The organism is Pseudomonas sp. GW821-FHT12A04 (assembly GCF_058807755.1).
Genome location: NZ_JBXAQZ010000011.1, coordinates 228,763 through 275,512, shown reverse-complemented (window position 1 = coordinate 275,512; position 46,750 = coordinate 228,763). Strand labels below are relative to the sequence as shown.

Sequence of the window (46,750 nt, the reverse complement as noted above, 5' to 3'; positions counted from 1 at the left end):
CCATGTGAGAGTAGGTCATCGTCAAGATTAAATTCCGAAACCCCTATCTGCGTATGCAGGTAGGGGTTTTGTTTTTGTCGTAGAAAAAGCACGATCAATCAAGCACAAATTGGCGCAGTTATTTTTGTCCCGGGACACTAGAATAGGTCCAACTTTTTCAGAGTCAGAGCGCTTATGCCGGATTCGGTTGACGCCAAAGAGCTGTCAGAAATACCACTGGAAAATCTGGTTGCCTGCCATGAGTGCGACTTGCTCATGCGTAAACCCGAACTCGCCCATGGCGAAAAAGCCATGTGCCCGCGCTGTGGCTACGAGCTTTATGCCAATCGGTACAACGTCGTACAGCGCAGTCTCGCCCTTGTCATAGCCGCTTTGTTGTTGTTTATTCCGGCGAACTTTTTACCCATCATGCAGCTCAATCTACTCGGGCAGTCTTCGCAAGACACTGTCTGGAGCGGCGTTGTTGCCCTTTTTGACACGGGTATGCAAAGCGTTTCAGTGATTGTATTCCTGTGCAGCATGGGGATCCCGCTGCTCAAGCTACTGTGCCAACTGACCGTATTGTTGAGTATCCGTTTTGATGTCGGACGCAGCTACGGCTTGCTGCTCTATCGCATTTATCACCATATACGCGAATGGGGGATGCTCGAGGTTTACTTCATGGGCGTACTGGTGGCGATCGTAAAACTGGCAGATATGGCAGCCATCACCGTAGGCCTCGGCCTGGTGTGCTTCATTGGTTTGTTGCTGGTTCAAGTCTGGCTGGAGGTCGTAATGTCGCCTCACCAGATCTGGCAAGCGTTATCAGGAGAGGATGCCCATGCGGGCGATTGATGCAGGCATTCTGATTTGCAAGGAATGTCATGAATTGAACAGGCAGGAAGCTGATACCGATGAGCAAGTCTGTACGCGCTGCGGGGCGCTGGTGCACGCCCGCAGCCCGAATAGCCTGGTGCGCACCTGGGCATTGCTGATTACCGCCGCCATTCTTTACATACCGGCCAATTTGTTGCCGATCATGACCGTGAACTCCTTGGGAAAAGGTGCGCCGAGCACGATCATGGCAGGTGTGATCGAACTGATGCACTACGGAATGTTCCCCATTGCGGCCGTGGTGTTTATCGCCAGTATCGTGGTGCCCACGTTCAAACTGGTGGGTATCGCTCTGCTGCTGTTTTCCGTGCAGCGCCGTCAGCCCCTTTCGGCTCGCCAGCGTATCTGGATGTACCGTTTCATTGAATTCATCGGCCGCTGGTCGATGCTCGATATCTTTGTGATTGCCATCCTCGTGGCGGTCGTGAATTTTGGGCGGCTTGCCAGCATCGAAGCCAATCTTGGCGCCATCGCTTTCGCCACGGTGGTGATTCTGACGATGCTTGCCGCGGTAACTTTTGATCCCCGACTGATTTGGGATAACACGGAGTCGGACGACGACCATGACTGATTTGCCTGTAGCGAAAACCCGACCGGCTTCGAACTGGTCTGCCATTTGGGTGTTGCCCCTGATCGCCTTGATCATTGGCGGCTGGCTCGGCTGGCGTGCCTATAACGAGACCGGTATCGAGATTCAGGTGCGTTTTGAGAGCGGCGAGGGCATTCAGGCCAACAAGACCGAAGTTGTCTATAAAGGCATGTCGGTCGGTAAGGTCAAAAGTCTCAAGCTCGATGACGAAGGCAGTTCCAAAGGCGTGATCGCCAGCATCGAAATGAACAAGGACGTAGAGCCATACCTGCGAACCAGCACGCGTTTCTGGCTGGTCAAGCCGAGCGTGACGCTGGCAGGGATTACCGGTCTCGAGACGCTGGTTTCAGGTAACTATGTCGCCATCAGCCCGGGGGAAGGCGAGCCGGTCCGCAAGTTCAAGGCCCTGGCCCAGGAACCGCCGCTCTCCGATGCCCAGCCCGGTCTGCACTTGACTATCAAGGCCGACCGCCTGGGCTCGCTGAACCGTGGCAGTCCGGTGTTTTACAAACAGATCAAAGTGGGCCAGATCAAAAGCTATGTATTGTCCGAGGACCAGAACACTGTCGAGCTCAAGGTCTTCATTGAGCCGACTTACGCCAAACTGGTGCGCAAACACACACGTTTCTGGAATGCCAGCGGCATCAGCATCGACGCCAATCTGTCGGGTGTGAAGGTCCGCAGTGAGTCCCTGGCCAGCATCGTCGCCGGTGGTATTGCGTTCGCCACACCCGAAAACCGCAAGGACAGTCCGCCTACCGATCCGAGCCTGCCGTTCAGACTCTATGAAGACTTTGACGCCGCCGCCGCCGGTATCCGGGTGAAGGTCAAGCTCAGTGATTTCGACGGCTTGCAGGCCGGTCGCACACCGGTGATGTACAAGGGTATTCAGGTGGGCAGCCTGAAAACGCTGAAGGTCGATGCGGATCTGTCTGGCGCAACCGCCGAGTTGACGATGGACCCATTGGCCGAGGATTACCTGGTCGAAGGCACCCAGTTCTGGGTGGTCAAGCCGTCGATTTCCCTGGCGGGGATTACCGGCCTCGAAGCGTTGGTCAAAGGCAACTACATCGCTGTGCGGCCTGGCGACAAGGGTTCGGCGCCACAGCGGGAGTTTGTAGCCCGGGCCAAGGCACCGCCGCTGGATCTGCGTGCACCGGGCCTGCACCTTGTTTTGTTCACGGAAAACCTCGGTTCGCTGGAAGTCGGCAGCCCGGTTCTCTACAAGCAGGTCAAAGTCGGCTCCGTACAGAGCTATCAGTTCTCCCGCAAAAAGAAACAACTGATCATTGGAGTGCACATCGAGAAGGAATATGAAGGCCTGGTCAACGCCTCGACGCGCTTCTGGAACGCCAGTGGCATCACCCTCACGGGCGGACTGACCGGCGGGGTCCAGGTTAAAAGCGAGTCATTGCAAAGCTTGATGGCCGGCGGCATTGCCTTCGAGACCCCGCAGGACAACGCCCCGTTGCAGAAGCGTATTCCACGTTTCCGTCTGTTCGCGAACCATGAAGACGCTACGCAGAAGGGCGAAGTCATCACGCTCAAGCTCGATCGCGCTGATGGCCTGCGTACCGGCACTCCGATTCGTTACAAGGGGCTGGATGTCGGCAAGGTGGAGGATGTTGATCTCAGCGAGGACCTGCAATCGGTGCTGTTGACCGCGCGGATTACCGAAGTGCCAGAGCGCATTGCCCGGGTCGGCAGTCAGTTCTGGGTGGTCAAGCCTGAACTGGGCCTGATCAAGACGTCCAACCTCGAAACCCTGGTGACCGGGCAATACATCGAGGTACAACCGGCGCCGAAGAACCTGGGACCGCAGAAGAACTTTGTCGTTTTGGCAGCCGCGCCCGAAACTGCCAAGCAGGAAGCGGGATTGAGTCTGGTGCTGAGCGCGGCACGTCGCGGTTCGCTGAAGGCCGGGGTGCCGGTGACGTATCGCGAAATCACCGTGGGCAAGGTGACCGGTTATGAACTGGGCCAGACCGCTGATCGCGTGCTGATCCATATCCTGATCGAGCCGAAGTACGCGCCATTGGTACGCAGCGGTACACGATTCTGGAACACCAGCGGTTTCGACTTCGATGTCGGCCTGTTCAAAGGTGCAACGGTGCGTACTGAATCACTGGAGACGATGATTCAGGGCGGTGTCGCCTTTGCCACGCCGGATGGCGAGCGCATGGGTAGCCCGGCGCGACCGGAGCAGACGTTCGCGCTGTTCGACAAGTTCGAAGAGGAGTGGCTGGGCTGGGCGCCGAAGATCTCCCTCGGTAAATAGTCGGAGGGTTATGTGGCGTCAGTGATGACGCCTTCGCGGGCAAGCCCGCTCCCACAGGGGACTGGGTTGTTCCTGAAGATATGCGATCAAATGTAGGAGCGGGCTTGCCCGCGAAGAGGCTCTGAAGTTCACTGCAAAGCTAAATGACACATCTATGAAAAAGGCCGCGATCCATTGGACCGCGGCCTTTTTATTGCCTTCGATTCAAGCCTCAGACCGCATCCAGCTCCGGTTCATCCGCTTGTTCGTTGATCGTCGCCCTTACCTGATCGTGACGACGGATGTACTTCCAGTCCGCCTCATCGATGTAGATACCGGCCGGGCCGCTGCCACCTTCCAGGTCGATGGCGACACTGGCGCAGACCTGCGGCTTCACGCTCGCCAGGATCGGCACGAAGCCCAGTTGCAGGCTGGTTTCCAGCAATGCGGCCTGGTTCTTCTCATCGATGTCCGCCGCCTCGTCGAGGTAGTACGGCAGGCGCACGCGACCTGCCTGGTCACGGTCCATCAAGTGCAGCAACAAGTACATGTTGGTCAGCGCCTTGATGGTCATGGTGGTGCCGTTGGACGCCGCGCCGTCGATGTCGGTGTGGATCACCGGTTGGCCGTTGACCTTGGTGATCTCGAACGCCAGTTCGAACAAGTCCTTGAGGCCGAGCTGGTTGTGGTTGGCCGCCACCAGCCGCGCCAGGTATTCCTTGGCCTCTTCGTTCTTGTTGTCCTGCTCGGCACTTTGGCTCAGATCGAAGACCGACAGGGTTTCGCCTTCTTCGTACTGACCTGCGCTGTGAATGATCTGGTCGATGTGCTTGAGCGCTTCCTTGTTCGGTGCGAGCACGATGCGGAAGCTTTGCAGGTTGGAGACCTGGCGTTTGTTGATCTCGCGGTTGAACAGTGCCAGTTGGTGTTCGAGGCTGTCATAGTCGCTGCGGATGTTGCGCAGGGTCCGGGCGATGTCCGTCACGGCGGCACGGCGAGCCTTGCCCAGGGTCAGGGCTTCGTCGGTACGATGCGCATAGGCGTTGATCAGCAGTTGCAGGCGCCGCTCCATATCGTCTTCGCTGTCGAACTTGGCCACGCCCTTGAGGCGTACCTGGGCGTACAGCGCTTCGATCTGGCCGTCGGCCCGCAGCAGGCCTTGCCAGCTGTCCTGATAGTCGTTGAGCAGTGGCAGCAGGTTGTCCATGGAATCGTCGATCGGGTCCATGAACGGTGTGCCGAACGGCAGGTCCGCGGGCAGCAACTGACGGCGGCGCAGGGCGTCGTCGAGGGTGCGTTGCTTGGCTTCCATGTCGCCGATCTGGCGGCCGACCAGTTGCAGCTTGGCCGACAGTTGCTGGACGCGCTCGGTAAAGGCATCGCTGGAACGCTTCAATTCGTCCTGTGCGGCTTCCATCTGTGCCATCTGTTCCAGCTTGTCGCCTTCCTCGGCGCTCAGGGTTTGCGCGCGACGGAAATCCTCCAGGGCTTTCTGCGCATCCAGCACTTGCTGGTACAGCACTTCAGTCTGGGTCTTGCTCGCGGCGCGGTCGGCCGCCACGGCCTGCTGGGTCTTCAGTTGCTTGAGTTCTTTGTCCAGGCGCTCCTTCTGGTCGCGCAGGGCTGCGCGGTCAGCCAGGGCCTGCAGCGCCGGTGGTTCGATGTGCGAGATGTCGATGGACAGGCCCGGCACTTCGAAGCGTTCGCCTTTGAAACCGTCGAGGATCAGCTCCACGGATTTGACCCACTCGCCGTCGTCGTCGAGGGTGATGCCGTGTTCACCCAGCGGCAGGCTGAACAGTGCGCTGTTGAACAGGCGCATCAGGCGTTCGACGTCTTGCTGCGAGAATTCTTCACGCAGACGGGCGTAGCTGTTGTTGTCGGCGTGATCGAGCTGCTGCTTGACCGACTTCAGGCGTTTTTCCAGGTCGCGCAGGCGCTCGTCCAGGTCTTCGGCGCTGAACTGGCGGGACTGTGCCAGCGCACCGGCCAGTTCATCGTGAGCGTCCTTGGCGGCCAGCAGCTGCTGCTCCAGCACCTTGACGTCATCGACCAGGGCAAAGCGATGCTTGAGCACCGACAATTCGCCGAGCCAGCGCTGGATGCCGGTGATTTCCCGTTCCAGACGCATCAGTTCCTGGGTGCCACCGCGCTGGTCGTTTTGCAGGGCATCCTGCTCGTTGCGGTAGTGCTCGGCCTGAATGGTCAGCTCTTCCTTGCGCGCACTGGCGTAGTCCGACCAGGTGCCGAGCAAGGAGTCGAGCAGCGGTGAGATCCGGTGCAGTTTGCCGCGCAGAATGTCGCGTTGCTTCACGCCGTTGGCCAGGGCTTCGACCAGCGGGCCGGCGGCGACCAGCGAGTTGTAGTCCTGCTCCATGCGTCGTACATCGCGGAACGCTTCTTCACACGCGGCGATGTAGTCGACGCTGCCGGAGCGCAGGCTGTGCTCGAAGGCATCGAGGAACAGCTGCTTGAGCTTGGCCGCGGTGATTTCGCGCATGTGCAGCAGGTTGATGAACAGGGCGCGGAAGGTCTTCAGGCTCTGCTCGCTGGTGGAGCGTAGCGGGATCAGCGTCAGGTCCAGCGGGATCGAAGTGTGACCGCCAACCAGCAGGCGGCGCAGTTCGTCCGGCTTGAGTTCGTAGGCTTTCAGACCTTCGCGCTCAAGGTTGGTGAACAGTTCTTTCTGGCGCAGGCAGGTGTCGTTTTTCTGGTAGTGGGCCAGGTCCAGTTTGCCGGCATAGGCAAAGAACTGGTGACCGAAGCCGCCGCCCGGGCCGCGGCCGACCACACCGATCACGTGGGGGCCGTGGGGCAGGTTCACCTCCACCAGGATGTAGCTGGTGTCCGAGGCGAAGTAGAAGCGCCGGGACTGCTCCAGGCTGTACTTGCCGAAGCTCATGTCCGACATGCGCGCCAGGATCGGGAACTGCAGGGCGTTGATCGAGGCGGATTTACCCAGGTTGTTGGCGCCGTATACCGATAGCGGCTCTTCCAGCGGGAACAGGCCGAGGCTGTAGCCGGCGGTGTTCAAAAGGGCAAAGCGGCGGATGCCGTAACGTTCCTTGCTCATGCGTCGAGCTCCTGTTCTTCGGCGATGGCGCGGGCCAGTGCGTCTTCTTCGCTTTCGTCTTCAAAACCCGCGAGGTCGAGCGGGTCATCGGTCTGCAACAGCTTTTCGTCGCTGTCTTCGTCGATCAGCACCGGTACCGGCAACGGCAGGACGCTGTGCAGGCTGGCGGCCAGATCGCGGTCCTGTTGCACCGACAGGCACACATCGAGGAAGCGGTGCATCGGCGGCAGGAAACGGTAGACGCCGTTCTCTTCGCTGGCGAAACCGAGCTGAGTCATGCGGCGCATGATCTTTTCTTCGAGCTCGTCCTGGGTCTGCACTTCGGCCTGGATGAACAGGTCGCGGTACTTTTCCAGCAGCGACGGCAATTCATCGCGACCGAGGCTGCCGCCGTCGAGCACGGCGATCGGGTCGCGGCCCTGATCGGCCAGGTGTTCGACGAGGATAAAGGTGAACAGCGCCAGACGCTGGGCGGTCTTGTTCACCGCCGCCGCCGCGAGGTCCGGCACGAAGTAGTAGAAGCCACGGGTGTCGCAGACCAGTTCAAAGCCCAGGGCCTTGAACAGCGTGCGGTACTGGTCCTGGAAGTTCGACAACTGTGCGTACAGCTCCGGATCGCGGCGGCTGACGTGATAACCCTTGAACAGCTCGCGAAAGATCGGCGCCAGCTGGGACAGTTCGGATAGATCAAGATGCATAGGGAGTGCTCGCAGAATCCTCGGCGGCGGTGTCGCTGACCGAGAGCAGGGCGAAGGAGCGCAGGCTGACCTGGTGCTCGTGAGTATGGTATTCGCGACGTTCCAGGCGCTCGCGCTTGAAGCGTTTTTCCCGCGACAGGCGCGAGAACCAGTACAACAGTTCGTCGGTGGCACCGTCCGGTTCCTGCTCCAGCAGCCAGGTCATCAGGTCCGGCATCGGCAGGGCGTCTTCGCAGCGTTCGAGCATTTCCCGAACGGTGCGTGGCGCCCGTGGCGCTTCGCCTTTCTGGGTCTTGTGAGCCTTGGGGAAGCGCGCCGGTTTCGGTTCGAAGCGGGCCAGGGCATAAACGTAGGCTTCGACCTGGCTGGCACTGCCGAGGAAGGTGCTCTGTGGGCGAGTGAACATCGGCATCGCCGCTTGCGGCACGGCGTCGATGCCTTTGCGGCGGATCATCGACAGGGCCAATGCGGCGCCACGGGTCACGGCGTTGTGCCGGCGCGCTTCTTCGCGCAGCGGCAGCAGCAGCTCGCGGGCGTGACGCAGGGTCAGCTGGGCGCTGGTCTGCATTTCGAGGATGCGCGCGTGGGTGCGCAGCAACATGTCGTCGTCGACCAGGTGGCCGAGGCGCTGCTGTTCGCTGAGCATCTTCAGCAGGACGGTTTCGACCTTGCGCACGCCTTGTTCGAAGGCGCCGTCGGCGTTCACCAGATCAATCATTGGCTCTACGTATTCGTCCCAGGTCGCCAGCACTTCAGCATAACGCTGGCGCAACGGAATCTGCCGGTCGCTGGTTTTCGCCCGTTCGGCGACGGCCACCAGTGCCTGTTCGTCGTTATCGAGTTTTTTCAGCACGTCACGCACGCGCATGTCGAGCAGGCGCAATTGGCGGGCGAGGTCGTTGCCGTCGCGGATATCGAATGCGTCCTGGATATAACCGGCCAGACGCTCGAGGTGGCGCAGGTAGGCTTCGATCTCCAGGCACAGGCCCAGACGGTGTTCACGGCGCAGATAGGCGAGAAAGTCGTGAATCTGCGCATTGAGCTCGAAACGGTTCGGGCTTTTGGCCACGGGAACCAGGATGTCGAGGCGAATCCACACATCCAGCAGGCTGGTGATGTCCTGCGGCGTACTGTCGAGTTGCTGGGCGGCCAGTTGCGTGCGCAGTTCGTTCAGGCTCAGAGTGCCTTGGTCGAAGTGCTCGCACAGTGGCTCCAGAAGTGCCCAGTGTTCAGCGAGGGCGCGCAAGACGCGCTTGGGTTCGATCATCGGAATGGCCGGCTGGTTGGCGATTAAAAGCCGCGATTGTACTGCATCGGGGGCAATGCGATTCACTCTCGGGACGGACTGTCGCCTTCTTTTCGGTAAGGTGCATCGATCAACTGCGGGCGATCTTCAGCGAACGGCGGTAGAATCAGCGCACTTTAGTTATCCACAAGTGGCCGACCTTTGCTTATCGAGTCCCGTCGTCGCGCTTATCTGGCCGCCATGCAGGTGGTCAACTGGCTGCCGCGCACCGAATTGCCCTTTGCCGCGCCGTCGCGGCCCGAGCTGCTCGAGATTCCCGAGCCGGTTGTGGTCGCGCCTGTCGTGCCCGCTGTTGTGGCCGATACGCCCGTGGCGCCTGTGGCCAAGCCGGCCGAGCGGGTGAAGATCGAGGTGCCACGGCCATCGCTGGCCAGCACCCGCACCGGCGCGAAACCGGTGGAAGAGGCCGAAGAGACGCCAGCCGTGGTCAAGGCACCCATCGTGCCGCCCCCGCGTTTCGCCCTGCAATTATTGCGGGCCGGGCGTTGCCTGCTGCTGGTGGAGTTACCCACAGGTGAATCCTTCCAGACTCGCGATCCTGCCTACCTGCTGCTCAAGGACATGCTGCGCGCCGCCGGTCTGCCGGACAGTCCGCAGATCGTCGGTGAGCCGGTGCGTTGGCCGCTGTTGGTGCGTGGCACGATGGATCAGGGCCCGGAAGCGGCCCGTGACTTCGTGCAAGGTTTTCTCTCGGTGCGCATGGAAGAAACGCCCTGCGCCTGCTTGTGGCTGATCGGCTTGCCTGCGGTGCGATTTGCCGGCGAAGCGGATGCCGAGGCGTTCAATCGCGAATTGCAGATCGAAGGCCTGGGCTCGGCCTGGGCGGTGCCGGGCCTGGAATTATTAATGGAAGAGCCACAGCGTAAGGCTGATGTCTGGCAAGCCATGCGTCGGCTGATGGCGCGCTGGAAAGAATCGAATGAGTGACGCTGTATCGTTTCGCCCGATGACCGAGTCGGACCTGGAAGCTGTACTGAAAATCGAATATGCGGCCTATAGCCATCCCTGGACCCGCGGGATTTTCCTCGATGGCCTGGGCAAGTATCAGATCTGGCTGATGTTCGAAGGTCAGCAACAGGTCGGCCACGGTGTGGTGCAGATCATCCTCGACGAGGCGCACCTGCTCAACATTACGGTCAAGCCGGAAAACCAGGGGCGTGGCCTGGGGCTGACATTGCTTGAGCATTTGATGTCGATCGCCTACAAGGCCGACGCCCGGGAGTGTTTCCTGGAAGTGCGCGACAGCAATACCGCGGCGTTCAAGCTGTATGAGCGATATGGTTTCAACGAGATCGGCCGGCGTCGGGATTACTACCCGGCGGTGGGCGGGCGCGAAGATGCGGTGGTCATGGCCTGCACTTTGGTGGATTGAGCTTCAAAAGCTTCGCGAGCAGGCTCGCTCCCACAGAGATTTGTGTCGTACATAAAACCTGTGGGAGCGAGCCTGCTCGCGATGGCGATCTTTCAGACACTGAAGATCAGCGCTTGCCGTCCATCGGATCGCGCTGAGCCAGTTCAGCCTCATCCAGGCCATTGCCACCGCCGATATCGTCCTCATCGACGATGCTCAGGTCCCAATCCGCACGGCTATCATTGCCCGCCTCATGGGCATCCCGGGCGCCGTCCTCACGGATCAGGGTTTCCGGGCTCAGATCGTCATCGGTAGGTTGATGGTCACCGGTCGCGGCAGCGGTCAGGCCCGCTTCACTTCCGCGCTTGCGCGGCAGCAGTTGCTCGCGCTCCTTTTCCGGCAGTTCGTCACCGATTCTGGTGCTGGGTTCTTCAGCGTCGAAATCCAGCTCACGCACCGAGCCCATGCGGTCTTCGTTGTCATCGACGGGTTCCGGTTGCACCGCATCGTACGGACGTCGTGAATCATTCATGGCAATTCCTCATACTGTAGTCCCTACTACGGTTGACCCCCGTGGCTACCGAGAATTCCACCGGCATGGAGCCCCGTGTTCCGGATCAGGAGAGCATCTGCATTTTCGCGCGTGACCCCGACGGACGGTTGTCAGTCAAAGCTGCGCATCATTCTTGAGGCTTCAAAGCATGAACGAATTACAAGATCTGATTGATAACAACGAGCGTTGGGCCGCTGCGATCAAGGAGGAAGATCCTGACTTCTTCGCCAAGCTGGCTCGCCAACAGACCCCAGAGTTCCTGTGGATCGGTTGTTCCGACGCCCGGGTGCCGGCCAACGAGATCGTCGGCATGCTGCCGGGCGATTTGTTCGTACACCGTAATGTGGCCAACGTCGTGCTGCACACCGACCTCAACTGCCTGTCGGTGATTCAGTACGCGGTCGATGTGCTCAAGGTCAAACACATCCTTGTCACCGGCCATTATGGCTGCGGCGGTGTGCGCGCTTCGATGCAGGATCGCCAGTTCGGCCTGATCGACGGCTGGCTGCGTTCGATTCGCGATCTCTACTACGAGAAGCGCGAAGAGCTGGCCAAACTGGCCACCGAAGAGGAACAGGTCGACCGCCTCTGCGAACTCAACGTGATTCAGCAAGTGGCCAACGTCGCCCATACCAGCATTGTGCAAAATGCCTGGCACCGCGGGCAGAGCCTGTCGGTCCACGGTTGCATCTACGGCATCAAGGACGGTCGCTGGAAAAGCCTGAACACCACCATCAGCGGCTTCGAGCAACTGCCGCCGCAGTACCGCCTGCGTCCGGTCGACCCTCAGTAATACCGTCAATAATGACGTTGCCGACGCCAGCGTTGCAGAAACGCCTGGCCGTCGGCGTTTGGCGACTCGTCGTAGCCGGTAATCCAGCCACGGCACTCGTATGAGCCGCACTGGCAGGCAAATTGGCGTTGCAGTTTGTCTTCGGTGGCGGCGAAGTCCATGGTCAGCCAGTCCCCCTTGCTGATGTCCTTCAGCGCCCATAACCACAACTCGCTCAAGTCCAGAAAGACATTGGGGTCGCAGGAGTGTCGCAACAGTCCGCAGAAGCGCGGGTCGTAGACGTGTATGCCCGGGGCGAGCTGGCGGGTATGCCGGCAGCGGTAGGGCAGCAAATGCCCCGACGCCCGGCAGATACGGGTGATTCGCGGGAATTCGCGCCGTGCGGCAATACCCGTGGCTTCGCCCTTGGCGTTTTCAATGATTTCGAAGTCGGCCAGGGAAGGAAATCCCAGGCGAACGGGCAGCTCCGAAAAGGGGTAAACACCTTGCGGCGGTTGTGGGCGTTTTCGTTGAGGGGCGTGAGCTTTCATAACAATCCCTGTCTGCTGGGTGCTGCTACTTCTTTGCACCGACGGTCCTGTCAGCACAGCAGCACATGGGTTCAGCCCAAGCCTCTCGCAGATACCACGGGCGGTCTACTGTCATAAGTGACAGATTTTTCGCCGTTCATCGGGTTACAACGGCGGAGCAGGTTTCGCCGTGGCGGGTGCCGGGGCCTTGAGCTGCTTGAGCTGGGACACGATCGAAGCTGTCGCGCATTTGCCCACAGCCTGTTGGGGCGACAGGTTGCGGATCGAGGTGTAGAACAGCTCGCAGGTTTTTTCTTTCTGGGCCACTTGCCAGGTTTGCCTGCAGGTATTGAGCTCAACGTCCGGATTGCTGTCCGGTTGGCGGCCCATGGCGGCCTGCCAGCACGCAGCACTCAAATCCTGACCCATGACTTTCAGGCCTGCCGCATCGGCCTTGGCCTGGGCGTCACTGCCGGTGTAGCTTGCCGGATCGGCGGCATACCAAATGTAGCTCGGATGGTTGGAGCCCAGCACGGGGACTTTCACGCCGTTGTCCGGGGTGATCTGGACCAGGCCCAACACGTTCACCGTCTGCCCGTATTGCTCTTTGATCCAGTTACGCACCGGTGCGCCGAAGGCGACCATCGGCAGGGCTGCGCCGCTGGCGTTCAGGCTGACTTCCTTGACCATGGTGGTCTGGTAATCCTTGAAGTAACCGTAGACGCCTTCGAGGTCTTTGCCCGCGTTGGACGGCGCGGCAATCGGGGCGATGTCGATGATTGTCTGGTAGCCCGGCGTCTGCCCGGCCGGGATGCCGTTGGCAGTCAGCAGCGTGGCCCAGCGATCCGTAGTGGCGGACCTCAGGTAATCCTGGGCCTGGGTCAGCGAATAGTCTGGCGGGAAGTGCAGCAGTTCGACGCTTTTGCGATTTTCCAGGGCCATGCCCAACGGCAGGAACAGGTACCAGCTATACGCCCACTTGCCATCGGCATTCAGTTTGCTGGCGCCGTTGTAGGCCAGGTCACCGGCGTCGAGCAGCGCGGCCAGAGGCTTTTCATAGCCGTTGGGTACGCCGCTGATTTCGGCATAAAGCTGATTGTTATCGGTCTTGATCAGAACCTTCGCCCCGGTGTAGCCATCACGCTGCACGCTTTGGGTCAGGTAATGCTCGACGGTCTGTTCAAGTGTCCAGTTGCGAAAGCAGATCACGTTGCAGTTGTTGGGATAGGCGAAGAGACGGGTAACGCGTTCGGTACTGCCCAGTTTCAGGGCGACATCGGCGTGGGCAGCGGCGCTCAGGGTGAGGGCCGCGAGAGTCAGTCCTGCAAGTTTTAGCATGCTCAGATCCTTTTCAGCGTGGTTTCCCGTTGGCGTGGGTGCTACATACTGAAACCGCAGGCGGCGGTTGGTCTAGAGGGGGGAGGTAAAAAGCTGTCAGGCAAAGTGCACTCTCAATGTGGGAGAAACCACAGTGGGAGCGGGTTTGCTCGCGATGGCGTCGGCACATTCAGTATCAATATGTCAGTGACATTGTCATCGCGAGCAAGCTCGCTCCCACAGGGTTCTATGTCATCACCACCATTTGGGTCACGGCATCACCGGCGGCGTATACGTCAGCGTCGTGCCCAGTGCCCACAGCAAAAACAGCACCAGTGGCGTGTGCACCAGCAACTGCACGAACGAGAAACCGATCAGGTCCCGCGCCTTCAACCCCAGTACGCCCAGCAGCGGCAGCATGTAGAACGGGTTGATCAGGTTCGGCAAGGCTTCGGCAGCGTTGTAGATCTGTACGGCCCAGCCCAGGTGATAGTTCAGGTCATTGGCCACCTGCATCACGTACGGCGCTTCGATGATCCACTTGCCGCCGCCGGACGGAATGAAGAAGCCGAGGATCGCCGAGTACACGCCCATCAGCAGGGCATAGGTGTCGTGGGAGGCAATGCTAACGAAAAAGGTCGAGATGTGGTGCGCCAGGGTCTGCGCATCGGCCCCCTTGACCGTAGTCATCAGTGCGGCGATCGAGCCGTACAGCGGGAACTGGATCAACACACCGGTGGTGGTCGGTACTGCACGGGACACGGCATCCAGAAAGCTGCGCGGACGCCAGTGCAGCAGCGCACCCAGCATGATGAACAGGAAGTTGTAGGTGTTCAGCCCGGAAATCGCGCTGATGGCCGGTTTGGTCGAGAACTCATGGAACAGCCATCCGGCTGCCAGCAGCACCAGCAGAATCGTCAGCAGCGGGCTGTGTTCCAGCCATTCGCCGGGGCGGGTGCGTGGTTGCAGCGGTGGCAGGTTGAAGCTTGGGTCGATCCCGCAGGCGTTGGCGTCTCGTGCGGAGTTCGGGCCGGGGGCGGTGGCGTATGCAACGATCAGTGAAACGATGATCAGAGCCAGCAACATCACACCGGACTGCCAAAGAAAGATCGTCTGGGTGAAAGGGATCACCCCGGTGATCGACAGGATCGACGGCGGCAGGCTGGCCGGGTTGGCCTGCAATTGCGCAGCGGACGATGACAGGCCCAGGGCCCAAACCGCGCCGAGGCCCAGGTAGACAGCGGCACCGGCGGCGCGGTAGTCCATCTTCAGATCGGTTCTGCGGGCCAGAGCGCGCACCAGCAAACCGCCGAACACCAGCGACAGACCCCAGTTCAGCAGCGACGCAACCATGGAAATCAGCGCCACCCAGGCCACGGCGGAGCGGCCGTTTTTCGGGATTTTCGCCAGGCGGTCGATCAGCTTCACCGCCGGTGGCGAACTGGCGACCACGTAACCACCGATTACCACGAACGCCATCTGCATGGTGAAAGGGATCAGGCTCCAGAAGCCGTCACCGAACGCCACCGCGGCATCGGTGGGCTTGGCACCCATCGCCATGGTGGCCAGGGCCACGATAATCACCGCCAGGGCAGCAAACACCCAGGAGTCGGGAAACCAGCGTTCGGCAAAACTTGAACAGCGCAGGGCAAAGCGGGCGGAGCGGCTATCTTCGATATCAGCGGCCACGGGGGGGTACCTCGGATTTATTATGTTTGTAGTGGTCTTCGGGGCAGTAACCGCCCGTCTGGACAGGCGCCAACATTAATTCAAGCCGAGGTTTTTTGTGGGGCTGTTTCGTGGCTATGGGACTTTGGTCTAACGGGTTGTCCGCCGGTGCATTTACGTAGACCATGGGCGCCTTGGTTTTTGCCTGTGCCAGAGTTCTTTTCATGACTAACACCGATTCGCGCCCGACGCCGTTCAGCCGCTCGGACTACAAGACCCTGGGGCTCGCCGCTCTCGGCGGGGCGCTGGAAATCTACGACTTCATCATCTTCGTGTTTTTCGCCCTGACCCTCAGCCAGTTGTTCTTCCCGCCGGAAATGCCCGAGTGGCTTCGATTGCTGCAAAGCTTCGGGATCTTCGTCACCGGTTACCTGGCGCGACCGCTGGGGGGCATCCTGATGGCGCACTTCGCCGACCGTCTGGGGCGAAAGAAAGTCTTCAGCCTGAGCATCCTGATGATGGCGTTGCCCTGTCTGCTGATCGGGATCATGCCGACCTATGCGCAAATCGGCTATTTCGCACCCTTGCTGCTGTTGGCCCTGCGCATCCTCCAGGGCGCGGCGGTGGGCGGCGAGGTACCCAGTGCCTGGGTATTCGTCGCCGAGCACGCACCCATTGCCCACCGCGGCTATGCCTTGGGCTTCTTGCAGGCGGGGCTGACCTTCGGCTATTTGATCGGGGCATTGACCGCGACCTTCCTGGCGCAGGCGTTCACTGCGGCGGAAATCCTCGATTACGCCTGGCGTTATCCCTTCCTGTTGGGCGGCGTGTTTGGGGTGATTGGCGTGTGGCTGCGTCGCTGGCTCAGCGAAACCCCAGTGTTCACGGCCATGCAGGCGCAGCGCGAGGCGGCTGGCGAACTGCCGCTGCGTACGGTCTTGCGCGAGCATCGCCTGGCCATTTTGCCGGCGATGATTCTCACTTGTGTGCTGACCTCGGCCGTGGTGGTGTTCGTGGTCATCACCCCGACCATGATGCAGAAAACCTTTGGCATGACCGCCAGCCATACCTTTGCCTTGAGCGCACTGGGCATCGTGTTCTTGAACATCGGCTGCGTGCTCGCCGGGCTGCTGGTCGATCGCATCGGCGCCTGGCGCACGGTGATGCTCTATAGCCTGCTGCTGCCGCTGGGCATCGGCGTGCTGTATGCCTGCCTGATCATGGGCGGCGACTGGATCGGCCTGGCCTACGCGGTGGCCGGGCTGTCCTGCGGGGTAGTTGGCGCGGTGCCATCGGTGATGGTCAGCCTGTTCCCGGCGCGGATTCGCGTTTCGGGGATCTCGTTCACCTACAACATTGCCTATGCCGCATGGGCGAGTGTCACACCGCTGTTGTTGATCGGTCTGATGCCATGGAGCCCATGGATCTGCGTGATGTTCAGTGCGGTGATGGGCGCGGTGGGCATGGGCAGTGCGGCGTACTTCGGTGCGCGGATGCCGAGAATCGCAGGCTGTCCTGCGGCTGGCGCGTATTGATCGGGCATGTCGTAACTATTTTTTGTAGGACAAGCCTGAAGCACGCTTAAGAAAATGTTTCCAAGGCCGATGGTTAGGCTGCATATCGCTTTCTACCCCTGTCCATCGGTGCTTTCCCATGTTCAATAAACGCTTGAAGCAGGAGCTGTCGGCTCTTCGTGAAGAACTCTCCAGCCTCCAGCAAGTGAAGGAAAGTCTGGAAAGCGAAATGCTGGTGCTGACCCTCGACAGCAACGGGCGGGTTCAGTCGGTCAACCAGAACTTCCTTGGCGAAATGCATTACAAGAGCGGCGACCTGATTGGCCGACACATCGACGATCTGGTCCCGGATCAAGTGAAATCCGATGAATTCCAGCTGCGCTTCAAGAACGCGTTGACCCGTGGCGAGCACTTCGCCGGCGCAGTGCGTCTGTTGCGCGGTACCGGCCAGGAAGCGTGGTTGCGTTCGATCCTGCAACCGGTGCGCTCGGCGGACGGGCGGATCAAGTGTTTTTCGATCTTTTCCAGCGACCTGACCCGCACCATCGAGGCCTCCCGCGAACACGAGAACCTGATCGGCGCGCTGGTGCGCTCCACGGCGGTGATCGAATTCGACCTCAACGGCAACGTGCTGACCGCCAACGACCGCTTCCTCAGCGGTATGGGTTACAGCCTGGCGCAGATCAAGGGCAAGCATCACCGCACCTTCTGCCTGCCGGAAGAATACAACAGTGACGCATACCATAACTTCTGGCGTCGCCTGAATGCGGGCGAGTACGTGGCCGACCGTTTCAAACGTGTCGACAGCCATGGTCGTGCGGTCTGGCTTGAGGCGTCCTACAACCCGGTGGCCGATGCCAACAATAATCTCTACAAGGTGGTGAAGTTCGCCACGGTGATTACCGATCAGGTCAATCAGGAGCAAGCCGTCGCCGAGGCGGCCAACATCGCCTACAGCACCTCGCAGCAAACCGACCAAAGCGCTCAGCGCGGCAACGCCGTGGTGACCCAGGCCGTGGACGTGATGCGCAACCTGGCCAGGCATATGCAAACCGCCGGCGATGGCATCGAAGCGCTGAACGAGCAGTCGCTGGTGATCGGTACCATTGTCAAAACCATCAGCGGCATTGCCGAGCAGACCAACCTGCTGGCGCTCAACGCGGCCATCGAAGCGGCCCGTGCGGGCGAGCAGGGGCGGGGGTTCGCCGTGGTGGCTGATGAGGTCCGGCAACTGGCTTCGCGCACCAGCCAGGCCACCGACGAAATCGTCCTCGTGGTGCGGCAGAACCAGGACATGGCGCGCAACGCCGTAGCGCTGATGACCGACGGCAAGCTTCAGGCCGAGCAGGGCCTGGCACTGGCGGCGGAAGCGGGTACGGTGATTGTCGAGATCCAGGACGGCGCGCAGAAAGTGGTCAACGCGGTGGGGCAGTTTGCCAATCAACTCACCAACTGACCTGAGATCAGCTCTTGGTGGGAGCGGGCTTGCTCCGGGCGGCGTTCCGACGAAAGCGGTGTGTCATTCAACCCAGCGGTGACTGAATTGACGCCTTCGCGAGCAAGCCCGCTCCCACAGGGTTACGTGGGCGCTACAATCGGCTCTTTTCCCCCAGGAGCAGACTTCCATGAGCGTTCCCCACCGCCGTCCGGTTCCCTTGTCCAAGGCCTATCGTCTGCTCAATCATGGCCCGACCGTGCTGGTCAGCGCAGCCCACGATGGCCAGCAAAATATCATGGCGGCAGCCTGGGCCATGCCGCTGGATTTCGAACCACCGAAAATTGCCGTGGTGCTGGACAAGTCCACCTGGACTCGCCAGTTGCTGGAAGCCTCGGGCACGTTTGTGTTGAACGTTCCGTGCGCTGCACAGGCCGACATTGTGCAGACCGTCGGTTCGACCTCCGGCCTGGAGTTGACCCAGGGCCAGGGGCGCGACAAGTTTGAGACCTACGATTTACAGACGTTCACCGGCCAGTCGGTTGATGCGCCGATGCTCGAAGGCTGCGTGGCCTGGCTGGAATGTCGCCTGTTGCCGGAGCCGAACAACCACCAGCAGTACGATCTGTTCCTGGCTGAAGTGATTGCCGCCCAGGCTGACGAGCGCGTGTTCAGCGAAGGCCGCTGGCACTTCGAAGGGCAAGACGCCTTGCGCACCTTGCACCACGTGGCGGGCGGGCACTTCTTGACCATTGGTGATCCAGTGGACGGCAAGACCTTGCAGGCGTGAGGCGGCCAGCGCTCAAATCCAGACATCATTCTCGGCCGTGCGCTCGCCACCTTCGCGGCCGGTATTGAGCACGCCCTTGGGTTCGATCAGCAGGAGTTTTACCTCCTGCCCCGCGCTGGGTTTGTGCTCGACGCCTTTGGGCACCACATACATCTCCCCGGCGTTCACCAGCACATGGCCATCGCGAAAGTCGATACGTAACTGGCCTTCCAGAACGATGAAGGTTTCGTCGGTATCGAAGTGGTCGTGCCAGATGAAATCCCCCAGCAGCTTCACCACCTTGAACTGGTAGTCGTTCATTTCGGCGATGACCCGGGGCGACCAGTGCGAATCGATCCGGGTGAGCTTTTCCGCGAAGTTCAGGCTTTCGTAGGCGTTCATCATGGGGCTCTCGTGGTTGATCCTGGGCCACGATAGCCAGCAATTCGACGCGATTCTTGAACGATTGTGCGTGGCTCAGCGCCGCTGCAGGTTCAGCCAGCGGGCCGGTGGCAAGCCGTAGGCTTTGCTGAATTGCCGAGTCATGTGGCTCTGGTCGGTGAAGCCGGCGATCAGCGCGGCGCTGACCAGTGTCTGCCCCTGAGTCAGCAGCGCGCGGACCATGTCCAGGCGTCGCATGGTCAGGTAGCGATAGGGACTGGTACCGAACAACAGGCGAAAATCCCGGGACAGGCTCCAGCGATCCCGGCCACTGTGTTGCGCCAGCTCATCGAGTGTCACGGTGCGATCGAGGGCGCTGTGGATGTATTCCCGCGCGCGCTGCGCGGCCACGTAATCGAAACCCGAGCGTTTGGCTGGCACACCGGAAACGCTGCTCAAGGCCTGCGCCAGATCGAACAGCGCATCCTGTTCTTCCAGTGGATCGAGCGGGCAATCAAGGCTGCGCAGCAAGGCTCCCGTAGTAGCAAACAGGCGGGGGTCGTTCGACAGTCCGGTCTTGATGAACGGCAGCGGTTGGCCGCCGAGCATCTGCTGGATCAGCGCCGGTTCGATGTACATCATCCGGTACTGGAAACCGGACTCGGTGCCGGCCTCGCCATCGTGGGCTTCGTCCGGGTGCAGCACGATCGTTGCGCCTGGCTGGCTGTGACGCCAGCCACCGCGATACTGAAAGCTCTGCACCCCGGCCAGGGTGTGGCCGATGGCATAGGTGTCGTGGCGGTGAAGATCGTAGCCATGGCCGGCAAAAAACGCCTCGAAACGCTGTAGCCCGCCGACATCGGGCGCGCGATGGAACCAGTCATTGCGAGGCGGGTACTTGGCCATGGTGATGATTGTCTTGAGCTCGATGCGCAACACGGTAACCCAGTCAGCGACTCCCTGTCTTCTGATCGCAAGGCGACAGGTACGCTAGAAAACCAAGGGCAAATACTGCACTGTGTGGCGCATTCTCTGCAGGTCGTTTTTCTATTCGTCAGGTGAGGCCAGGTCATGAGCAAGCTGCGCGTGGGGATCATTTTCGGGGGCCGTTCGGCTGAGCATGAGGTGTCGCTGCAATCGGCGAAAAACATCGTCGATGCGCTGGACCGTTCACGCTTCGAACCGGTGCTGATCGGCATCGACAAACAAGGCCACTGGCACCTCAACGATCCTTCGAATTTTTTGCTGAATCAGGAAAATCCGGCGCTGATCGCCCTCAACCAGTCCAACCGCGAACTGGCCGTGGTGCCGGGTAAAGCCAGTCAGCAACTGGTGGAAACCTCCAGCCAGGAACTGCTTGGCCACGTCGATGTGATCTTCCCGATTGTCCACGGCACCCTCGGTGAAGACGGTTGCCTGCAAGGCTTGCTGCGCATGGCCGATCTGCCGTTTGTCGGCTCCGATGTACTCGGCTCGGCCGTGTGCATGGACAAGGACATCAGCAAGCGCCTGCTGCGCGATGCCGGCCTTGCCGTGACGCCGTTCGTGACATTGACCCGTGCCACGGCGGCCCGCACCGGGTTTGCCGAGGTGCGGGGCAAGTTGGGTTTGCCGCTGTTCGTCAAACCGGCGAATCAGGGCTCTTCCGTGGGTGTGAGTAAGGTCACCGACGAGGCTGAGTACAGCGCAGCGGTGGAGCTGGCCTTGAGTTTCGATACCAAGGTGTTGATCGAATCTGCCGTCAGCGGCCGCGAGATTGAATGCGCAGTGCTCGGCAATGAAGACGCCATCGCCAGTGGCTGCGGCGAGATCGTGGTGCGCAGCGGGTTCTATTCCTACGACAGCAAGTACATCGACGACACGGCTGCTGAAGTGGTGGTGCCGGCCAATATCAGTGTCGAGGCCAGCGAGCGCATTCGCGCCCTGGCCGTCGAAGCATTCCAGATACTGGGCTGCTCCGGCCTGGCCCGCGTCGACGTGTTCCTGACTGACAGCGGCGAAGTGCTGATCAACGAAATCAATTCGCTGCCTGGCTTCACCCGCATCAGCATGTACCCGAAACTGTGGCAGGCCACCGGCATGACCTACAGCGAGCTGGTGACGCGACTGATCGAGCTGGCGCTGGAAAAGCACCAGGTTCGGCAGGGGTTGAAGATCAGTCGATAAATGCGCTGCTGATTTTCGCTTGTTCGTAAACAAAAGGGCCTACTCACCTGTAAGCCCTTTCTCACACCTGCGTACGACTCAATCCCCCAACGCTTGTCCCTCACGCCGTGGGTCGGCGCCTCCCGTCAGCGATGCTTTCCCCTGGGCGTCCTTGACCCGAACAATCGCCTGGGTCCCGCTGGTCATGTCGATCTCGCTCACGTTGTGCCCTTTGTCTTTCAGCGCCTGAATCAGCGTCGGGCTGAACTGCCCCTGTTCCAGTTCGGTCGGGCCGTTGCGGCTGCCGAAGTTGGGCAGGTTGATGGCGGCTTGGGCATCGAGGTTCCAGTCGAGCAGGCCGATGGTGGATTTGGCCACGTATTCGATGATTTGCGAGCCGCCGGGGGAACCGACGGTGGCGAGGAATTCGCCGCTCTGGCGGTCGAAGATCAGGGTTGGGGCCATGGACGAACGCGGGCGTTTGCCGGGCTCGACGCGGTTGGCGACTTTTTGCCCGTTTTCCTCGGGGATGAACGAGAAGTCGGTCATCTCGTTGTTGAGCATGAAACCCTGAACCATGATGTGCGAGCCAAACGCTGACTCGATGGTGGTGGTCATCGACACGGCGCCACCCGCGTCATCGACGGCCACCACTTGCGAGGTGGAAATCCGCAGTGGCGAACGGTCCGGCGCATAGGCCACACGGATGCCCGGCGGAGTGCCGTGTTTGGCCGTGCCCATGCTGCGTTCACCAATCAGGGCGGCGCGGCTGGCGAGGTAGGCCGGGTCGACCAGGCCCTTGACCGGCACGGGGACGAAGTCTGTATCGGCTAAGTATTGAGCGCGGTCGGCGTAGGCCAGGCGTTCGGCCTCAGAGATCAGGTGCACGGCTTGCGGGTCGGGTTCGATGCCGGCCGGGGCCGTGGTCTTGACCGGTTGCAGCGGTGCCAGCGCCAGGCGTTTATCGCGGGTCTCCAGGGCTTCCAGCGTGCCGAGGATCTGCGCCACGGCGATCCCGCCCGACGACGGCGGCGGCATGCCGCAGACCTGCCAGCGCTTGTAGTCGGTGCACAGCGGCGCGCGCTCCTTGGCCTGGTAGTTGGCGAGATCGGTCAGGGACAGGCTGCCGGGGTTGTCGTGCCCCTGCACCTTGGCCGCGATTTCCTCGGCGACCGGGCCTTTGTACAGGGCATCCGGGCCTTCATGGGCAATGCGCTTGAACACGGCGGCCAGTGCCGGGTTCTTCAAGTTTGTGCCGACGGCTTTTGGGCTGCCATCGGCATTGCGAAAGTAAGCCATCATTTCCGGCGAGCGAGGCATGGACGAATCCGCGGCGATCAACCGGTGCAGGCGTGGCGAAATGGCGAAGCCTTGTTCGGCGAGCTGGATGGCCGGTTCAAACAGCTGCGCCCAGGGCAGGCGTCCGTGTTTTTGATGGGCCAGTTCCAGGGCGCGCAGCACGCCGGGTGTGCCCACCGAACGACCGCCAATCTGCGCCTGGGTGAACCCCATCGGTTGTCCGTTGGCTTGCAGGAAAAGCTTTTCGGTGGCGCCGGCCGGAGCGGTTTCACGTCCGTCGTAGGTGCGCACGGCCTTGCCATCCCAGAGGACGATCAATGCGCCGCCGCCGATGCCCGAAGACTGTGGCTCGACTAGCGTCAACACGGCTTGCATCGCAATCGCCGCGTCGATGGCCGAGCCGCCCCGGCGCAGCATCTCCCGCCCGGCTTCGGCCGCCAGCGGATTGGCCGCCGCTGCCATGAATTTCTCGGCATGTTGAGTTTTCAGGTCGGTGCGGAAACCGGAAGCGCTTTCCGGTGCGAGCGGCAGCGTCGGCACCGAAGCGTTGTTGCACGCGGCCAGGGTCAAGGCACTGGCGAGCAGAACCAGGGTTGGCAGGCGATAGCGGCGCAATGGAAAGGTTGAGAACACGTGGGGTACTCCGTCCGTTGGATCTACGATCAGTGGACTCTATCGGCCGACCGGGAGGGACGCAAACCAGGTCCCACGGCATTGACGCTTTTGTCCTTCATCAAAAGCGGGATTTTCTGTAGGGTCGTTGCCAACAGGCAGGCCGGAAAATCAACAAGAGGCAGACATGCAAACCGAGTTCCCCACCCAGTCCAGCTATCGCACCCAGCGTGAACAGTTCCTGGTCGCCGCGACCACGGCAGGCGCAACGCTGACGGAGTATCCACACCCGCTCAAGGGGCCGTTTGGTGAGTCCCTGAGCACGGATGTGGCGGTATTGGGTGATCCGGGCGCCAAGCGCCTGTTGATCGCGCTGAGCGGCACCCACGGAGTCGAAGGCTTCTACGGCTCGGGTTGCCAGATCAAATGGCTGCAGGAGTTGGACAAGCGCTCCCTGCCAGCGGATGTCGCCGTGGTCATGGTCCATGCCATCAACCCTTGGGGCATGGCGTGGTTGCGCCGGGTCAACGAAGACAACATCGACCTGAACCGCAATCACCTGGATTTCCAGCGACCGCTGCCGGACAACCAGGCCTATGACGCCCTGCATGAAATCTATGCCTGCCCACAGTTGCAAGGTCCGGAGCGTGATCGTGCCGATGCCTTGCTCGACGAACAGATTCGCCTGCACGGCTGGCCGGCAGTCATGTCGATTGTCGAGGGCGGTCAGCATGCTCACCCCGACGGTCTGTTTTTCGGCGGGCTGGCGCCGAGCTGGTCGAACCGCACGTTGCACAAGATCGTGCAAATGCACGTAGCCCATGCCGAGGTCGCCATGTGTTTCGACTTGCACACGGGCGCTGGCGAATACGGTCATCCGATGTTGTTGACCATCACCGAGTCCGCCTATCCGGCGCTGGCGGATGCGCAGGCGATTTATGGCCCGTGGCTCTACAGCCTGCAGACCGGTGCCGATACCCTGAGCGAAACCGGCGTGGCGGCAACGGCCACCGGCTATACCTCGCAGGCATTGATCGATGCGCTGCCGCAGGTACGGCTGATGCCGTTTGTCATTGAGTGTGGGACTTACCCGGGGCCGGACGTTCACCGGCATCTGCGCGATGATCACTGGCTGCATTTGCATGGCAACCCGAGCGACGCAACGGGGCGCGGGATCAAGTTGAATCTGCTGGAGCAGTTCTATCCGGCGGATAGCGATTGGCAGGCGATGGTCTGGTTGCGCACTTGGCAGATCTGGGAGCGGGCGTTATCGGCATTGCCGACCATTGGCGTCTGATCGATGCGCGCATGCGGTTGAGGATTTCCTGCAACCGCAGCGTACTTTTTCAAGGCATAAAAAAACGGCCTACCTTTCGGTAAGCCGTTTTTAGTACTTGGTGGCTACACAGGGACTTGAACCCCGGACCCCAGCATTATGAATGCTATGCTCTAACCAACTGAGCTATGTAGCCAAGTGGCGCGCATTATTCACCGGTAACGGGGATGCGTCAAGCATAAATCTAAAATATTTCTCTGCGCTTTCAACCGTTTATCAAAATCTATCCTCTGAGCAGCGGTGAAGGGCAGCGCTGGAACCAGCGGCTGGCCTGTTCGTAGGCGTGGGCCAGTTGCAGGACAGCGAAGTCGGCCTGGTGTCTGCCGATGATTTGCAGGCCCATGGGCAGGCCGCTGGCGTTGAAGCCGACCTGTACGTTGGCTACCGGGCAGCCGGACAAGGTGCCGGGAATCACCACCTCCATCCAGCGGTGATAGGTGTCCATGGTCACGCCTTCGATGGTGGTGGGCCACGGTTGGGTTTTATCGAAGGGGAACACCTGGGCGCTGGGCAGCAGCAGGTAGTCGTATTTTTCGAACAACCTGGAGATCGCCCGATACCAGTCGCTGCGCGTCACCGAGGCGGCAAACACGTCGGTGGCCGAGAGTTTCAGGCCGTTTTCGACTTCCCAGCAGGCTTCCGGTTTCAACAGCGCCCGTTTTTGCGGGTCGGCGTATGTCGCGCCCAACGAGCCGGCGACCATCCAGTGGCGCAACGTCCGCCAACTGCTCCACAGCTTCTCTGGCGCGAATCCGGATTGAACGGGCTCGATGTGGCAACCCAGGCTTTCGAAATCGGCAAAGGCCTTTTCACACAGCGAGAGGATGTCTTTTTCCATCGGCAGGTAGCCGTTGAAGTCGCCGAGCCAGCCCAGACGCGTGCCTTTGAAGTCCCGATCCAGCGGTGCCGCAAAGGCGCTGCCGGGCTCGGCAATCGACAGCGGCGCCCGTGCATCGGCCCCGGCCTGCACTGACAGCAGCAACGCCGCATCGCGCACGCTGCGAGCCATGGGGCCTTCGTAGCCGAGTTGGTCGATGAACAGGTCGGCACTGTCATCGAAAGGCACGCGGCCCTGGGACGGACGGAAACCGAAGATGTTGTTGAAAGCCGCCGGGTTGCGCAGCGAGCCCATCATGTCGCTGCCGTCGGCCACCGGCACCAGGTGCATCGCCAGCGCCGCCGCTGCACCGCCGCTGCTGCCGCCAGCGGTCTTGCTCGGGTCGTAGGCGCAACCGGTCGCGCCGAACAGCGGGTTATAGCTTTGCGAACCGAGGCCGAATTCCGGGGTATTGCTCTTGCCGATGATGATCGCGCCCGCCGCTTTGATTCGCTCGACCATGATGCCGTCGCGCTCGGGGATGAAGTCCTTGTACAGCGGCGAACCCAGCGTGGTGCGGATGCCACGGGTCAGGGACAAGTCCTTGATGGCGTGGGGCAGGCCGTGCATCCAGCCACGGTATTGGCCTTTCGCCAGTTCGGCGTCGCGGATATCGGCCTGGGCCAGCAGGTCTTGCGGCGCTTGCAGGCTCACCAGTGCATTGATCTTCGGATTGAAACGTTCGATATGGGCAAGATAAGTCTGCATCACTTCCCGGCAGGAAACCTGGCGCAGGCGGATGCGTTCGGCGAGCTCGTGGGCCTGCAACAGGACCAGTTCGCTGATGTTATTAGAGTTCATTGCAAGCGGCCTTTCAGACGGCTGGAAAAACGCCCCGTCATCGCGTCGGGGCGGTAGAGATCAACGCATCAGGTTGGTCCAGAGACGGTCGGCCAGGCGGATCGCGCCTTCGCCGCAGGTCTTGCTGAACACCACCTGGGTGCCTTCGGGAATGTGCAGTTCCGGGGCATCCTTGAGGCCCGCGTCGAGGAACGGCTCCACACCCTTGATCGGGCTCTGGTGCTTGAGGAAGTTCTGGGTCATCGCCGCGTTTTCGGGCTGGCTGAGGAACGCGATGAAGGCCTTGGCGTTTGCCGGGTTCTTGCTGCCGGTCGGGATGACCATGTTGTCGACCCAGGCCAGCACACCTTCTTTCGGGTACAGGTATTTCAGGCTCGGTTTCATCTCCCGGGCGCGCATCGACGAGCCACCCCAGAAGGTCGACATGTCGATTTCGCCGGAGGCGAGGTTTTCGCGGATCGAACCGGCCTTGGAACTGTAGGTTTTGACGAAGGGTTTCTGCGCCTTGAGCAGGGTCAGAATCTGCTGCATCTGCTTCGGGTCTTCGCTGCACAGTGGAATGTTCAGATACAGGCTGGCCATGTCCACCACGTCGCTGACCGAGTCGAACATGTTGATTCGTCCTTGCAGCTCGGCCGGTGGCTCGTAAAGCACCTTGAGGCTGTCGGCAGGCCCCTTGTAGCGCTCGGTGTTGAGCACCACGCTGGTGGTGCCCCAGATGAACGGCACGGAATAGGCACCTTCCGGGTCCCAGGTGGGTTTTTTCAGGTTGTCGACGACGCTGGCGTAGTAAGGCTCGTTGACCGGGTCGAAGCGCTCCAGCAGTTTTTCCTTGATCAGGATCGGCACGAACTGGTGCGAGGGGATCGCCACGTCATAACCGGCACCGCCCTGTTTCAATTTGGCCAGCAGGGTTTCGTTGGAATCGTAGGAGTCGACTGTAACTTCGATGCCGGTCTGCTTCTGGAACTTGGCGAGAATCTCCGGCGAAAAGTAGCCGCTCCAGCTCACCACGTTGAGTTTTTCCGCGGCCTGAACGCTGCCGACCATGGTCAGCGGTAAAGTCAGGAACAACGAAGTGCCGATGCTTTTAATCCACTTGCTCATGCTATTTCCCCACAGTACGTAGAAGGTTCAGGTTTTCTTTTTGCCCAGCAGATAAGAGAGCGTGACGAACAGCACCGAGACGCCCAGGATCAGGGTCGAGACAGCGTTGACGTCCGGTGTCACACCCATGCGCAACAGGCCGAAGATGAAGATCGGCAAGGTGGTGGTGCCGGCCTGGGAGACCATCATCGAGATCACGAAGTTATCCAGCGACACGATGAAGGCCAGCATCAACCCGGAGAAAATCCCCGGCATCAGCAGCGGCAACGTGACCTTGCGAAAGGTCCGCCACGGGCCGGCATAGAGGTCGGCCGAGGCTTGTTCCAGGGACAGGTCCATGTCGTTCAGGCGTGCCCGTATCGGCAGAAAGGCGAACGGGATACAGAACACCGTGTGCGCGATGATCAGGTTGCCGTAGCCCAGGGACAGACCGATGGTGGAGAACAGCGCGAGGGTGGCGACGCCGACCACGATTTCCGGCAGCACCAGGGGCAACATGATCGCGCCCATGGACAATTGCAGGCCTTTGAACTTCGCACCCCGTGAAGTGCCGAGAGCGGCGAGGGTGGCGATGGCCGTGGCGACCATGCTGGCGCAGACCGCGATCAACAGGCTGTTGCCAGCCGCCTGGCGCAGGGCCTGGTTGGCGAATGCGGCGCGATACCAGTCGAAGCTGAAACCGGTCCACACCGTGGCCGACTGGTTGGCATTGAACGAAAACACCACCAGCACCACGATCGGCGCGTAGAGGTACAGGTAGAACAGGAAACTGAAACCGCCGAAGCCGGGGAAGTCCTGCACCCCCAGCGTGTTGCGTTTGAACAGGCCGATCATCACGCACCTCCTTTGGCGATGCGCTGGCGTTCGGCACGCAAGGCATAAACCGTCAGTACCAACATCACCGCCGCCATCAGCACCAGCGACAGAGCCGCACCGAAAGGCCAGTTACGCGCATCGCTGAACTGGCGGAAGATCAGGTTGCCGAGCATCATTCGCGTGCCGCCACCGAGCAGTTCCGGAGCGATCATCGCGCCCAGGCAAGGCACGAAAGTGAGGATGGCGCCGGCGAGAATTCCCGGTTTGGCAATCGGCAACACCACCTTGCGCAAGGTTCGAACGCGTCCGGCGTAGAGGTCTTGAGCGGCTTCGAGCAGGCGGATGTCCATTTTTTCCAGGGTGGCGTAGATCGGCAGCACGACGAAGGGCGCATAGGTATAAACCAGCCCCAGCAGCACCGCACCGTCGGTGTAGAGCAGTTGCAGCGGCTGGTCGATGACCCCGAGGCCCATCAGGCTGTTGTTGATCACCCCGGTGTTGCGCAGCAGCAGAATCCAGGCGTAGGTGCGGATCAACAGGTTGGCCCAGAACGGTACGGTGATCAGGAAGATCAGCAAGCCACGGCGATGGGCCGGTTGCATGGCCAGCCATACCGCCACCGGAAAACCGATCAACAGGGTGATGAGCGTGGTCAGCCCGGCGATGCCGATGGAGCGCAGGGCAATGATCAGGTAGGAGTCGGCGAAGGCCAGGCTGTCGTCCAGTTGCCGCTCGAACAGCAGCGAGGTGTAGGCGTCACTGCTGAATACCTTGTTCACCCCGCCATAGGGGTTAGCCTCCATCAGCGAGTAACCGATGACGATCAGGATCGGCACGATCAGAAACAGGCCGATGGCGATCAGCGCGGGGCTGACACCGAGAAAGCTCTGGAAGGCCCGCCGACGTTCCAGTGTGTTGGCAATCGGTAAAGCGTGCATGGCAATTCCTCGTGCTCAATCGTGCAGGACGCTGGCGCTGCCCTGGTCGAACAACAGACCGGCCTGACTGCCGACGGCGAAGCGTTTGCTCTGGTCGACGCAGTTGGGGGTGCGCACGGTGAGGCGTGAACCGTCGCTCAGGCTGACCTGGTATTGCAGGTCGGTGCCGAGGTAGATCTGCGCTTCGATCCGGCACGGCAGAGCGTTCTCAGTGGTGGCTGGCACCAGATGCAAACGCTCGGGGCGCACGGACAATGCGACGTTGGCACCGACTCGCACATCGCTGCATGGCTGTGCAGGCAATGGATGACCGGCCGGACCGGCGAACCAGGCGAGGCCGTCTGCAACGCGGGTGACCGTGCCTTCGATGAAGTTGGTTTCACCGATGAAGTCCGCCACGAAGCGATTGCGCGGGCGTTCGTAGATGTCTTCCGGACGACCGACCTGCTGCACCTCGCCTTCGGACAACACGGCGATACGGTCGGACATGGTCAGGGCTTCTTCCTGGTCGTGGGTGACGAAGATGAAGGTGATGCCGGTGCGCGCCTGAATGGTTTTCAGCTCTTCGCGCATGGCCTGGCGCAGCTTGAGGTCCAACGCCGAAAGCGGTTCGTCGAGCAGCAAGACCTTGGGATGCGGCGCCAATGCACGAGCGAGGGCGACACGCTGTTGCTGACCGCCAGACAGTTGCGCCGGCTTGCGGTTGGCAAAGCGCTCCATCTGCACCAGGGCGAGCATCTCGCGCACCCGTTCTGCCATTTGCGTTTTGTTCAGGACTTTGCCCATCGGGTGGGACTCAAGGCCGAAGGCCAGGTTCTCGGCGATGGTCATGTGCGGGAACAGCGCGTAATGCTGGAACACCGTGTTGACCGGGCGCTGGAAGGGCGGGCGGTCGGCGATGTTTTCGCCGTAGAGCAGAATTTCGCCTTCGGTAGGGAATTCGAACCCGGCGATCATCCGCAGGAGCGTGGTTTTGCCGCAGCCCGAAGGGCCGAGAAGGGTGAAGAACTCGTTGTCGCGAATGTCCAGGTCGATGCTTTTGAGCGCCACCGGGCCAGTCTTTGGATCACCGTAGACTTTGCGCACTGAGCGGATGGACACCGCCAGCGTTTGCAGCGAATGCAGGGCATTCATGCGTTACCTCCGATTCCCCCATCGCCTGCGCACGTGCTGAAAACAGCTGTGTCGTCGGGCCATGGATATTATTTTTCTGGGCAGGATCGAGATTGCGTTCGGGTGTTGTAACCAGCTGTTTTGTTGTTCTGCTGTGGATCGATTATCAGCGAGGGGTTGCGGGGGCGAAACTTCAATTTTAACATAGGGGCTGTTAAAAAATTTAACAGCAGAAGGCGCCCGGAAACCATGCCTGACCACCGTTTGCCGCCGCTCAACGCGGTGCGTGCCTTTGATGCCGCGGCCCGGTTGGGCAGCTATGTCGAAGCCTCCAAAGCCCTGCACGTGACCCAGCCGGCCATCGGCCGTCATGTGAAATTGCTGGAAGACTGGCTGGGCATCCAACTGTTCGAGCGCACCTCTCGCGGGGTCAACCTGACGACGGCGGGGGAGAAGTACCACCGCAAGATCACCGCCGCCTTGCAGCTGATCATCGAAGCTGGAAAAGAGGCGCAGCCAAAACACGCCGAACGCTGGCTGCGCATCATGGTGGTGCCAGGGTTTGCCAAGCGCTGGCTGATGCCGCGCATCGAGGCCATGCGTCATCTGCGCCCGGGCTTGAAGTTCGCCATCGAGCCCAACTCCACCTTCACCGAAGTGGATGGCAAAAGCGCTGACCTGGGCATCGTCTACGGGTTGGACGGCCAATATGCGCACTCGCGCACCAGCCTGATTTGTCCTCGGGTGTTTCCGATCTGTTCCCCCGACTATCTGGCCAGCGTCGAGCCCATCGACAGCCCCGCGGACCTGGTGAAACACAACCTGATCCATGTGGATGACGGCGAGTGGTGGAACCTGTGGTTCGCCGCCAACGACCTCGACATGCACCTCAATTCGGACATGCTCTACGTCAACAACGACCACGCGCTGTCGGTGGCCGAGAGCGGGCAGGGCATCGCACTGGCCAACGAAGTGCTGGTGCGCGACGAACTCCATAGCGGCAAGCTGGTGCGGGTGGTGGACGCGCAAGTGAAGCTGGAAAGCTATCGAGTGCTGACGCCGTCCGCCGAACTCTCGGCAGACGCGGCGTGGTTTATCGACTGGCTCAAGAGCGAACTGGAGCAGGACTTCCCGGAGGCGGTGATCCGCGCCTGAGAAGTCCTGGCGGGTTCAACTCAAACGGAAGCGCCCGGTGTTGTCGCTTAAGGCTTTGCTGCCGTGGCTCAGGGTGTCCGCGGCCTGGTTCACCGCGCGGGCCCCTTCGAGCAAGCGCACCGCCGCTTGATCGACCTGCTGGATATTGCCGCTGACCTCGTCGGCGGTACTGGCCTGTTCCTCCACCGCCGTGGCGATTTGCGCCAGGGTATCGGTGACGCTCTGCACCGCACTGGCGATTTCCCCGAGCCGTTCACCGAGGCCGGTGACCGCTTGCGCATCGCTCTCTGCCTGATTGCACGCAGCTTGCATCAGGCTGACGGCCTCATTCACGGTGTTGCGCAGGCTGTCGACCGTGCCGGCGATCTGTGCGGTCGACGACTGGGTGCGTTGGGACAGGCTGCGCACTTCATCGGCCACCACTGCGAAGCCACGCCCTTGCTCGCCCGCCCGGGCCGCCTCGATGGCGGCGTTGAGTGCCAGCAGGTTGGTCTGCTCGGCGACACCGCGAATGGTGTCGACCACCAGTTGAATCTGCTGTCCTTGTTCACTGACCCGGCCCAGCGCCGCAGCGGTCTCGTTCAGACGTTGATTGAGCTGCTGGATACTCGCGGTGGTGCGCTGGCTGTCACGGCTGCTGTCTGCGGCAATGCGCCGGGTGTGCTGGGCGCTGCCGGACGCCTGTTCGCAGCTGTGGGCCACCCCTTGTGAGGTGGCGGCCAGTTGCGTCGCCGCAGCGGCAATCTGGCTGATCTGCAGCTTCTGGGCTTCGACTTCGCCCAGGGCGTCGCTGGAATGATGGTTGAGGGTTTGTACCGCGTTGCTCAGTTGCAGGGTTTCGTGATCCACCCCTTGCAGGCTGGTGCGCAGTTGCACCACGGCGACGTTCAGCGCGGTGCTGATGACCGCCAGTTCGTCCCGGCCTTGAACCGGCACTTGCAGGCTCAGATTGCCATCGCGCAGGGCCTCGGCCAGTACCGTGATGCCGCTGGCGCTGCGGCGGATCGAGGCCTGCAAACAGATGAACAGATACAGCGCGGCCAACAGCAGGCAGCCCAACACGGCGGCCACAACAACGAACTGGCGGATCGCCGAGTCGTGGTAGTAATCCAGGCGTTGATCCAGCGACACCAGCGACTGCTGACGCAACGAGGCGAGGTCAGAGAGCAGGGCGTCGAGACTGCGTTCGAAGTCCTCCGGCTTGAGGTTGATGCTGCCACCGAACACGCCGTCATCCAGCACCTTCAGGCCCGCATCGAGGCGCTTGAGGCTGTCGTGGTATTGCCCGGCCCAGGTTTGCAGGGCGCTGGGCAAGCGCGCTTCGAGCAGGCCTGCGGTTTTCACCAGCTGCTCTCGCGCATCGCCGATGCGGCTGCGCAGGTCGCGCAGTTGCAGGCGGCTTTGCAGGGTGAACTGTCCGGACACCACCGAGGCCTGGCCCACAGCAGCCAGACGACCGACCCGTTCGATCAGGTCCGGCGCATGCTGTGTGGAGATCTGCGTCAGCAAGTAGGTTTCCAGCCACGGTGCCAGCGTCAGGCGATTGTCCATGGCGATCTGCTCGCGTAAGGCTTGCAGGGCGCTCAAAGCGTTAGTGAAGCGATCGTATCCATCCGGCCACCAACCGACATTGCTCAGGCTTTTTGAGTCGAGGCCATCGAGGGCGGTTTGCAGGGCCTGATAACGCGACAGGGTTTCGCCCTCGGCGCTTTCTTTTTGCAGGGCATTGCCCAATTCGGCAGTGGCCTGGCTGACGGCGGGCTGAACCCCATCGAAGGCGGCCATCGCGGCGAGGGTGGCCGGCGTTGGCTGGCGATTGGTTTCCGTGGCGCGCCACCTGGCGGCGCGATCACGCTGGGCGGCGAGCAGGTCATCCAGCGCATCGAGCGCAAGCAGTTGCCGCACCCCGGCGCGTTCGCCGGAGATCAGGCTGAGTTTGTCGCGATAGTCCTGGCCGATCATCCACAGGCTGCCGGCCAGCGGCAGGATAAACAGCAGAAACAACAGCTGGAATTTACGTGCGAAGCCAAAACGCCCCAGCAGCCCGATCCCCGGTGATAAAAAAGCCTGCATGCCCCATGACTCCTCTGGACACCACGCACTATTGGCGTGCGACGGAGGTTGTCGCACCCCCGACTCGTGCCCTCTAAAAAGGCCTCGAAAGTTCACCCTTGTCCGCTCTGTAGGCCGACTCTGTAGCGAAACTTCCCATTGTCGGTCTCCTTTGTAAGGAGGCCGCGTTCAAGCAGACAAGGAAGGCAAGATTCAGACCATGGCTTTGCGCCATCAAGGTTGTGGTGATGAAAAACGAGGTCGTTAGCAGGCTAAGGGGATGGCGTTGCCGCACCGAAAAATGGCACATTGGCGCACCTGCACGTTCGTACCTCCTGTTGTCTGGAAATTCCCATGGCTATCAGCAACGCCCAGACCGGCTCAGTGCCGGCGTCCGCTACGCCCCAAAGCAGTCCCCTGGTGATGCGCATCATTGGCGCGGTAGCGCTGGCGCATTTGATCAACGACCTGATCCAGTCGGTGCTGCCGTCGATCTATCCGATGCTCAAGGCCAACTATGGCCTGACCTTCACTCAGGTCGGCCTGATCACCCTGACGTTCCAGTTGACGGCCTCGCTGCTGCAGCCGTGGGTCGGTTACTACACCGATCGTCATCCCAAGCCGTGGTTGTTGCCGGCGGGTACGGTCTGCACCCTGGTCGGGATTCTGATGATGTCGGTGGTCGGCAGCTTCCCGCTAATCCTGTTGGCGGCGGGGCTGATCGGCATCGGTTCATCGACCTTCCACCCGGAAGCGTCCCGCGTGGCGCGCCTGGCTTCAGGCGGGCGCTTCGGGCTGGCGCAATCGACCTTCCAGGTCGGCGGTAACGCAGGCTCGGCGTTCGGCCCGTTGCTGGCGGCGGCGATCATCATTCCCTACGGTCAAGGGCAGGTGGCCTGGTTCGGCCTGTTCGCGGTGTTTGCGCTGTTCGTCCTCTACCGGATCAGCCGCTGGTACGCCAACCACTTGAACCTGTTCAAGCTCAAGCAGGGCCAGGCGGCGACTCACGGCCTGTCGAAGGGCCGAGTGACCAGTGCGCTGGTGGTGCTCGGGTTACTGGTGTTCTCCAAGTATTTCTACATGTCGAGCCTCACCAGCTACTTCACCTTTTATCTGATCGAGAAGTTCGACCTGTCGGTGGCCAGCTCGCAGCTGCACCTGTTCCTGTTTCTCGGCGCGGTCGCGGCGGGGACGTTCTTTGGCGGGCCGATCGGTGACAGGATCGGGCGCAAGGCGGTGATCTGGTTCTCGATCCTCGGCGTTGCGCCGTTCACCTTGCTGCTGCCCCATGTCGACCTGTTCTGGACCAGCATTCTCAGCGTGGTCATCGGCTTCATTCTCGCCTCGGCATTCTCAGCCATCGTGGTGTACGCCCAGGAACTGGTGCCGGGTAATGTCGGGATGATCGCCGGGATATTCTTCGGTTTGATGTTCGGCTTCGGCGGGATTGGCGCGGCGTTGCTGGGCCATCTGGCGGATATTCACGGCATCGAATACGTGTACTACCTGTGTTCGTTCCTGCCGCTGTTCGGGGTGTTGGCGATCTTCCTGCCGCGTACGAAAAAGTCCTGATCCAGCACAAATCCCCTGTGGGAGCGAGCTTGCTCGCGATGACGGAGTGTCAGTCAGTATCTTTGTTGGCTGACACACCGCTATCGCGAGCAAGCTCGCTCCCACAGAAAAGCAAAAACAAGGCACAAAAAAAGCCGCGTATCAAACGCGGCTTTTTCTTGGGCGTATGGCTTACACGTTGAAACGGAAGTGCATCACGTCGCCGTCTTTAACGATGTAATCCTTGCCTTCCAGACGCCATTTACCGGCTTCCTTGGTACCGGCTTCGCCCTTGTACTGGATGAAGTCGTTGTAGGCGATCACTTCGGCGCGGATGAAGCCTTTTTCGAAGTCGGTGTGGATCACGCCAGCGGCTTGTGGTGCGGTGGCACCGACGCGGACGGTCCAGGCGCGGACTTCTTCGACACCGGCGGTGAAGTAGGTCTGCAGGTGCAGCATTTCGTAGCCGGCGCGGATCACGCGGTTCAGGCCAGGCTCTTCGAGGCCCAGGGCTTCGAGGAACATGTCTTTTTCTTCGCCGTCATCGAGCTCGGCGATTTCCGCTTCGATCTTGTTGCACACCGGAACAACCACGGCGCCTTCTTCTTCGGCGATGGCGCGTACAACGTCCAGGTGCGGGTTGTTCTCGAAACCGTCTTCAGCGACGTTGGCGATGTACATGACCGGCTTGGTGGTCAGCAGGTGGAAGCCCTTGATCACCGCTTTCTCGTCGGTGCCCATGTTCTTCATCAGGCTGCGCGCCGGCTTGCCTTCGGTGAAGTGAGCGATCAGTTGCTCCAGCAGGCCTTTCTGGACCACTGCGTCCTTGTCACCGCCCTTGGCGTTGCGCGCGACTTTCTGCAGTTGCTTCTCGCAGCTGTCGAGGTCGGCGAAGATCAGTTCCAGTTCGATGATTTCGATGTCGCGTTTCGGGTCGACGCTATTGGAGACGTGAATCACGTTCTCGTCTTCGAAGCAGCGGACCACGTGGGCGATGGCATCGGTTTCACGAATGTTGGCCAAAAACTTGTTGCCCAGGCCTTCACCTTTCGACGCGCCGGCAACCAGGCCAGCGATGTCGACGAATTCCATGGTGGTCGGCAGGATGCGCTTTGGATTGACGATGGCTGCCAGGGCATCCAGACGCGGATCCGGCATCGGCACGATACCGCTGTTCGGCTCGATGGTGCAGAAGGGGAAGTTCTCGGCCGCGATCCCGGATTTGGTCAGGGCGTTGAACAGGGTGGACTTGCCGACGTTAGGCAGGCCGACGATGCCGCAATTGAATCCCATGGTGTTTCCCCTCGGATAAGAGTCAGGCCTTCTGGCTGTGCAGGTTTTTCATCGCGCGGTTCCATTCCCCGGCGAGGATATCCGGCAGCACGCCGAGGGCAAAGTCGATGCTGGCATCGAGTTTTTCCTGTTCGGCGCGTGGCGCACGACCCAGGACGAAATTTGAAACCATACTGGCGACGCCCGGATGACCGATGCCAAGCCGCAGGCGGTGGAAAGTGTTCTGATTGCCCAGTTGCGCAATGATGTCGCGCAGTCCGTTGTGACCGCCATGTCCGCCGCCCACTTTGAGTTTGGCGACGCCGGGTGGCAGGTCGAGTTCGTCGTGTGCCACGAGGATTTCTTCAGGCTTGATGCGAAAGAAACCTGCAAGGGCCGCCACGGCCTGGCCGCTGCGGTTCATGTACGTGGTGGGAATCAGCAGACGAACATCCTGACCCTGATGCGAATAGCGCCCGGTCAGGCCGAAATACTTGCGGTCCGCCACAAGGTTCACGCCTTGTGCGTTCGCGATGCGCTCAACAAAAAGGGCCCCTGCGTTATGCCGGGTCTGTTCGTATTCAGCGCCTGGATTTCCCAGGCCAACGATCAGTTTGATGGCAGTCACGATAGGGGCCCTTCCTTGGAGTGGTGGATAACATCGCCGCAATCAGGGATAGCGGCGAAAGTGGACGAAAATTGCTCATTTACCATGATGTAAACTCCGCGTTCTCGCCCGCTTTCTCGCTATGCTCTAGTCCGCGATGTTTCCGGTCACTCCGGCGTACAGAGTAAAATTACTCTGCAGCGCCTTCTGCAGCTTCTGGAGCAACACGTGGAGCGTGGACGTTGGCAACAGCCTTGTCATCACCGTGTGCCAGGGCCACGAACTCAACGCCTTTAGGAGCCTTGAGGTCCGACAGGTGAATGATCGAACCGATTTCAGCGTTAGCCAGGTCGACTTCGATGAACTCAGGCAGATCTTTCGGCAGGCAGGAAACTTCGATCTCGGCAACAACGTGCGAGATTTCGCCGCCTTTCTTGGTCGGTGCTTCTTCGTTGATGAAGTGCACTGGAACGATAGCGGTCAGTTTCTGGCCGGCTACTACGCGTACGAAGTCAGCGTGCATCACGTGGCCTTTGGCCGGGTGACGCTGCAGGGCTTTGATCACGACGTTCTGCTTGGTGCCACCAACGTTCAGCTCGATGATGTGGCTGTAAGCCGCTTCGTTTTCGAGCAGTTTGGCAACTTCTTTGGCCAGCATGCTGATGGATTCAGGGGCTTTGTCGCCACCGTAAACTACAGCTGGAACCAGGCTTGCGAGACGACGCAGGCGGCGGCTCGCACCTTTCCCCAGGTCGGAACGCACTTCAGCATTCAGAGTAAAATCGTTCATGTTGTATCTCCAAAATAACCACACTCGCCCCAGCGTTTGCGACCAGCGCTAAAGGCGATATGGGCAAAAAAGCCCCGCCCCGACAGGAATGCCGGGGCGGGGCGCTTTTCGTCAACGAGACATTTCGAGAAGGGCAGGGCCCTTAGCGGAACATCGCGCTGATCGATTCTTCATTGCTGATGCGGCGGACCGCCTCGGCAACTACCGGTGCGATATCCAGTTGGCGGATACGCGCACAGGCTTGTGCTGCAGCGGACAGAGGAATGGTGTTAGTCACCACCAACTCGTCCAGCACGGAATTTTCGATGTTTTCGATCGCCCGACCCGACAGCACAGGGTGCGTGCAGTAGGCGAAAACCTTGGCAGCGCCATGCTCTTTCAAGGCCTTGGCCGCGTGGCACAGGGTGCCGGCGGTATCGACCATGTCATCGACCAGAATACAGGTACGCCCTTCGACATCACCGATGATATGCATCACTTCAGAGTGATTGGCTTTCTCACGGCGTTTGTCGATGATCCCGAGATCCACGCCCAGGGATTTGGCAACGGCACGTGCACGCACGACGCCACCAATGTCCGGGGACACGATCATCAGGTTTTCGAAGCGCTGATCTTCGATGTCATCCACCAGAACCGGGGAGCCGTAGATGTTATCTACCGGAATATCGAAGAAACCCTGGATTTGGTCAGCATGCAGATCAACCGTGAGAACACGGTCGATGCCGACTACGGTAAGCATGTCAGCCACGACTTTCGCGCTGATAGCCACACGTGCGGAACGCGGACGGCGATCCTGACGGGCATAACCAAAGTAAGGAATAACAGCAGTGATACGAGTAGCCGAGGAGCGGCGGAAGGCATCAGCCATCACTACCAGTTCCATCAGGTTATCGTTGGTCGGAGCGCAAGTCGGCTGAATAATGAAGACGTCTTTACCGCGAACGTTTTCATTGATCTCGGCTGTAATTTCGCCGTCGGAGAATTTACCGACAGAGATGTCACCGAGAGGGATATGCAGCTGACGTACGACACGCCGAGCCAGATCGGGGTTAGCGTTCCCCGTAAAGACCATCATCTTGGACACGCGCAGTACCTGAAGGCTGAGGGTAACCTGGATGAGTATAGGAAAATGGCAGGGGCGGCTGGATTCGAACCAACGCATGGCAGGATCAAAACCTGCTGCCTTACCGCTTGGCGACGCCCCTGTATCTGTTGCAACGATTACCCAGTAATCGGTTCCTTTAGAGCAGACTTTGCAGCTTGCGATGCAACATCGAAACGTTGCTTCCTTTTGCTACAAATCCTGTAAGGGTCTCTGTCAGAAGGGCCGAGACTTTATCAGCTTCAGCTTTGCTTGGGAAGCCCCCAAACACACAACTTCCAGTTCCGGTGAGTTTTGCTTCGGTAAATTTACCTAACAAATTCAAAGCGTTACATACCTCTGGATAACGCCTTGTTACCACCGGCAAGCAGTCATTTCGACTGTTTCCCTTGGGAACGGGGCGCACTTTAATGGGAGGAGTGTTACGTGTCAACAACGGATCTGAAAAAATTTCTGCCGTACTAACAGAGACTTGCGGCACCAGCACCAGATACCACGGTTCTTCCGGGTCGACAGGGGTCAGTTTCTCCCCCACGCCCTCGGCGAAAGCCGCGTGGCCACGTACGAAAACCGGGACGTCGGCGCCCAGCGTCAACCCCAGCCCGGCCAGGCGGTCTTCATCCCAGCCCAATTGCCACAGATGATTCAAACCCAGCAATGTTGTTGCGGCATTCGAGCTGCCGCCACCGATGCCGCCGCCCATGGGCAGGATCTTGTCGATCCAGATATCGACGCCCAGCGAGCAAGCGGATTGCTCCTGAAGTTTTCTGGCGGCCTTGACGATCAGGTTACTGTCGTGGGGAACACCTTCGAAGTCAGTGTGCAGATGAATGACACCGTCATCGCGCAGGGCGTAGGTGATTTCGTCGCCGTAATCGAGAAACTGAAACATCGTCTGCAGTTCGTGGTAGCCGTCTTCGCGGCGACCCAGAATGTGCAGCATCAAATTGAGTTTGGCTGGCGAGGGCAGCGTCAGGCGATTGGCCGGCATGTCATGACCCCAGTTTGCGCGGTTGCCAGATCTTGATCACCAGCGTGACATCAAGGTCGGTGCCGCTGAGCTTGATGCGCTCGGGTAACCAGAAACCGTTTTGCTGGGTGTAGGCGGTGTAGTCGACCTTCCAGCCATCCTGTTCAAGGCTCGCCAGGCGGCTGTCGCCGTCCAGGGTCAGGCGACTTTTGCTGTCGGGAGCCGGGAGCCCGCGCACCCACCAGGCCAGGTTGGACACCGGCAGCTTCCAGCCTAGCTGTTCTTCGAGCAGCACTTCCGGATTCGGTGCGTCGTAACGTCCCTGGTTGGCGACTTCCAGCGACACCTTGCCCGGGCGTCCGGTCAGGCGAGCCGCGCCGCGGCCCAGTGGTCCCGACAGGCGAATGTCGTAGTAATCCTGGCGCTGCAACCAGAACAGCGTGCCGCTGCCCGAGTCTTTCGGGGCACGGATGCCGATCTTGCCGTCGATCTGCCAGCCATCGAGGCCGGTCAGTTGCTGTTTGTGCTCGCGCCATTGGGCGGCGTTGCCATGGCCCTCGACCGACTCACGGGGACCCAGGCCCGCGCAACCGGCGAGCAGGGCGATAAAGCTGAAAACGATGAAATGGCGCAAAAACATAATCTTAAAGAGTCTCTGATCCGGTCAGGCGTTTGATGGTGCCGCGCAGGGTCGGGCTGTCAGGCTGTTCCTTGAGGAACTTGCCCCAGACTTGTTTCGCTTCACGCTGTTTGCCGTTGGCCCACAGGACTTCACCCAGGTGAGCGGCGACTTCCTGATCGGGGAAGCGATCCAGGGCCTGGCGCAGCAGGCGCTCGGCTTCGTCGAGATTGCCCAGGCGGTAATTCACCCAGCCAAGGCTGTCGAGTACCGCCGGGTCTTCCGGACTGATCTGGTGTGCCTGTTCGATCAGGGCCTTGGCTTCGGCGTAGCGCGTGGTGCGGTCGGACAGGGTGTAGCCCAGGGCATTCAACGCCATGGCATTGTCCGGGTCGCGCTTGATGATCGTACGCAGGTCTTTTTCCATCTGCGCCAGGTCATTGCGTTTTTCCGCCTGCATGGCGCGGGTGTAGAGCAGGTTCAGGTCGTCCGGGTATTTCTGCAAGGCCTGTTGCAGAGCATTCCAGGCCTTGTCGCCCTGATTGTTGGCGGACAGGGTTTCGACTTCGATCAGGTACAACTGGATGGCGTAATCCGGCTGCTCATCGCGCTCTGCCGCCAGCTTGCGTTGCGCTTCGGCGGTCTTGCCGTTGTTGATCAGGATGTCGGCCTGACGCAATTGCGCCGGCAGGAAGTCGTTGCCCGGGCCAACCTTGGCGTATTCGATCAGTGCGCCTTGCGGGTCGTTTTGTTCTTCGGCGATGCGGCCGAGGTTCAGGTGCGCCGAGTCGACATGGCTTTCCCGGGCGATCAGGTCTTCAAGATGACCCTTGGCCTCATTCCAGTCCTTGGCTTCCAGGCACACCAGCGCCAGGGAGTAACGCAGTTCGTCGTCTTCCGGGTATTGCTGGACCAGGCTCGAGAACTCTGCCTTGGCGTCGTCCATGCGGTCCTGTTCAACCAGCATCCTCGCGTAAGTCAGGCGCAGGCGCTTGTCGTCCGGGTATTTCTTGATGCTTTTCTGCAGCAGCGGCAGGGCTTCGTCACCGCGATTCAAGGTTTGCAGCAGGCGTGCGCGCAGCAGGATCGGCGCAATTTCGCCGTCCTCCGGCGGATTGTCTTCCAGCAGCTTCAGCGCGCCCTTGGCGTCGCCATCCTGTTGCATCAGCAAGGCCTTGCCGAAAATCAGCTGGCCGTTGTCCGGATGACGCTGCAACAAACGGTCGAAGCTTTTCATCAAGCCGTTGCGGGTGTCCTGGTCGGTGTCGGCCGCGGATAGCGCAAGGAAGTCGAAATGGGTGTCGCCTTTGCCTTGCAGGACTTTCTCCATATAGACCATGGAGTCGTCATAACGCCCGGCGCGCGCCAGTTGCACGGCGGCAGCGCGTTGCGCTTCGAGGTCGTCGGGGGCGTTCCTGGCCCAGATCAGCGCAGTATCCAGGGCTGCCTGGTCGGCGCCCAGATATTCGGCGATACGAAATGCCCGCTCGGAGATGCCCGGATCCTGGGTGTTGATGGCCTGGGTCACATAGTTGTCCAGGGCAATGTCAAAACGATTGCGCTGGCCAGCCAGTTCGGCGCTCAACAGGCTGAAGATGGTTTCCTCGCTGAATGGGCTGTAGACCTTGGGCTTTTCAGGGGCCGGGGTGCTGTCTTCAACCGGCGGCGCACCGTCCGACGAAACGGGTGCCAAGGCCTGGCAGCCGCTGAGGAAGACAAGAGCGAGGAGCAACGCGGAGGATCTATTCATATAGGAAGAGGACGACTAACCTGCGGTCGGATCATCATGACACAAGCTTTCGAGCAAACATAACCGGCCCGGCAATTTACCTGCCAGCCCGATCCGCGTCGCCCTGATGCTTGTGTAAACGAGAACCGCTCGCAACCCGCGGCGGCGCCTGATGGGGCGATAGATATCGAGTAGTTGTTCTGATTCCGTCGAAGTAGGACAATTGCCGGCTTCACGTCACCATCAGCGACTTTGAATGGCCTTCCTTGCACTCGGTATTAACCACAAGACTGCTTCAGTAGACGTCCGCGAGCGCGTGGCTTTTACCCCTGAGCAGCTGGTTGAGGCCTTGCAGCAGCTCTGCCGACTCACCGACAGCCGCGAAGCTGCGATCCTCTCCACCTGCAATCGCAGTGAACTCTATATAGAACAGGATCACCTGTCGGCGGACGTCGTGCTGCGCTGGCTGGCCGAATATCATCATTTGAGCTACGACGAGCTGCGCGAAAGCGCCTATGTGCATGAAGATGATGCGGCAGTTCGTCACATGATGCGGGTCGCTTCCGGGCTCGACTCGCTGGTGTTGGGCGAACCGCAGATTCTTGGCCAGATGAAATCGGCCTATGCCGTGGCCCGCGAGGCCGGCACCATCGGGCCGTTGCTCGGTAGGCTGTTCCAGGCCACGTTCAATGCGGCCAAGCAGGTGCGCACCGACACGGCCATCGGCGAGAACCCGGTGTCGGTAGCGTTTGCCGCGGTAAGCCTGGCCAAGCAGATTTTCAGCGACCTGCAACGCAGCCAGGCCTTGTTGATCGGCGCCGGCGAGACCATCACCCTGGTCGCCCGCCATCTGCATGACCTGGGTGTAAAGCGCATAGTGGTCGCCAACCGCACCCTGGAGCGCGCGAGCATCCTGGCCGAACAGTTCGGTGCCCATGCGGTGCTGCTGTCGGATATTCCGGCAGAGCTGGTGCGCAGCGATATCGTCATCAGTTCCACCGCCAGCCAGTTGCCGATTCTGGGCAAGGGTGCGGTGGAAAGCGCCTTGAAACTGCGCAAGCACAAACCGATCTTCATGGTGGATATCGCTGTTCCCCGCGACATCGAGCCAGAAGTCGGTGAACTGGACGACGTTTACCTCTATAGCGTCGACGACCTCCACGAAGTGGTTGCCGAGAACCTCAAGAGCCGCCAGGGGGCAGCCCAGGCCGCCGAAGAGATGGTCTCGATCGGTGCCGAAGATTTCATGATCCGCCTGCGCGAATTGGCGGCGGTGGACGTGCTCAAGGCCTATCGTCAACAGAGCGAACGCCTGCGCGATGAAGAATTGCAAAAGGCCCAGCGCATGCTGGCCAACGGCACCAGTGCCGAAGAGGTGCTGGTGCAACTGGCCCGCGGGCTGACCAACAAACTGTTGCACGCACCGAGCGTGCAGTTGAAAAAGCTCTCTGCCGAAGGTCGCCTGGATGCGCTGGCGATGGCCCAGGAACTCTTTGCCCTCGGTGAGGGCTCATCGGATAGCTTTTCGGATAAAAAACCGCAATGAAAGCGTCACTGCTCAATAAGCTGGATATCCTCCAGGACCGTTTCGAGGAATTGACCGCCCTGTTGGGCGATGGCGAGGTCATTTCCGATCAGAACAAGTTCCGCACCTATTCCAAGGAGTACGCGGAAGTTGAACCGATCGTGGGCGCCTATAAAGAACTGCTGAAAGTGCAGGACGACCTCGAAGGCGCCCAGGCACTGCTCAAGGACAGCGACCCGGACATGCGGGAAATGGCCGTGGAAGAAGTCCGCGAGGCCAAGGAACGCCTGGTCACGCTCGAAGCCGACCTGCAGCGCATGCTGCTGCCCAAGGACCCGAACGACGGCCGCAACGTGTTCCTCGAGATCCGTGCCGGTACCGGTGGTGACGAAGCGGCGATTTTCTCCGGCGACCTGTTCCGCATGTATTCGCGTTACGCCGAGCGTCGTGGCTGGCGGGTGGAGATCCTTTCGGAGAACGAGGGTGAACACGGCGGCTATAAAGAGGTGATTGCCCGGGTCGAGGGCGACAACGTCTACGGCAAGCTGAAGTTCGAATCCGGCGCGCACCGCGTGCAGCGGGTTCCGGCGACCGAATCTCAAGGCCGCATTCACACGTCGGCCTGCACCGTGGCGGTATTGCCCGAGCCGGACGAACAGGAAGCCATCGAGATCAACCCGGCCGATCTGCGCATCGATACCTATCGTTCCTCCGGCGCCGGTGGCCAGCACGTCAACAAGACCGACTCGGCGATCCGTATCACGCACTTGCCATCCGGTATTGTGGTCGAGTGCCAGGAAGAACGTTCACAGCACAAGAACCGCGCCCGGGCGATGTCCTGGTTGTCGGCCAAGCTGAACGATCAGCAGACCTCCGCCGCGGCCAACGCCATCGCCAGCGAGCGCAAGTTGCTGGTCGGTTCCGGCGACCGCTCAGAGCGTATCCGCACCTATAATTTTGCCCAGGGCCGGGTCACCGATCATCGAGTCAACCTGACCTTGTATTCCCTCGACGAGATCCTCGCCGGCGGTGTCGAGGCGGTGATCGAGCCGTTGCTGGCCGAGTACCAGGCCGATCAACTGGCAGCGATAGGTGAGTAAATGACGATCATTGCCAGTTTGTTGCGCGCCGCCGATTTACCCGACTCGCCGACGGCGCGTCTGGATGCCGAACTGCTGCTGGCGGCGGCCTTGGGCAAGTCCCGCAGTTTCCTGCATACCTGGCCGGAGCGCATCGTGCCGAGCGAAGCGGCGCTGACGTTCGCCGAGTATTTGCAGCGTCGTCGCAGCGGCGAGCCGGTGGCCTATATCCTCGGCCAGCAGGGTTTCTGGAAGCTGGACCTGGAAGTGGCACCGCACACGCTGATCCCGCGCCCCGACACCGAACTGCTGGTGGAAGCCGCGCTGGAGCTGTTGCCGGCCACACCGGCCAAGGTACTCGACCTTGGCACGGGCAGCGGCGCGATTGCCTTGGCCCTGGCCAGCGAGCGTCCGGCCTGGAGCGTCACTGCCGTGGATCGTGTCCTGGAAGCCGTGGCCCTGGCCGAACGCAATCGCCAGCGCCTGCACCTGGACAACGCCACCGTGCTGAGCAGCCATTGGTTCAGCGCCCTGGAAGGTCAGCGTTTTCAACTGATCATCAGCAATCCGCCCTACATCGCAGCGGCCGATCCGCATCTGGTCGAGGGCGACGTGCGCTTTGAACCGGCCAGCGCCCTGGTGGCGGGTGTCGACGGGCTCGACGATCTGCGCTTGATCGTTGCCCAGGCACCGGACCATCTGGACGCCGGCGGTTGGCTGATGCTCGAACACGGCTATGATCAGGCCGAGGCGGTTCGCGATTTGCTGCTGACCCGGGGTTTCGAAGAAGTCCACAGCCGCACCGATCTGGGCGGTCATCAACGCATCAGTCTGGGGCGCCTGCCGTGCTGAATGATCAGGAATTGCTGCGCTACAGCCGGCAGATTCTGCTGCAACACATCGATATCGACGGCCAGTTGCGGCTCAAGGAAAGCCGCGTATTGATCGTCGGTCTTGGCGGCCTTGGCGCGCCAGTGGCGCTGTATCTGGCGGCCGCCGGCGTTGGTGAGTTGCACCTGGCGGACTTCGATACGGTCGACCTGACCAACCTGCAACGCCAGATCATTCACGACACCGACAGCGTCGGCATGACCAAGGTCGATTCGGCAATCAAGCGCCTGACGGCGATCAACCCCGAGATTCAACTGATCGCCCATCGTGCGGCGCTGGACGAAGACTCCCTGGCCGCCGTAGTGGCCAGAGTGGATCTGGTCCTCGATTGTTCTGACAATTTTTCCACCCGTGAAGCGGTCAACGCCGCTTGCGTGGCGGCCGGCAAACCGCTGGTCAGCGGCGCGGCGATTCGCCTCGAAGGGCAGCTGTCGGTGTTCGATCCGCGTCGACCGGAGAGTCCGTGCTACCACTGTTTATACGGGCACGGCAGCGAAGCCGAATTGACCTGTAGCGAGGCCGGCGTGGTCGGTCCGCTGGTGGGGCTGGTCGGCAGTCTGCAAGCGCTTGAAGCGTTGAAGTTGCTGGCCGGATTCGGCGAGCCGTTGGTGGGGCGCCTGTTGTTGATCGATGCCTTGGGCACGCGCTTCCGTGAACTGCGGGTCAAGCGCGATCCGGGCTGCAGCGTCTGTGGGCCGAAACATGCGTGAAGCGCCGATTGGCGTGTTCGACTCCGGTGTCGGTGGGCTCTCGGTACTGGCCGAGATCCAGCGTTTGCTGCCCAATGAGTCGCTGTTGTATGTCGCCGACTGCGGGAATGTTCCCTACGGCGAAAAATCCCCGGCATTTATCCAGCAACGTTGCAGCGTGATGGCCGACTTCTTTCGGCAACAGGGCGCCAAGGCTTTGGTGCTGGCGTGCAACACGGCGACGGTTGCCGGGGTCGCCGACCTGCGTCGCGACTATCCGGAATGGCCCATCGTTGGCATGGAGCCGGCAGTCAAGCCGGCCGCCGCCGCAACCCGCTCCGGCGTGGTGGGGGTGCTGGCCACCACAGGCACTTTGCAGAGCGCCAAGTTCGCCGCGTTGCTCGACCGCTTCGCCACGGACGTGAAGGTGATCACCCAGCCCTGTCCAGGGCTTGTGGAGCTGATTGAAAACGGCGACCTGCGCAGCCCCGAGTTGCGCAAGCTGTTGGCCGGGTATGTCGAGCCACTGCTGGCTGCCGGCGCGGACACTCTGATTCTCGGCTGCACCCATTACCCCTTTCTCAAGCCG

Annotated in this window: 41 protein-coding genes, 2 tRNA genes and 1 pseudogene (1 of these 44 cut by a window edge); 19 read left to right on the top strand and 25 right to left on the bottom strand. The window is 60.7% G+C overall.

What is annotated here, in order from left to right; genetic code table 11:
• Positions 1 to 174 precede the first annotated feature (174 nt).
• The 3 genes from AC1RS8_RS18960 to AC1RS8_RS18950 are packed head-to-tail and all read left to right on the top strand — an operon-like array spanning position 175 to position 3,740.
• Complete coding sequence (locus AC1RS8_RS18960) at positions 175 to 834, top strand: paraquat-inducible protein A (RefSeq protein WP_218494193.1); 660 nt, start codon at positions 175 to 177, stop codon at positions 832 to 834.
• Positions 821 to 1,444, top strand: coding sequence for a paraquat-inducible protein A (locus tag AC1RS8_RS18955; protein ID WP_007997011.1), 624 nt, complete (start codon positions 821 to 823; stop codon positions 1,442 to 1,444). Before AC1RS8_RS18960 ends, AC1RS8_RS18955 begins: the two co-directional genes overlap by 14 nt.
• Positions 1,437 to 3,740 carry a PqiB family protein gene (locus AC1RS8_RS18950; RefSeq protein ID WP_489339224.1) on the top strand — a complete coding sequence of 768 codons (2,304 nt, stop codon included), beginning with the start codon at positions 1,437 to 1,439 and terminating at the stop codon, positions 3,738 to 3,740. Before AC1RS8_RS18955 ends, AC1RS8_RS18950 begins: the two co-directional genes overlap by 8 nt.
• Before the next feature lie 211 nt (positions 3,741 to 3,951).
• Here AC1RS8_RS18950 and mksF read toward each other — a convergent pair whose 3' ends face one another.
• The 3 genes from mksF to mksB are packed head-to-tail and all read right to left on the bottom strand — an operon-like array spanning position 3,952 to position 8,757.
• Positions 3,952 to 6,792 carry an Mks condensin complex protein MksF gene (mksF, locus tag AC1RS8_RS18945; protein ID WP_057713290.1) on the bottom strand — a complete coding sequence of 947 codons (2,841 nt, stop codon included), beginning with the start codon at positions 6,790 to 6,792 and terminating at the stop codon, positions 3,952 to 3,954.
• Positions 6,789 to 7,490 carry an Mks condensin complex protein MksE gene (mksE, locus tag AC1RS8_RS18940; RefSeq protein WP_090457698.1) on the bottom strand — a complete coding sequence of 234 codons (702 nt, stop codon included), beginning with the start codon at positions 7,488 to 7,490 and terminating at the stop codon, positions 6,789 to 6,791. The genes mksF and mksE overlap by 4 nt, the downstream gene beginning before the upstream one ends.
• Positions 7,480 to 8,757, bottom strand: coding sequence for an Mks condensin complex protein MksB (gene mksB, locus AC1RS8_RS18935; protein ID WP_174245530.1), 1,278 nt, complete (start codon positions 8,755 to 8,757; stop codon positions 7,480 to 7,482). The genes mksE and mksB overlap by 11 nt, the downstream gene beginning before the upstream one ends.
• A gap of 219 nt (positions 8,758 to 8,976) precedes the next feature.
• Between mksB and AC1RS8_RS18930 the strand changes: the two genes are divergently transcribed.
• Positions 8,977 to 9,723, top strand: a complete 747-nt coding sequence (locus AC1RS8_RS18930; protein ID WP_057713293.1) for a hypothetical protein — start codon at positions 8,977 to 8,979, stop codon at positions 9,721 to 9,723.
• A complete protein-coding gene (rimI, locus tag AC1RS8_RS18925; protein WP_407516680.1) occupies positions 9,716 to 10,168 on the top strand; it encodes a ribosomal protein S18-alanine N-acetyltransferase in 453 nt (150 codons plus the stop codon). The genes AC1RS8_RS18930 and rimI overlap by 8 nt, the downstream gene beginning before the upstream one ends.
• 106 nt (positions 10,169 to 10,274) lie before the next feature.
• Here rimI and AC1RS8_RS18920 read toward each other — a convergent pair whose 3' ends face one another.
• Positions 10,275 to 10,679, bottom strand: coding sequence for a serine kinase/phosphatase (locus AC1RS8_RS18920; protein WP_489339223.1), 405 nt, complete (start codon positions 10,677 to 10,679; stop codon positions 10,275 to 10,277).
• Positions 10,680 to 10,848: 169 nt separating this feature from the next.
• On the opposite strand from AC1RS8_RS18920, the gene can reads away from it, so the two are divergent.
• Positions 10,849 to 11,493: a carbonate dehydratase gene (gene can / locus AC1RS8_RS18915; RefSeq protein ID WP_057713295.1), complete on the top strand. Its 645-nt coding sequence runs from the start codon at positions 10,849 to 10,851 to the stop codon at positions 11,491 to 11,493.
• Positions 11,494 to 11,498: 5 nt separating this feature from the next.
• Here can and AC1RS8_RS18910 read toward each other — a convergent pair whose 3' ends face one another.
• The 3 genes from AC1RS8_RS18910 to AC1RS8_RS18900 all read right to left on the bottom strand — a co-directional run bounded on the left by AC1RS8_RS18910 (position 11,499) and on the right by AC1RS8_RS18900 (position 15,008).
• Positions 11,499 to 12,023, bottom strand: a complete 525-nt coding sequence (locus AC1RS8_RS18910; RefSeq protein ID WP_057713296.1) for an SET domain-containing protein — start codon at positions 12,021 to 12,023, stop codon at positions 11,499 to 11,501.
• Between the two features lie 144 nt (positions 12,024 to 12,167).
• Positions 12,168 to 13,340, bottom strand: a complete 1,173-nt coding sequence (locus AC1RS8_RS18905) for a hypothetical protein (protein ID WP_057713297.1) — start codon at positions 13,338 to 13,340, stop codon at positions 12,168 to 12,170.
• A gap of 249 nt (positions 13,341 to 13,589) precedes the next feature.
• Positions 13,590 to 15,008 carry a short-chain fatty acid transporter gene (locus AC1RS8_RS18900; protein ID WP_057713298.1) on the bottom strand — a complete coding sequence of 473 codons (1,419 nt, stop codon included), beginning with the start codon at positions 15,006 to 15,008 and terminating at the stop codon, positions 13,590 to 13,592.
• A 203-nt stretch (positions 15,009 to 15,211) separates the two neighbouring features.
• Here AC1RS8_RS18900 and AC1RS8_RS18895 point away from each other — a divergent pair, with 203 nt between their 5' ends.
• The 4 genes and pseudogenes from AC1RS8_RS18895 to AC1RS8_RS18880 all read left to right on the top strand — a co-directional run bounded on the left by AC1RS8_RS18895 (position 15,212) and on the right by AC1RS8_RS18880 (position 18,726).
• Complete coding sequence (locus AC1RS8_RS18895; protein WP_489339222.1) at positions 15,212 to 16,522, top strand: MFS transporter; 1,311 nt, start codon at positions 15,212 to 15,214, stop codon at positions 16,520 to 16,522.
• A gap of 118 nt (positions 16,523 to 16,640) precedes the next feature.
• Positions 16,641 to 17,369 (top strand): annotated as a pseudogene (locus tag AC1RS8_RS18890) (PAS domain-containing protein); the annotation flags it as partial.
• Positions 17,349 to 17,957, top strand: a complete 609-nt coding sequence (locus AC1RS8_RS18885) for a methyl-accepting chemotaxis protein (protein ID WP_489340647.1) — start codon at positions 17,349 to 17,351, stop codon at positions 17,955 to 17,957. The pseudogene AC1RS8_RS18890 and the gene AC1RS8_RS18885, both read left to right, overlap by 21 nt.
• Positions 17,958 to 18,126: 169 nt before the next feature.
• Positions 18,127 to 18,726 carry a flavin reductase family protein gene (locus tag AC1RS8_RS18880; protein ID WP_489339221.1) on the top strand — a complete coding sequence of 200 codons (600 nt, stop codon included), beginning with the start codon at positions 18,127 to 18,129 and terminating at the stop codon, positions 18,724 to 18,726.
• Between the two features lie 12 nt (positions 18,727 to 18,738).
• Here AC1RS8_RS18880 and AC1RS8_RS18875 read toward each other — a convergent pair whose 3' ends face one another.
• Together AC1RS8_RS18875 and AC1RS8_RS18870 are read right to left on the bottom strand one after the other, a co-directional pair.
• Positions 18,739 to 19,107: a cupin domain-containing protein gene (locus AC1RS8_RS18875; protein WP_090457996.1), complete on the bottom strand. Its 369-nt coding sequence runs from the start codon at positions 19,105 to 19,107 to the stop codon at positions 18,739 to 18,741.
• 75 nt (positions 19,108 to 19,182) lie between these two features.
• Positions 19,183 to 19,992, bottom strand: coding sequence for an AraC family transcriptional regulator (locus AC1RS8_RS18870; protein ID WP_090457994.1), 810 nt, complete (start codon positions 19,990 to 19,992; stop codon positions 19,183 to 19,185).
• A gap of 165 nt (positions 19,993 to 20,157) precedes the next feature.
• On the opposite strand from AC1RS8_RS18870, the gene ddlA reads away from it, so the two are divergent.
• Positions 20,158 to 21,252 (top strand): D-alanine--D-alanine ligase, encoded by a 1,095-nt coding sequence (gene ddlA, locus AC1RS8_RS18865; RefSeq protein WP_489339220.1) that lies wholly within the window; start codon positions 20,158 to 20,160, stop codon positions 21,250 to 21,252.
• Positions 21,253 to 21,330: 78 nt separating this feature from the next.
• On the opposite strand, the gene ggt is transcribed toward ddlA, so the two are convergent.
• Positions 21,331 to 23,163, bottom strand: a complete 1,833-nt coding sequence (gene ggt / locus AC1RS8_RS18860; protein WP_489339219.1) for a gamma-glutamyltransferase — start codon at positions 23,161 to 23,163, stop codon at positions 21,331 to 21,333.
• Between the two features lie 166 nt (positions 23,164 to 23,329).
• Between ggt and AC1RS8_RS18855 the strand changes: the two genes are divergently transcribed.
• Positions 23,330 to 24,439 carry a DUF2817 domain-containing protein gene (locus AC1RS8_RS18855; RefSeq protein ID WP_489339218.1) on the top strand — a complete coding sequence of 370 codons (1,110 nt, stop codon included), beginning with the start codon at positions 23,330 to 23,332 and terminating at the stop codon, positions 24,437 to 24,439.
• A 98-nt stretch (positions 24,440 to 24,537) separates the two neighbouring features.
• Here the strand turns inward: AC1RS8_RS18855 and AC1RS8_RS18850 are convergent.
• The 6 genes from AC1RS8_RS18850 to AC1RS8_RS18825 form a co-directional block, all read right to left on the bottom strand.
• Positions 24,538 to 24,614 (bottom strand) — tRNA-Met (locus tag AC1RS8_RS18850).
• 87 nt (positions 24,615 to 24,701) lie between these two features.
• Positions 24,702 to 26,156, bottom strand: coding sequence for an amidase (locus AC1RS8_RS18845; protein WP_489339217.1), 1,455 nt, complete (start codon positions 26,154 to 26,156; stop codon positions 24,702 to 24,704).
• A 60-nt stretch (positions 26,157 to 26,216) separates the two neighbouring features.
• Entirely contained in the window at positions 26,217 to 27,263 is a 1,047-nt protein-coding gene (locus AC1RS8_RS18840; protein ID WP_057713306.1) for an ABC transporter substrate-binding protein, read from the bottom strand.
• 27 nt (positions 27,264 to 27,290) lie between these two features.
• Complete coding sequence (locus AC1RS8_RS18835; RefSeq protein WP_057713307.1) at positions 27,291 to 28,097, bottom strand: ABC transporter permease; 807 nt, start codon at positions 28,095 to 28,097, stop codon at positions 27,291 to 27,293.
• Entirely contained in the window at positions 28,097 to 29,017 is a 921-nt protein-coding gene (locus AC1RS8_RS18830; protein WP_007981819.1) for an ABC transporter permease, read from the bottom strand. The genes AC1RS8_RS18835 and AC1RS8_RS18830 overlap by 1 nt, the downstream gene beginning before the upstream one ends.
• A gap of 15 nt (positions 29,018 to 29,032) precedes the next feature.
• Positions 29,033 to 30,151, bottom strand: coding sequence for an ABC transporter ATP-binding protein (locus AC1RS8_RS18825; RefSeq protein ID WP_218494205.1), 1,119 nt, complete (start codon positions 30,149 to 30,151; stop codon positions 29,033 to 29,035).
• A 228-nt stretch (positions 30,152 to 30,379) separates the two neighbouring features.
• Here AC1RS8_RS18825 and AC1RS8_RS18820 point away from each other — a divergent pair, with 228 nt between their 5' ends.
• Positions 30,380 to 31,285 carry a LysR substrate-binding domain-containing protein gene (locus tag AC1RS8_RS18820; RefSeq protein ID WP_057713310.1) on the top strand — a complete coding sequence of 302 codons (906 nt, stop codon included), beginning with the start codon at positions 30,380 to 30,382 and terminating at the stop codon, positions 31,283 to 31,285.
• 15 nt (positions 31,286 to 31,300) lie between these two features.
• On the opposite strand, the gene AC1RS8_RS18815 is transcribed toward AC1RS8_RS18820, so the two are convergent.
• Positions 31,301 to 33,358 carry a methyl-accepting chemotaxis protein gene (locus AC1RS8_RS18815; RefSeq protein ID WP_489339216.1) on the bottom strand — a complete coding sequence of 686 codons (2,058 nt, stop codon included), beginning with the start codon at positions 33,356 to 33,358 and terminating at the stop codon, positions 31,301 to 31,303.
• A 333-nt stretch (positions 33,359 to 33,691) separates the two neighbouring features.
• Between AC1RS8_RS18815 and AC1RS8_RS18810 the strand changes: the two genes are divergently transcribed.
• Positions 33,692 to 34,909: an MFS transporter gene (locus tag AC1RS8_RS18810; protein ID WP_090457663.1), complete on the top strand. Its 1,218-nt coding sequence runs from the start codon at positions 33,692 to 33,694 to the stop codon at positions 34,907 to 34,909.
• A 171-nt stretch (positions 34,910 to 35,080) separates the two neighbouring features.
• Here AC1RS8_RS18810 and ychF read toward each other — a convergent pair whose 3' ends face one another.
• The 8 genes from ychF to AC1RS8_RS18770 form a co-directional block, all read right to left on the bottom strand.
• The gene (ychF, locus tag AC1RS8_RS18805; protein WP_116264387.1) at positions 35,081 to 36,181 is read right to left on the bottom strand and encodes a redox-regulated ATPase YchF; all 1,101 of its coding nucleotides are present in this window, start codon (positions 36,179 to 36,181) and stop codon (positions 35,081 to 35,083) included.
• 22 nt (positions 36,182 to 36,203) lie between these two features.
• Complete coding sequence (gene pth / locus AC1RS8_RS18800; protein ID WP_007973893.1) at positions 36,204 to 36,788, bottom strand: aminoacyl-tRNA hydrolase; 585 nt, start codon at positions 36,786 to 36,788, stop codon at positions 36,204 to 36,206.
• Between the two features lie 169 nt (positions 36,789 to 36,957).
• Positions 36,958 to 37,557, bottom strand: coding sequence for a 50S ribosomal protein L25/general stress protein Ctc (locus AC1RS8_RS18795; protein ID WP_007973891.1), 600 nt, complete (start codon positions 37,555 to 37,557; stop codon positions 36,958 to 36,960).
• A 142-nt stretch (positions 37,558 to 37,699) separates the two neighbouring features.
• Positions 37,700 to 38,641 carry a ribose-phosphate pyrophosphokinase gene (locus AC1RS8_RS18790; protein WP_003171603.1) on the bottom strand — a complete coding sequence of 314 codons (942 nt, stop codon included), beginning with the start codon at positions 38,639 to 38,641 and terminating at the stop codon, positions 37,700 to 37,702.
• Positions 38,642 to 38,687: 46 nt separating this feature from the next.
• A tRNA-Gln gene (locus AC1RS8_RS18785) sits at positions 38,688 to 38,762 on the bottom strand.
• A gap of 36 nt (positions 38,763 to 38,798) precedes the next feature.
• Complete coding sequence (gene ispE / locus AC1RS8_RS18780) at positions 38,799 to 39,650, bottom strand: 4-(cytidine 5'-diphospho)-2-C-methyl-D-erythritol kinase (protein WP_489339215.1); 852 nt, start codon at positions 39,648 to 39,650, stop codon at positions 38,799 to 38,801.
• Position 39,651: 1 nt separating this feature from the next.
• Positions 39,652 to 40,269, bottom strand: a complete 618-nt coding sequence (gene lolB, locus AC1RS8_RS18775; RefSeq protein ID WP_057713315.1) for a lipoprotein insertase outer membrane protein LolB — start codon at positions 40,267 to 40,269, stop codon at positions 39,652 to 39,654.
• A 4-nt stretch (positions 40,270 to 40,273) separates the two neighbouring features.
• The gene (locus AC1RS8_RS18770) at positions 40,274 to 41,998 is read right to left on the bottom strand and encodes a tetratricopeptide repeat protein (protein ID WP_150814904.1); all 1,725 of its coding nucleotides are present in this window, start codon (positions 41,996 to 41,998) and stop codon (positions 40,274 to 40,276) included.
• Positions 41,999 to 42,233: 235 nt separating this feature from the next.
• Between AC1RS8_RS18770 and hemA the strand changes: the two genes are divergently transcribed.
• The 5 genes in view from hemA to murI are tightly spaced (each overlapping or abutting the next) and all read left to right on the top strand, a layout consistent with a single transcriptional unit that may run on beyond the window.
• Positions 42,234 to 43,523, top strand: a complete 1,290-nt coding sequence (gene hemA / locus AC1RS8_RS18765; protein WP_057713317.1) for a glutamyl-tRNA reductase — start codon at positions 42,234 to 42,236, stop codon at positions 43,521 to 43,523.
• Positions 43,520 to 44,602: a peptide chain release factor 1 gene (gene prfA, locus AC1RS8_RS18760; protein WP_007981853.1), complete on the top strand. Its 1,083-nt coding sequence runs from the start codon at positions 43,520 to 43,522 to the stop codon at positions 44,600 to 44,602. The genes hemA and prfA overlap by 4 nt, the downstream gene beginning before the upstream one ends.
• The gene (gene prmC / locus AC1RS8_RS18755) at positions 44,603 to 45,433 is read left to right on the top strand and encodes a peptide chain release factor N(5)-glutamine methyltransferase (RefSeq protein ID WP_090457656.1); all 831 of its coding nucleotides are present in this window, start codon (positions 44,603 to 44,605) and stop codon (positions 45,431 to 45,433) included. It begins immediately after the preceding gene.
• Positions 45,427 to 46,182, top strand: a complete 756-nt coding sequence (locus AC1RS8_RS18750; RefSeq protein ID WP_057713319.1) for a molybdopterin-synthase adenylyltransferase MoeB — start codon at positions 45,427 to 45,429, stop codon at positions 46,180 to 46,182. The genes prmC and AC1RS8_RS18750 overlap by 7 nt, the downstream gene beginning before the upstream one ends.
• A protein-coding gene (murI, locus tag AC1RS8_RS18745) for a glutamate racemase (protein ID WP_489339214.1) crosses the window boundary here: on the top strand, positions 46,175 to 46,750 show its 5' portion. It continues 216 nt past the right edge of the window; only the first 576 of its 792 coding nucleotides appear in the window; its start codon is at positions 46,175 to 46,177; its stop codon lies beyond the right edge, outside the window. Before AC1RS8_RS18750 ends, murI begins: the two co-directional genes overlap by 8 nt.

Excerpts from the sequence above, each read along its gene's own strand:
- can (WP_057713295.1), top strand. The coding sequence starts at position 10,849 with ATGAACGAATTACAAGATCTGATTGATAACAACGAGCGTTGGGCCGCT.
- AC1RS8_RS18960 (WP_218494193.1), top strand. The coding sequence starts at position 175 with ATGCCGGATTCGGTTGACGCCAAAGAGCTGTCAGAAATACCACTGGAA.
- mksB (WP_174245530.1), bottom strand. The coding sequence starts at position 8,757 with ATGATCGAACCCAAGCGCGTCTTGCGCGCCCTCGCTGAACACTGGGCA.
- AC1RS8_RS18820 (WP_057713310.1), top strand. The coding sequence starts at position 30,380 with ATGCCTGACCACCGTTTGCCGCCGCTCAACGCGGTGCGTGCCTTTGAT.
- AC1RS8_RS18825 (WP_218494205.1), bottom strand. The coding sequence starts at position 30,151 with ATGAATGCCCTGCATTCGCTGCAAACGCTGGCGGTGTCCATCCGCTCA.
- AC1RS8_RS18810 (WP_090457663.1), top strand. The coding sequence starts at position 33,692 with ATGGCTATCAGCAACGCCCAGACCGGCTCAGTGCCGGCGTCCGCTACG.
- ispE (WP_489339215.1), bottom strand. The coding sequence starts at position 39,650 with ATGCCGGCCAATCGCCTGACGCTGCCCTCGCCAGCCAAACTCAATTTG.
- AC1RS8_RS18870 (WP_090457994.1), bottom strand. The coding sequence starts at position 19,992 with ATGGCCAAGTACCCGCCTCGCAATGACTGGTTCCATCGCGCGCCCGAT.
- AC1RS8_RS18845 (WP_489339217.1), bottom strand. The coding sequence starts at position 26,156 with ATGAACTCTAATAACATCAGCGAACTGGTCCTGTTGCAGGCCCACGAG.
- AC1RS8_RS18950 (WP_489339224.1), top strand. The coding sequence starts at position 1,437 with ATGACTGATTTGCCTGTAGCGAAAACCCGACCGGCTTCGAACTGGTCT.
- AC1RS8_RS18795 (WP_007973891.1), bottom strand. The coding sequence starts at position 37,557 with ATGAACGATTTTACTCTGAATGCTGAAGTGCGTTCCGACCTGGGGAAA.
- prmC (WP_090457656.1), top strand. The coding sequence starts at position 44,603 with ATGACGATCATTGCCAGTTTGTTGCGCGCCGCCGATTTACCCGACTCG.
- AC1RS8_RS18770 (WP_150814904.1), bottom strand. The coding sequence starts at position 41,998 with ATGAATAGATCCTCCGCGTTGCTCCTCGCTCTTGTCTTCCTCAGCGGC.
- AC1RS8_RS18815 (WP_489339216.1), bottom strand. The coding sequence starts at position 33,358 with ATGCAGGCTTTTTTATCACCGGGGATCGGGCTGCTGGGGCGTTTTGGC.
- lolB (WP_057713315.1), bottom strand. The coding sequence starts at position 40,269 with ATGTTTTTGCGCCATTTCATCGTTTTCAGCTTTATCGCCCTGCTCGCC.
- AC1RS8_RS18835 (WP_057713307.1), bottom strand. The coding sequence starts at position 28,097 with ATGATCGGCCTGTTCAAACGCAACACGCTGGGGGTGCAGGACTTCCCC.
- AC1RS8_RS18840 (WP_057713306.1), bottom strand. The coding sequence starts at position 27,263 with ATGAGCAAGTGGATTAAAAGCATCGGCACTTCGTTGTTCCTGACTTTA.
- AC1RS8_RS18895 (WP_489339222.1), top strand. The coding sequence starts at position 15,212 with ATGACTAACACCGATTCGCGCCCGACGCCGTTCAGCCGCTCGGACTAC.
- AC1RS8_RS18875 (WP_090457996.1), bottom strand. The coding sequence starts at position 19,107 with ATGAACGCCTACGAAAGCCTGAACTTCGCGGAAAAGCTCACCCGGATC.
- AC1RS8_RS18830 (WP_007981819.1), bottom strand. The coding sequence starts at position 29,017 with ATGCACGCTTTACCGATTGCCAACACACTGGAACGTCGGCGGGCCTTC.
- AC1RS8_RS18930 (WP_057713293.1), top strand. The coding sequence starts at position 8,977 with ATGCAGGTGGTCAACTGGCTGCCGCGCACCGAATTGCCCTTTGCCGCG.
- hemA (WP_057713317.1), top strand. The coding sequence starts at position 42,234 with ATGGCCTTCCTTGCACTCGGTATTAACCACAAGACTGCTTCAGTAGAC.
- AC1RS8_RS18905 (WP_057713297.1), bottom strand. The coding sequence starts at position 13,340 with ATGCTAAAACTTGCAGGACTGACTCTCGCGGCCCTCACCCTGAGCGCC.
- AC1RS8_RS18910 (WP_057713296.1), bottom strand. The coding sequence starts at position 12,023 with ATGAAAGCTCACGCCCCTCAACGAAAACGCCCACAACCGCCGCAAGGT.
- mksF (WP_057713290.1), bottom strand. The coding sequence starts at position 6,792 with ATGAGCAAGGAACGTTACGGCATCCGCCGCTTTGCCCTTTTGAACACC.
- AC1RS8_RS18855 (WP_489339218.1), top strand. The coding sequence starts at position 23,330 with ATGCAAACCGAGTTCCCCACCCAGTCCAGCTATCGCACCCAGCGTGAA.
- AC1RS8_RS18920 (WP_489339223.1), bottom strand. The coding sequence starts at position 10,679 with ATGAATGATTCACGACGTCCGTACGATGCGGTGCAACCGGAACCCGTC.
- mksE (WP_090457698.1), bottom strand. The coding sequence starts at position 7,490 with ATGCATCTTGATCTATCCGAACTGTCCCAGCTGGCGCCGATCTTTCGC.
- rimI (WP_407516680.1), top strand. The coding sequence starts at position 9,716 with ATGAGTGACGCTGTATCGTTTCGCCCGATGACCGAGTCGGACCTGGAA.
- prfA (WP_007981853.1), top strand. The coding sequence starts at position 43,520 with ATGAAAGCGTCACTGCTCAATAAGCTGGATATCCTCCAGGACCGTTTC.
- ychF (WP_116264387.1), bottom strand. The coding sequence starts at position 36,181 with ATGGGATTCAATTGCGGCATCGTCGGCCTGCCTAACGTCGGCAAGTCC.
- AC1RS8_RS18955 (WP_007997011.1), top strand. The coding sequence starts at position 821 with ATGCGGGCGATTGATGCAGGCATTCTGATTTGCAAGGAATGTCATGAA.
- AC1RS8_RS18880 (WP_489339221.1), top strand. The coding sequence starts at position 18,127 with ATGAGCGTTCCCCACCGCCGTCCGGTTCCCTTGTCCAAGGCCTATCGT.
- ddlA (WP_489339220.1), top strand. The coding sequence starts at position 20,158 with ATGAGCAAGCTGCGCGTGGGGATCATTTTCGGGGGCCGTTCGGCTGAG.